Source organism: Neoaquamicrobium microcysteis, from assembly GCF_008180155.1.
Taxonomy (GTDB): Bacteria; Pseudomonadota; Alphaproteobacteria; order Rhizobiales; family Rhizobiaceae; genus Aerobium; species Aerobium microcysteis.
In genome coordinates this window covers 228,674-284,073 of sequence record NZ_VSZS01000068.1, presented here as the reverse complement: position 1 = coordinate 284,073, position 55,400 = coordinate 228,674, and the positions used below count along the sequence as shown (strand labels likewise).

The 55,400-nt window shown below is 63.8% G+C and carries 58 protein-coding genes (2 of these 58 running past the window's edge); 26 read left to right on the top strand and 32 right to left on the bottom strand.

Annotation, left to right across the window (positions count from 1 at the left end; all coding sequences use genetic code 11):
• The 5 genes in view from cysG to FY036_RS22250 are tightly spaced (at most 31 nt apart) and all read left to right on the top strand, a layout consistent with a single transcriptional unit that may run on beyond the window.
• Positions 1-506, top strand: the final stretch of a protein-coding gene (cysG, locus tag FY036_RS22270; protein ID WP_148916888.1) for a siroheme synthase CysG. The gene continues 934 nt to the left of window position 1, outside the view; only the last 506 of its 1,440 coding nucleotides appear in the window; the start codon falls outside the window, past its left edge; it ends in the stop codon at positions 504-506.
• A gap of 12 nt (positions 507-518) precedes the next feature.
• Entirely contained in the window at positions 519-827 is a 309-nt protein-coding gene (locus FY036_RS22265; protein ID WP_148916887.1) for a DUF2849 domain-containing protein, read from the top strand.
• 31 nt (positions 828-858) lie between these two features.
• A complete protein-coding gene (locus tag FY036_RS22260) occupies positions 859-2,529 on the top strand; it encodes a nitrite/sulfite reductase (RefSeq protein WP_148916886.1) in 1,671 nt (556 codons plus the stop codon).
• The gene (locus tag FY036_RS22255; RefSeq protein ID WP_148916885.1) at positions 2,504-3,259 is read left to right on the top strand and encodes a phosphoadenylyl-sulfate reductase; all 756 of its coding nucleotides are present in this window, start codon (positions 2,504-2,506) and stop codon (positions 3,257-3,259) included. Before FY036_RS22260 ends, FY036_RS22255 begins: the two co-directional genes overlap by 26 nt.
• 9 nt (positions 3,260-3,268) lie before the next feature.
• Positions 3,269-3,802 (top strand): DUF934 domain-containing protein, encoded by a 534-nt coding sequence (locus tag FY036_RS22250; RefSeq protein WP_148916884.1) that lies wholly within the window; start codon positions 3,269-3,271, stop codon positions 3,800-3,802.
• A 371-nt stretch (positions 3,803-4,173) separates the two neighbouring features.
• Here FY036_RS22250 and FY036_RS22245 read toward each other — a convergent pair whose 3' ends face one another.
• From FY036_RS22245 to FY036_RS22190, 12 genes are all read right to left on the bottom strand, one after another.
• Entirely contained in the window at positions 4,174-5,313 is a 1,140-nt protein-coding gene (locus FY036_RS22245; RefSeq protein WP_201744838.1) for an acyl-CoA dehydrogenase family protein, read from the bottom strand.
• Positions 5,314-5,362: 49 nt separating this feature from the next.
• Positions 5,363-6,658, bottom strand: a complete 1,296-nt coding sequence (locus tag FY036_RS22240; RefSeq protein ID WP_148916883.1) for a TRAP transporter large permease — start codon at positions 6,656-6,658, stop codon at positions 5,363-5,365.
• A complete protein-coding gene (locus tag FY036_RS22235; protein ID WP_148916882.1) occupies positions 6,655-7,158 on the bottom strand; it encodes a TRAP transporter small permease in 504 nt (167 codons plus the stop codon). Before FY036_RS22235 ends, FY036_RS22240 begins: the two co-directional genes overlap by 4 nt.
• 123 nt (positions 7,159-7,281) lie before the next feature.
• Complete coding sequence (locus tag FY036_RS22230; RefSeq protein WP_148916881.1) at positions 7,282-8,280, bottom strand: sialic acid TRAP transporter substrate-binding protein SiaP; 999 nt, start codon at positions 8,278-8,280, stop codon at positions 7,282-7,284.
• A 109-nt stretch (positions 8,281-8,389) separates the two neighbouring features.
• Positions 8,390-9,046 carry a GntR family transcriptional regulator gene (locus FY036_RS22225; protein WP_148917153.1) on the bottom strand — a complete coding sequence of 219 codons (657 nt, stop codon included), beginning with the start codon at positions 9,044-9,046 and terminating at the stop codon, positions 8,390-8,392.
• Positions 9,047-9,055: 9 nt separating this feature from the next.
• Positions 9,056-9,937, bottom strand: coding sequence for a dihydrodipicolinate synthase family protein (locus FY036_RS22220; RefSeq protein WP_148916880.1), 882 nt, complete (start codon positions 9,935-9,937; stop codon positions 9,056-9,058).
• A 173-nt stretch (positions 9,938-10,110) separates the two neighbouring features.
• Positions 10,111-11,169: a 4-oxalomesaconate tautomerase gene (locus FY036_RS22215; RefSeq protein ID WP_148916879.1), complete on the bottom strand. Its 1,059-nt coding sequence runs from the start codon at positions 11,167-11,169 to the stop codon at positions 10,111-10,113.
• Positions 11,162-11,836, bottom strand: coding sequence for a 4-carboxy-4-hydroxy-2-oxoadipate aldolase/oxaloacetate decarboxylase (locus FY036_RS22210; protein ID WP_148916878.1), 675 nt, complete (start codon positions 11,834-11,836; stop codon positions 11,162-11,164). Before FY036_RS22210 ends, FY036_RS22215 begins: the two co-directional genes overlap by 8 nt.
• Complete coding sequence (locus tag FY036_RS22205) at positions 11,836-12,567, bottom strand: PIG-L deacetylase family protein (protein WP_148916877.1); 732 nt, start codon at positions 12,565-12,567, stop codon at positions 11,836-11,838. The genes FY036_RS22210 and FY036_RS22205 overlap by 1 nt, the downstream gene beginning before the upstream one ends.
• Positions 12,568-12,667: 100 nt before the next feature.
• Positions 12,668-13,594 (bottom strand): methylenetetrahydrofolate reductase, encoded by a 927-nt coding sequence (locus FY036_RS22200; protein WP_148916876.1) that lies wholly within the window; start codon positions 13,592-13,594, stop codon positions 12,668-12,670.
• Positions 13,595-13,856: 262 nt separating this feature from the next.
• Positions 13,857-15,272 carry a vanillate/3-O-methylgallate O-demethylase gene (gene ligM / locus FY036_RS22195; RefSeq protein ID WP_148916875.1) on the bottom strand — a complete coding sequence of 472 codons (1,416 nt, stop codon included), beginning with the start codon at positions 15,270-15,272 and terminating at the stop codon, positions 13,857-13,859.
• A gap of 116 nt (positions 15,273-15,388) precedes the next feature.
• A complete protein-coding gene (locus tag FY036_RS22190; protein ID WP_148916874.1) occupies positions 15,389-16,126 on the bottom strand; it encodes a GntR family transcriptional regulator in 738 nt (245 codons plus the stop codon).
• A 202-nt stretch (positions 16,127-16,328) separates the two neighbouring features.
• On the opposite strand from FY036_RS22190, the gene purU reads away from it, so the two are divergent.
• The 15 genes from purU (at position 16,329) to FY036_RS22115 (ending at position 30,253) form a co-directional block, all read left to right on the top strand.
• Positions 16,329-17,195 carry a formyltetrahydrofolate deformylase gene (gene purU, locus FY036_RS22185; RefSeq protein ID WP_148916873.1) on the top strand — a complete coding sequence of 289 codons (867 nt, stop codon included), beginning with the start codon at positions 16,329-16,331 and terminating at the stop codon, positions 17,193-17,195.
• A gap of 298 nt (positions 17,196-17,493) precedes the next feature.
• The gene (locus FY036_RS22180; RefSeq protein ID WP_148916872.1) at positions 17,494-18,672 is read left to right on the top strand and encodes an ABC transporter substrate-binding protein; all 1,179 of its coding nucleotides are present in this window, start codon (positions 17,494-17,496) and stop codon (positions 18,670-18,672) included.
• A gap of 31 nt (positions 18,673-18,703) precedes the next feature.
• Positions 18,704-19,555 (top strand): branched-chain amino acid ABC transporter permease, encoded by an 852-nt coding sequence (locus FY036_RS22175; RefSeq protein WP_148917152.1) that lies wholly within the window; start codon positions 18,704-18,706, stop codon positions 19,553-19,555.
• Positions 19,556-19,559: 4 nt separating this feature from the next.
• Positions 19,560-20,555 (top strand): branched-chain amino acid ABC transporter permease, encoded by a 996-nt coding sequence (locus tag FY036_RS22170; protein WP_148916871.1) that lies wholly within the window; start codon positions 19,560-19,562, stop codon positions 20,553-20,555.
• A complete protein-coding gene (locus tag FY036_RS22165; protein WP_148916870.1) occupies positions 20,552-21,310 on the top strand; it encodes an ABC transporter ATP-binding protein in 759 nt (252 codons plus the stop codon). The genes FY036_RS22170 and FY036_RS22165 overlap by 4 nt, the downstream gene beginning before the upstream one ends.
• Positions 21,303-22,013 (top strand): ABC transporter ATP-binding protein, encoded by a 711-nt coding sequence (locus FY036_RS22160; protein WP_148916869.1) that lies wholly within the window; start codon positions 21,303-21,305, stop codon positions 22,011-22,013. The genes FY036_RS22165 and FY036_RS22160 overlap by 8 nt, the downstream gene beginning before the upstream one ends.
• Positions 22,014-22,159: 146 nt before the next feature.
• On the top strand, positions 22,160-22,417 hold the full coding sequence (locus FY036_RS22155; protein ID WP_148916868.1) for a glycine zipper domain-containing protein: 258 nt from the start codon (positions 22,160-22,162) through the stop codon (positions 22,415-22,417).
• Positions 22,418-22,503: 86 nt separating this feature from the next.
• Positions 22,504-23,988, top strand: coding sequence for a Na+/H+ antiporter NhaC family protein (locus FY036_RS22150; protein WP_148916867.1), 1,485 nt, complete (start codon positions 22,504-22,506; stop codon positions 23,986-23,988).
• A gap of 92 nt (positions 23,989-24,080) precedes the next feature.
• Entirely contained in the window at positions 24,081-24,329 is a 249-nt protein-coding gene (locus FY036_RS22145) for a glycine zipper family protein (RefSeq protein WP_148917151.1), read from the top strand.
• A 38-nt stretch (positions 24,330-24,367) separates the two neighbouring features.
• Positions 24,368-25,075 carry a lipase family protein gene (locus tag FY036_RS22140; RefSeq protein ID WP_148916866.1) on the top strand — a complete coding sequence of 236 codons (708 nt, stop codon included), beginning with the start codon at positions 24,368-24,370 and terminating at the stop codon, positions 25,073-25,075.
• Positions 25,076-25,096: 21 nt separating this feature from the next.
• Positions 25,097-26,377 (top strand): alpha/beta hydrolase, encoded by a 1,281-nt coding sequence (locus FY036_RS22135; RefSeq protein ID WP_235897763.1) that lies wholly within the window; start codon positions 25,097-25,099, stop codon positions 26,375-26,377.
• Positions 26,378-26,521: 144 nt separating this feature from the next.
• Positions 26,522-27,490 (top strand): ABC transporter substrate-binding protein, encoded by a 969-nt coding sequence (locus FY036_RS22130; RefSeq protein WP_148916865.1) that lies wholly within the window; start codon positions 26,522-26,524, stop codon positions 27,488-27,490.
• Positions 27,491-27,519: 29 nt separating this feature from the next.
• Positions 27,520-28,182, top strand: coding sequence for a L,D-transpeptidase (locus tag FY036_RS22125; protein WP_407941199.1), 663 nt, complete (start codon positions 27,520-27,522; stop codon positions 28,180-28,182).
• Between the two features lie 21 nt (positions 28,183-28,203).
• Complete coding sequence (locus tag FY036_RS22120) at positions 28,204-28,527, top strand: hypothetical protein (protein WP_148916864.1); 324 nt, start codon at positions 28,204-28,206, stop codon at positions 28,525-28,527.
• A 1-nt stretch (position 28,528) separates the two neighbouring features.
• Positions 28,529-30,253 carry an alpha/beta hydrolase gene (locus FY036_RS22115; protein ID WP_148916863.1) on the top strand — a complete coding sequence of 575 codons (1,725 nt, stop codon included), beginning with the start codon at positions 28,529-28,531 and terminating at the stop codon, positions 30,251-30,253.
• Positions 30,254-30,300: 47 nt separating this feature from the next.
• Here FY036_RS22115 and FY036_RS22110 read toward each other — a convergent pair whose 3' ends face one another.
• A complete protein-coding gene (locus tag FY036_RS22110; RefSeq protein ID WP_148916862.1) occupies positions 30,301-31,563 on the bottom strand; it encodes an arginine deiminase in 1,263 nt (420 codons plus the stop codon).
• Positions 31,564-31,580: 17 nt separating this feature from the next.
• Positions 31,581-33,017, bottom strand: a complete 1,437-nt coding sequence (locus tag FY036_RS22105) for a basic amino acid/polyamine antiporter (protein ID WP_148916861.1) — start codon at positions 33,015-33,017, stop codon at positions 31,581-31,583.
• A gap of 356 nt (positions 33,018-33,373) precedes the next feature.
• Here FY036_RS22105 and FY036_RS22100 point away from each other — a divergent pair, with 356 nt between their 5' ends.
• The 3 genes from FY036_RS22100 (at position 33,374) to FY036_RS22090 (ending at position 34,881) form a co-directional block, all read left to right on the top strand.
• Complete coding sequence (locus FY036_RS22100) at positions 33,374-33,835, top strand: META domain-containing protein (protein ID WP_148916860.1); 462 nt, start codon at positions 33,374-33,376, stop codon at positions 33,833-33,835.
• Between the two features lie 78 nt (positions 33,836-33,913).
• Positions 33,914-34,480: an HdeD family acid-resistance protein gene (locus tag FY036_RS22095; RefSeq protein ID WP_148916859.1), complete on the top strand. Its 567-nt coding sequence runs from the start codon at positions 33,914-33,916 to the stop codon at positions 34,478-34,480.
• Between the two features lie 113 nt (positions 34,481-34,593).
• Positions 34,594-34,881 (top strand): SHOCT domain-containing protein, encoded by a 288-nt coding sequence (locus FY036_RS22090; RefSeq protein ID WP_148916858.1) that lies wholly within the window; start codon positions 34,594-34,596, stop codon positions 34,879-34,881.
• A 14-nt stretch (positions 34,882-34,895) separates the two neighbouring features.
• On the opposite strand, the gene FY036_RS22085 is transcribed toward FY036_RS22090, so the two are convergent.
• From FY036_RS22085 to FY036_RS22065, 5 genes are all read right to left on the bottom strand, one after another.
• The gene (locus FY036_RS22085; protein WP_235897761.1) at positions 34,896-35,459 is read right to left on the bottom strand and encodes a DUF308 domain-containing protein; all 564 of its coding nucleotides are present in this window, start codon (positions 35,457-35,459) and stop codon (positions 34,896-34,898) included.
• A 189-nt stretch (positions 35,460-35,648) separates the two neighbouring features.
• The gene (locus FY036_RS22080; protein ID WP_161601184.1) at positions 35,649-36,731 is read right to left on the bottom strand and encodes a helix-turn-helix domain-containing protein; all 1,083 of its coding nucleotides are present in this window, start codon (positions 36,729-36,731) and stop codon (positions 35,649-35,651) included.
• Positions 36,732-37,045: 314 nt separating this feature from the next.
• Entirely contained in the window at positions 37,046-38,053 is a 1,008-nt protein-coding gene (locus FY036_RS22075) for an AI-2E family transporter (protein ID WP_148917147.1), read from the bottom strand.
• A gap of 107 nt (positions 38,054-38,160) precedes the next feature.
• Entirely contained in the window at positions 38,161-38,499 is a 339-nt protein-coding gene (locus FY036_RS22070) for a hypothetical protein (protein WP_148916856.1), read from the bottom strand.
• 25 nt (positions 38,500-38,524) lie between these two features.
• Complete coding sequence (locus FY036_RS22065) at positions 38,525-39,022, bottom strand: DUF1269 domain-containing protein (protein WP_148916855.1); 498 nt, start codon at positions 39,020-39,022, stop codon at positions 38,525-38,527.
• A 339-nt stretch (positions 39,023-39,361) separates the two neighbouring features.
• Between FY036_RS22065 and FY036_RS22060 the strand changes: the two genes are divergently transcribed.
• On the top strand, positions 39,362-39,568 hold the full coding sequence (locus tag FY036_RS22060) for a hypothetical protein (protein WP_148916854.1): 207 nt from the start codon (positions 39,362-39,364) through the stop codon (positions 39,566-39,568).
• A 250-nt stretch (positions 39,569-39,818) separates the two neighbouring features.
• The gene (locus tag FY036_RS22055) at positions 39,819-41,108 is read left to right on the top strand and encodes an integrase arm-type DNA-binding domain-containing protein (RefSeq protein WP_126006852.1); all 1,290 of its coding nucleotides are present in this window, start codon (positions 39,819-39,821) and stop codon (positions 41,106-41,108) included.
• A 215-nt stretch (positions 41,109-41,323) separates the two neighbouring features.
• Here the strand turns inward: FY036_RS22055 and FY036_RS22050 are convergent, their stop codons facing one another.
• The 5 genes from FY036_RS22050 to FY036_RS22030 form a co-directional block, all read right to left on the bottom strand.
• The gene (locus FY036_RS22050) at positions 41,324-41,776 is read right to left on the bottom strand and encodes a hypothetical protein (RefSeq protein ID WP_126006850.1); all 453 of its coding nucleotides are present in this window, start codon (positions 41,774-41,776) and stop codon (positions 41,324-41,326) included.
• 29 nt (positions 41,777-41,805) lie between these two features.
• Positions 41,806-42,651, bottom strand: a complete 846-nt coding sequence (locus FY036_RS22045) for an AbiJ-NTD4 domain-containing protein (protein WP_201744837.1) — start codon at positions 42,649-42,651, stop codon at positions 41,806-41,808.
• A 41-nt stretch (positions 42,652-42,692) separates the two neighbouring features.
• Positions 42,693-45,236: a S8 family peptidase gene (locus tag FY036_RS22040; RefSeq protein ID WP_126006848.1), complete on the bottom strand. Its 2,544-nt coding sequence runs from the start codon at positions 45,234-45,236 to the stop codon at positions 42,693-42,695.
• 52 nt (positions 45,237-45,288) lie between these two features.
• Complete coding sequence (locus tag FY036_RS22035) at positions 45,289-46,299, bottom strand: AAA family ATPase (RefSeq protein WP_126006846.1); 1,011 nt, start codon at positions 46,297-46,299, stop codon at positions 45,289-45,291.
• A gap of 220 nt (positions 46,300-46,519) precedes the next feature.
• The gene (locus FY036_RS22030; protein WP_126006844.1) at positions 46,520-46,765 is read right to left on the bottom strand and encodes a type II toxin-antitoxin system Phd/YefM family antitoxin; all 246 of its coding nucleotides are present in this window, start codon (positions 46,763-46,765) and stop codon (positions 46,520-46,522) included.
• 319 nt (positions 46,766-47,084) lie between these two features.
• Here FY036_RS22030 and FY036_RS22025 point away from each other — a divergent pair, with 319 nt between their 5' ends.
• Positions 47,085-48,233, top strand: a complete 1,149-nt coding sequence (locus FY036_RS22025; protein WP_126006842.1) for an AlbA family DNA-binding domain-containing protein — start codon at positions 47,085-47,087, stop codon at positions 48,231-48,233.
• A 46-nt stretch (positions 48,234-48,279) separates the two neighbouring features.
• Here the strand turns inward: FY036_RS22025 and FY036_RS22020 are convergent, their stop codons facing one another.
• The 8 genes in view from FY036_RS22020 to trbE are tightly spaced (at most 13 nt apart) and all read right to left on the bottom strand, a layout consistent with a single transcriptional unit that may run on beyond the window.
• Positions 48,280-48,519 carry a DUF2274 domain-containing protein gene (locus FY036_RS22020; RefSeq protein WP_126006840.1) on the bottom strand — a complete coding sequence of 80 codons (240 nt, stop codon included), beginning with the start codon at positions 48,517-48,519 and terminating at the stop codon, positions 48,280-48,282.
• The gene (locus FY036_RS22015; protein WP_126006838.1) at positions 48,516-49,739 is read right to left on the bottom strand and encodes a TrbI/VirB10 family protein; all 1,224 of its coding nucleotides are present in this window, start codon (positions 49,737-49,739) and stop codon (positions 48,516-48,518) included. Before FY036_RS22015 ends, FY036_RS22020 begins: the two co-directional genes overlap by 4 nt.
• Positions 49,736-50,776, bottom strand: coding sequence for a P-type conjugative transfer protein TrbG (gene trbG, locus FY036_RS22010; RefSeq protein ID WP_126006836.1), 1,041 nt, complete (start codon positions 50,774-50,776; stop codon positions 49,736-49,738). The genes FY036_RS22015 and trbG overlap by 4 nt, the downstream gene beginning before the upstream one ends.
• The gene (gene trbF, locus FY036_RS22005; RefSeq protein WP_126006834.1) at positions 50,773-51,462 is read right to left on the bottom strand and encodes a conjugal transfer protein TrbF; all 690 of its coding nucleotides are present in this window, start codon (positions 51,460-51,462) and stop codon (positions 50,773-50,775) included. The genes trbG and trbF overlap by 4 nt, the downstream gene beginning before the upstream one ends.
• Positions 51,459-52,829 (bottom strand): P-type conjugative transfer protein TrbL, encoded by a 1,371-nt coding sequence (gene trbL / locus FY036_RS22000; protein ID WP_126006832.1) that lies wholly within the window; start codon positions 52,827-52,829, stop codon positions 51,459-51,461. Before trbL ends, trbF begins: the two co-directional genes overlap by 4 nt.
• Entirely contained in the window at positions 52,826-53,095 is a 270-nt protein-coding gene (gene trbK-alt / locus FY036_RS21995; protein ID WP_126006830.1) for a putative entry exclusion protein TrbK-alt, read from the bottom strand. Before trbK-alt ends, trbL begins: the two co-directional genes overlap by 4 nt.
• A 13-nt stretch (positions 53,096-53,108) precedes the next feature.
• On the bottom strand, positions 53,109-53,885 hold the full coding sequence (trbJ, locus tag FY036_RS21990) for a P-type conjugative transfer protein TrbJ (protein WP_126006828.1): 777 nt from the start codon (positions 53,883-53,885) through the stop codon (positions 53,109-53,111).
• Positions 53,886-53,887: 2 nt separating this feature from the next.
• A protein-coding gene (gene trbE, locus FY036_RS21985) for a conjugal transfer protein TrbE (protein ID WP_126006826.1) crosses the window boundary here: on the bottom strand, positions 53,888-55,400 show its 3' portion. Its footprint extends 1,016 nt past the window's final position; only the last 1,513 of its 2,529 coding nucleotides appear in the window; the start codon falls outside the window, past its right edge; it ends in the stop codon at positions 53,888-53,890.

Here is a 55,400-nt window from a genome sequence, read left to right as displayed (position 1 = left end):
GCGACCCGCTCGTGTTCGGGCGCGCTGGTGAGGAAATGGCCGCGCTTCGCGCCGCGGGCATTTCCTACGAGATTGTGCCGGGCGTCACCGCCGCCTTCGCGGCGGCTGCCGATTTCGAACTGCCGCTGACGCTGCGCGGCGTCTCCTCGTCGATGGTATTCACCACCGGCCACGACCTCAAGGGCAAGACGCTACCGGATTGGGCGCAACTCGCCATCGATGGCGCGACCGTGGCCGTCTACATGGGGCGCAGCAATGCGGCCGACGTTGCCGGCCGGCTTGCCGACGCTGGCCTGTCGCCTGATACGGCCGTCGCCGTGGTGGAAAACGCCAGCCTCGGGCACAAGCGCCTGTTCCACGGCACGCTTGCCGACCTGCCTCTCCTGCAGGATCGCAACGATCTCATCGGCCCGGTCATGACGATCATCGGCGACGCGGTTGCCGGCGCCAACTTCGACAAATCCCAACCACTTGCCGCGCGCATCGGCGCGGACGTGGTCATCTGAAGGAGCATCTCCATGAAGATACTGACGGCAAACAGACTGAGGGACGGCGAGGCGGTTTGGCTTGCGGCCGATCATTCCTGGGCTGCTTCCATCGAAGCGGCTGAAATCGCGCGCGACAAGGCCACCGAAGAAAAGCTTGAGCGCGCCGGCAAGGCAGCGCTGCTTAAGAACGAAGTGGTGGATGTGAACCTTATCGACGTGACGGTAGCTGACGGCGAAATCCGCCCGCTGCGCCTGCGCGAGCGCATTCGCGCTGCCGGCCCGACCAATCGCATCGACCTCGGCAAGCAGGCCCGCCCCGAAATCGCAGTCGCCGCCTGATCGGTCCGGCGGCGGACAAGGATAGCCCAGTATGTATCGCTACGACGAATTCGACCATGGCTTTGTTCAGGCCCGCGTCGCAGAGTTTCGCGACCAGGTCGAACGCCGCCTGGCAGGCGAAATTACGGAAGACCAGTTCAAGCCGCTGAGGCTGATGAACGGCGTCTACCTGCAACTTCACGCCTACATGCTGCGCGTCGCGATCCCCTACGGCACGCTGAACGCGCGGCAGATGCGCGTGCTGGCGCATATCGCGAGAAAGTACGACAAGGGCTACGGCCATTTCACCACGCGCCAGAACATCCAGTACAACTGGCCGGCGTTGTCCGACATTCCTGCCATTCTCGACGATCTGGCGAGCGTCGAGATGCACGCACTCCAGACCAGCGGCAACTGCATTCGCAACGTCACGGCCGACCATTTTGCCGGCGCCGCCGCCGACGAGGTTGCCGACCCGCGCCCCTACGCCGAAATCCTGCGCCAGTGGTCGTCGGTTCATCCCGAGTTTTCGTACCTACCGCGCAAGTTCAAGATCGCGGTGACCGGCGCCGAGCGCGACCGCGCCGCCATCCAGGTTCACGACATCGGGCTTCATCTCAAGAAGAACGAGGCGGGCGAACTGGGCTTCGCCGTCTATGTCGGTGGCGGGCAAGGCCGCACGCCGATGATCGCCAAGAAGATACGCGATTTCCTGCCCGAGAAGGATTTGCTCGCCTACTGCACCGCGATCCTGCGGGTCTACAACCTCAACGGACGCCGCGACAACAAGTACAAGGCGCGCATCAAGATACTCGTGCACGAGACGGGCACGGAGGAACTGACCGGCTGGGTTGAGAAGGAGTTCGCAGCACTCAGGGACGGCGAGCTCAAGCTGCCCGACGCGGACATCCGCGCCATCGAGGCCTATTTCGCGCCGCCTTCGCTCCCGGCTCGGCCGGAAGGCGATGCCGTGGTGAAACAGGCGCAGCTCGACAATCGCACCTTTGCAGCATGGCTGCGGCGCAACGTGACGACCCACGTCAATCCCGACTACGCCGCCGTCACGATTTCGCTCAAGGGCATCGGCGAGGCGCCGGGCGATGCGACCGACGCGCAGATGGATGCGGTTGCGGACATCGCGGAAGTCCTCGCGTTCGACGAAATCCGCGTCAGCCACGAGCAGAACCTGATCCTGCCGCATGTAGCGCGCGCCGACCTCAAGGCCGTCTACGACCGGCTGGTCGCCATCGGGCTGGAGACTGCCAATGCCGGCCTCGTCACCGATATCATTGCATGCCCCGGCCTCGACTACTGCGCGCTGGCGAACGCCCGGTCGATCTCGGTAGCCCAGGACATCTCGCTGCGTTTTTCTTCGCAGGAGCGGCAGGAGGAGATCGGCGAACTGAAGCTGAAGATTTCCGGCTGCATCAACGCTTGCGGCCATCACCATGTCGGCCACATCGGCATTCTCGGCGTCGAGAAGAAGGGCGCGGAGCTCTACCAGGTCACGCTGGGCGGTTCGGGCGACGAGAACAGCTCGATCGGCGAGATCGTCGGACGCGGCTTCGGCCCCGAGGAGATCACCGACGCCATCGAGACCGTCGTGGAAACCTATCTAGCCGTGCGCAAAGGCCGCGAGGAGACGTTTCTGGAAGCATACCGGCGGCTGGGGGCCGCCCCGTTCAAGGAGGCCCTCTATGGAAGCGAAGCAAAGGCAGCTTGACGACGACGCACGGGTCGCGCGCGAGACGGCTGCCTCGCTCGAGGCACGTTTCGGCGCCCTGGAGCCGGAGCATGCCATCGCGCTTTCCTGCGGGCGGTTCGAGCCGGGCGAGGTTGCCGTTCTGTCGTCCTTCGGTGCGGATTCGGCCGTGCTTCTGCACATGATCTCGCGCATCGATCCCGCACTGCCGGTGGTCTTTCTGGACACGGGCAAGCATTTCGGCGAGATCATCGACTATCGAGATCGGCTCGTCGCCGATCTGGGTCTCACCGACATTCGTGTCGTGAGGCCGCAAGAAGCGGCTCTTCGGCGGGCGGACCCGACGGGCGATCTTCACAAGTCCGACACCGATGCCTGCTGCGCGGTGCGAAAGGTCGAGCCGATGGCGCGCGGCCTTGCACCGTTCAGGGCATGGTTTACGGGACGCAAGCGCTTCCAGGCCGGCACGCGCGGCGTCATGCCGGTCTTCGAGGCGGTCGGCCCACGTGTCCGCATCAACCCGCTCGCGCGATGGACGACGGCCGATCTGGCGGATTACATGCGCCGCCACGACCTGCGCGAGAACCCACTGGTCGCTTATGGCTACCTGTCCATAGGTTGCTTTCCCTGCACGCAGCCGGCAGCTCCCGGCAGCGACCCGCGCTCGGGCCGCTGGGCCGGGCAGGCCAAGACCGAATGCGGTATCCACCTTGCCGGGGCGGAGCAGTCCCTGGCCGCTTCTTCGCTTTAGGATGGTTCGATGAGCGACACCGACACCCCGACGATGCGCCTCTGGACGCAGGACGGCTTCCGCGAGGATGAGTGGCAGCATGCTGAAAGCGCGGAAGCGCTTGCCGGTAACCGCCGCATCATCCTGCCGCTGGCAGCCTTTCTGGCGCTGGATCATGCCGCGCGCGAGGCGGCAGAAGGGCGCATCGGCGTTCATGTACTGCCCAGCGAGGCGCTGGATGCGCTGGTGCCTCATCTGGCGGTGCTGCCTCTGGTTTCGCTGGCCTTTCCGGCTTTCAACGACGGGCGCAGCTATTCCAAGGCCGAGCTTCTGCGGGGACGCCACGGCTATGGCGGCATCGTACGCGCATCCGGCGATGTGCTGATCGACCAGATACCGCTGATGATCCGCACCGGCTTTTCGGAGTTCGAGGTGACGAACGAGACGGCTCTGCGGCGTCTGGAGGAAGGCCGCGTCGGCGGCATTCCGTTCCACTATCAGCCTGCGGCAACGGCCGGCGAGCAGGGTGCCGCCTACTCGTGGCGTCGGCGGCCAGCCGCCTGACCTTTATCGCCTTCGGGGTTGCATAAAGCCCGCAGCGGTCTATATCGGGTACATCTTCTGGCGCCCGCAGGATTCGGGATAGCTCGTCCATCACCTTTCGTGACCCTGGCGCCGCTTCGCAGGATCGCAGATGCGATCCGCTTCCATGTCCATCATGTCCAGAACATGCCGGGCGAACCCGTAGAATGTCAGGAAACCAATTGCAGGTCATCGTACGCGACAACAATGTCGATCAGGCCCTCCGGGTCCTCAAACATGAAGTGAACAACACGGTAAAATTTTACTTAAATTGAATTTACTGTGGGAACCGGTCGCCCAAGGCCTGTCTCCCCGAAAGCGGATCGCGACCCGAAAGTAGATTGCGACGCGCTTTAACCTTCCTGCGCCAGCGCGCGCGCAATGACCAGCCTCTGGATGTCGCTGGTGCCCTCGTAAATCTGGCAAACGCGTACGTCGCGATAGATGCGTTCGACTGGGAAGTCGGCGACATAGCCATAGCCGCCATGTATCTGGATCGCGTCTGAACACACGCGCTCCGCCATCTCCGATGCAAAAAGCTTGGCCATAGAGGCCTCCTTGAGCGCCGGCTTGCCCGCTTCGCGCAGCAAGGCTGCGTGCAGTACCATCTGACGAGCAACCTCGATCTTCGTTGCCATGTCGGCCAGCCGGAAGGCTACCGCCTGATGCTCCATCAGCTTGACGCCGAAGGTCTCGCGATCCTGAGCATAGGCCAGCGCGGCATCGAGCGCGGCCCGCGCCATGCCAACCGATTGCGCAGCGATGCCGACGCGTCCGCCTTCCAGATTGGCGAGCGCTATCCTGTAGCCTTGGCCTTCCTCGCCCAGCAGCAGGTCGGGCGTCAGTTCCATGTCCTCGAACACGATCTGTGCCGTGTCCGACAGATTCTGACCGAGCTTGTTTTCCAGGCTGGCAACCCGAAAACCGGGCGTCGATGTCGGCACGATGAACGCGCTTATGCCGCGCTTGCCGGCATCCGGGTCGGTTACGGCGAAGACGATGGCGACATCGGCATTCTTGCCTGAGGTAATGAACTGCTTGGTGCCGCTCAATATGTAGCGGTTGCCGTCCTTGCGCGCACGCGTCCGGATGGCCGAGGCATCCGAGCCGGTATGCGGCTCCGTGAGGCAGAACGCGCCAAGCCATTCACCGCGCGCCATCGGCTTGAGGAAGCGCTGCTTCTGTTCCTCGCTGCCGAATGCGAGGATGGGCCCGCAACCGACCGAATTGTGCACGCTCATCACCGTGGAAAGCGCGCCGTCGCCGGCTGCAATTTCCTCTATGGCAAGAGCGTAGGCGATGTAGTCCGTTTTCGACCCGTCATATTCTTCGGGTACCAGCATGCCCATGAGCCCGAGTTCGCCCATCTCGGCGATGCGTTCGCGCGGAAACGTCTTGGTGCGATCCCATCCTGCGGCAAAGGGTTTGAGGCGTTCCTGCGCAAAGCGCCGCGCCATGTCGCGCACCATCGTCTGTTCTTCGTTGAGCAGCATGAGCCTGCCTCCCTCTCCGATTTCGCGTTGGGGCTTCCCGGCGCGGACTTCAGCCCAGATAGCCGAACTGCTGCGGCAGGAACAGCACCACACCGGGAAACAGGATCATGATGAGCAGAGCGACGACAAGCGCGGCCAGGAAAGGCCAAATTTCAGCAATGATCTCGCGAAGCGGGATATCGGTGACGGCGTTGATGACGAAGAGCAGTATGCCATAGGGCGGCGTAATAAGCCCGATCATACAGTTGACCACCGCCACGACGCCGAAATGCACGAGGTCGATGCCAAGCTCGCGGCAAGTCGGCAGGAAGAGCGGGATGATGACGAGAATGATCGTCGTGGCGTCCAGCACGCAGCCCAGCAACAAAAGAAGAAGGTTCACACCCAGCAGGAAGACCAGCGGGTGTACGTCTAGCCCGACCAGTGCGCCCGCAACCTGATTGGGAATATTCTCCGATGCCACGACATAGTTGAGTATGAGCGCACCGCCGATGACGAGGCCCACCGCCGCAGACGACCGCGCGCTTTCGGCGAAGATCGAGTAAAGCGTCCGCCACGACAGCGCACGGTAGAACAAGCCCGCCAGCAATAGCGCGTAGGCGGCCGCGACGGCTGCGGCCTCGGTCGGCGTCGTAACGCCGCCATAGATGCCGTAGAGCAGGATCGCTGGCATCAGCAGGGCAGGGAAGGCGTTCAGTGTGTAGCCGGGCAATTCGCGCAACGGTACGGGCTGTTCAAGCGCAAAGCCGCGTCGTGCCGACAGCCAATGGTTCATCGCCATCAGAACGACGCCCATCAACAAGCCCGGCAGGATGCCGCCGAGGAACAGGTAGCCGATCGAGGTGTTGGAAACTAGCGCGTAGAGCACCATGGGAATCGACGGCGGGATGATCGGCCCGATGGTGGCTGATGCTGCCGTCACGGCTGCCGCATAGCCGCGCGCATAGCGGCCTCCCTTGGTCATAATGCCGATGATGATCTTGCCGATACCGGCGGCATCGGCCACTGCGGAACCGGACATGCCGGAAAAGATGAGAGATGCGACGATGTTGACGTGACCGAGCCCGCCGCGGAAACGCCCTACGGCAGCTACGCAGAAGTTGAGCAGGCGTTCCGAGATCGTGCCGGCATTCATGATGTTGGCTGCAACGATAAAGAGCGGCACGGCGAGCAGTATGAAGCTGTCGTAGAGCCCCTGCAGGATTTTTTCGCCCGACAGCGCAAGATCCTGTCCCACGGCCATGAGGTAGACCGTCGATGACAGGATGATCGCGTAGCCGACCGGCGTGCCGATGCCGGCGAGGACGAACAATGTGACGAGGCAAAGCGCGAACTGGAGGCTCATTCGTCAGTGACCTCCAGGTGACGGTGCTCCCGGTCGGCGCCATGGCGCCAGACGAGGTAGAACATGAATGCGTAACGGACGATCACGGCGACCATGAACAGCGCGTAGATGCTGAAGACCGTGCGCATCGGAATCCGCATTGTCGAGCTGCGCTTGATCTTCAGGAAGTCGATATAGTCCCAAGTCGGCAGCAGGGTGACGGCGAAGCCGACGACGATGGCCGCCGCAGCCGTCAGCGCCATGATGCGCCGTATGCCGGACGGCACCGCCAGATAGAGAATGTCGAACGTGACATGATCGCGATGGCGCACGAGGAAGGCGTTGCCCCAGAAAACGATCCATATCCACAGTGTCAGGCAGAGTTCCAGCGTCCAACCTACTGGCATCACCAGCACATAGCGCGCGAAAATCTGCAGGATGAAAGTGAGGAACATGGCGGCGAGCAGCGCCACCGCCACGTTTTCTGCCCGCAAATGCAGCCAGCGTCCTATCGCCTGCATCGGTCCGTCCTCGCTGGGTCTGGGGACGCGGAGCGCAGCCGCTCTGCATCACTGAGGCGCGGCGCAGCCGGGCTCGGCACGGCCTTGCCGCCTAAGCCCGGATGCCGCCTCGGCGCACAGCCGTTAGAGCGCGTTGATCTTCTCGAGCGTGCCTTCCGGCCAGTCCTTGGCGAAATCGGACTCGAGATACTTCTGCTGCACCGTCGTGCGGAACGCGTCGAGGTCGGGCTCGTAGACTTTCAGCCCCTGCTCCTCGAGGAAGGAGACGAGTTCCTCCTCCTTCGCAAGCTGGTTTTGGCGCCCGAACTCGGCCGCGTCATCGGCAGCCTTCTGCACAGCCTGCTGCTGTTCCGGCGTCAGCGCGTCCCACACGCTTTTCGACATGGCAAGATAGTTGAGATCGACGAGGTGGCTGGTCAGCACCACCTGCTTGGTCACCTCGTAGAATTTTGCGTCAACGACGGTCGGCAGCGGGTTGTCCTGCCCGTCAACCGCGCCGGTCTGCAGAGCGGTGTAGATTTCGGTGAAGGCGACTGGTGTCGGGCTGGCACCCAGCGCTTCGCCCAGGAACAGCCAGGCATCGGTGTTCGGCATGCGCAGCTTCACCCCCGCAAGATCGGCCGGCGTACGAACTTCCTTGTCGGTGCGCAGGTTGACCTGCCGGCGGCCGAGATACATGACGGTCAGCAGCTTGACGCCCAGCTCTTCCTCGACCTTCTGCTTGAATGGATCCATCAGCGGATCGTTGAAGACGGCAACCTGATGCGCGGCGTCGCGATGCACGTAACCGGCCGTGAAGATCGAGAACTCGGGAAAGAAGACGGCCAGTTCCTGTGCCGAGGCGATCGACATTTCGAGGTTGCCACGTGCGATGGCCTCCAGCTCGGTGCCCTGGTTGAACAGCGTCGCGTTCCAGTGCGGCTCGAAATTGGCGAACTCGCTGACGGCGGGGCCGAACTTCTCGACGAGGGCTACGGCGCGCTGGTCGGTTTCCGATGCCGGAGTGGAAAGGCGCAGCGTGACCTTGTCCTGCGCAAGCGCTGACTGGCCGAGTGTCGTGATGGCGATGGCCGCAGCGGCAACCGATGCCAGCATTGTCCGGCGATTGAACTTCGTTTTCATGATGAACTCCTCCCGTTGGTTCGTCTTGGTTTGTGCTCATGGCTCGGCACCGAAAGCCTGATCGATACCGAAGGTCCATTTCTGTCCGGCCCTCCCGGCCGGCTTCGCCCTAAATGCCCAGCGCGCGCCTCCTCGCAATGTCGATATGCGCCTCCAGCGCCTGCACCGAACCGGCCTCGTCGCGAGCCACCAGCGCGTCGATGATGCGCATGTGCTCGTCCATGACCGAGGTGACGAGCTCTGGCAACATGCGCGTATCCTGCTGCCTAATCAGCCTGATCTTGATCGAGTTGACCCGGTAGACGCTTGAAATCAGTGCGTTGCCGAGCGTGTCGATCATCTGGTCGTGGAACAGCCAGTCCATCTGCTGCGCGCGTTCAAGCAGGTCCGGCGTAACACCTTCGCTGGCCTCCCGCTTCACAGCCAGATGCTCGTCGCGAAGACGCAGAAGGGTTGTGTCCTCGGCCTTGCGGCAGAACTCGGCCGCAGCCTCGCGCTCGAGGATGAGGCGAAGCTGGAAGGCGTTGCGAATGAGGTCGACATCGACATGCGCGATCTGCATCCCGCGCTGCGGAACCGTCTTGATGAGACCGTCGGCCTCGAGCCGCGGCACCAGCTCCCGGATCGCGCCGAGCGGCATGCCGGTGACCTCAACCAATTCGCGCTGAGAAAGGAACTGGCCGGGACGGATGTCGCGCGAGAACAGACGCTTCTTGAAAGCGTCGTAAGCTTTCTCTCTCAGCGTTGCCGTTTCGCGCACTTCCATCTCCATGGCTTAGGCAGCCTTCCTGCTGGCCAGCGCCGCTGCCATCGCCTTCAGCCGGGTGGCGTCTGCCGCAGGTGTCTGCTCCAGCGGCGCACGCACCCGCATCCATTCGGCGTCGTGCCGCTTGGCGGCAACCAGCGCCTTCACCGCAGGCGTCACGGGCAGACTTACCAGCGCATCCACCAGCTCGTTGAGCGCCTCGTTTTCGTCGCCCGTCCGCACGAGATCGTCAAGCACCAGCGGAAAAAGGTTTGCCATGCCGCTGATCGCTCCCGCCCCGCCAAGCCGTGCTGCCGCCGCAAGGTGGCGCTCGTCGCCCACCAGGATGGCAATGTCCTTCTGCTCTAGGAAAGCCGTCGTCGTGGGCCAGTGGCCGGCGGAATCCTTGATGGCGAATACGGCCTCGCCGAACTCTGCCTTGAGCCGGCGGACGAGGCCGATCGACAGGCCGACGCCGGTGACCTGCGGAATGTGGTAGAGGATCGCGCGCGGCGCCCGATTGCCGATGCGCTCCAGGAACGCCGCAAACCACGCAAACAGACCTTCGTCGCCGACACCCTTGAAATAGAAGGGCGGTGTGACGAGCAACGACCTGATACCCGCATCCAGCGCCGCATCGGCCTGTTCGGCGGCCGTGGCCGACGACGAACTGCCGATCGCTACCGTGATGCGATCCGGTGCAATGCCGGCATCGAGCAGCGCGGCCTGTGCATCTATGCGTTCCCGCGCGCCAAGCGATGGGCCTTCGCCGGTCGTCCCGAACAGCGTCACGCCGGCGCAGCCTTCCTCCAGAAGCGACGCCGCATGGCTCGCCAGCCGAGAGTTGTCTACGGAATGGTCGGGGCGGAAAGGCGTGGTAAGCGCAGCCGAGATGCCGAATGTCTTGTTCATTGCCTTTGGGTCCGCTTCCGGGGCCGACGTTTCTCGGCTCCAACGTAGTGACATGTTAGTAGGTTGTATGTGTGCTTGCAAGTTCGGAATCGCAGTTTCCCCCCATGCTGCCCTGAGAGGCGAGCCACGAATGTTCAATCGATGGAATGCAGTGTCTTTTCGGCGAGTGGCGGCTAGCCGAACACCAAGCCGTCGAACAGCTTGCGCGCCGTGCGCAGGATGGCGGCCGATATCACCGCGCCGCTGTCGTCCATCGTTGCCACGACACTCATCTCGCCTGTCGGATGCTCGATGGAAAGGGTGCGCTGCAAGCCAGAGCCCACGTCTGCAAGTGCCGCCGCCGGGCTGCCCGGCAACAGGCAGGCGGTGGCGACGCTGACAGCTCCCAGCACGCCGATGGACGAATGGCAGCGATGCGGGATGAAGGTGCGTGTCGAGATCGCGCCGCCTTTGCGCGGACTGGCGACGAGCGTCATCTTGGGAACCGATTTCTCCGCCACATCGCCGAGGTTCATCAGCGGTCCGGCCTTGAGCCGGATGGCCTCGACCTTCGCACGCAACGTTTCGTTCGCCTCAAGATCGGAGGGCTCCTCATAGCCGGTTACGCCGAAATCGGCAGCGCGCATCACGACGCAGGGCATGCCGTTGTCGATCATCGTCACCGCGACACCTTCGAGGGTGTCCACGACATTGCCCGTCGGCAGCAGCGCGCCGCACGATGAACCGTCCGTTTCCTTGAACTCGATCGGCACGGCTGATGCGGTCCCGGGCACGCCGTCGATGCGGGCATCGCCCTCGTAGTTCACCTCGCCGCCCGGTGTAGAGATGCGCGCCACCGCTACCTGGCCGGTATTTTCCATGAAGATGCGCACATCGGTGACGCCCTCCTGCGCCGCGACCAGCCTCCGTTCGATTGCGAATGGGCCGACGCCAGCGAGGATGTTGCCGCAGTTCTGCGCATCGGTCACGATGGGCCGGTCCACGAACACCTGAAGGAACAGGTAATCGACATCGACGCCATCGCGCGCCGATTTGGTCACAACCGCCACTTTGGAGGTGAGGGGGTCTGCTCCGCCCATGCCGTCGATCTGCCGCGCGTCGGGAGACCCCATCGCGCGCAGCAGGAAGGTGTTACGTGCAGTGGCGTCGGCAGGCAGATCGTCGGCGAGAAAATATCCGCCCTTCGACGTGCCGCCGCGCATCCACATGCAGCGGACGCCTCCTCTAGACATATTTGAGGCCCTTGGCCGCCAGCTTGTCGCGCATGCCATAGATGTCGAGCCCGGCCTCTCCGGCCATCAGCCGCTGGCGTACTTCGCCTTCCTTCGCCTCGCGGGTGAGGCTTGCCTGCAGTGCCGTGCCGGCCTGCGCACGTGGAACGACGCATACACCGTCATCGTCTGCGACGATCACGTCTCCTGGGTTCACCGCCGCACCGGCACAGACAACGGGTACGTTGACGGAGCCCACCGTCTCCTTCACCGTCCCTTGCGCGAATACCGCCTTCGACCACACCGGAAAGCCAATCTCGGTAAGGTCGCGCACGTCGCGCACGCCGGCTTCGATGATGAGCCCCTTCACGCCGCGCGCCATCAGCGAGCGTGCCAGAAGCTCGCCGAAATATCCGTCCTCACAGGGGCTGGTCGGCGCGACGACGAGAATGTCGCCTTCATGGCACTGCTCAACGGCGACATGGATCATCCAGTTGTCGCCCGGCGCAACCGAAACGGTGACGGCCGAACCTGAGATGCGCGCCCCGGCATAGATCGGCCGCATGTAGGAGCGCATCAGGCCGGTTCGGCCCATCGCCTCGTGCACGGTCGCAACCCCGCACTTGCCGAGCCCGTCAATGGCGGATGGGTCTGCGCGCTCGATGTTCCGAACCACGATCCCGCCCATCACAGTTCATCCACGGTGCGCGGGAAGATCGACTGGAAAGCCTCGGCATATTTCGCTTCCCGGCCGCCAGCCTGCCCGCCCGAATTGCGGCGGAACTGGTTGGCGCGGTTCTGGGCGACGTTGGTGTAGTAGTCCCACAGGTGCTGTTGGCCTTCCATGCACTCGATCGCGGCCTTCTTCTTTTCCCACACATCGGTGATGTCGAGAATGGTGTCCGGCTTCCATGCGCACTGCTCGGTCTGGTGGGGCTCGAAGAGGTACAGCTGAGGCGCCCCCAGCACCTTCTCGCCGGGATTGTGCCCCCACGCCTGCGCGACCATGCGGCATTCCAGCGCCACGCGCGTGGCATAGGGATGGTCGGTATTGTAAGGGTCGTCCAGCGAATGCGAGAGCATGAAATCCGGCTGTACCTTGCGGATCACGTCGACCAGCCGGAACTTCTGTTCACGGTCGAGTTCGAGCGGATAGTCACCGCAGTCGAAAAACTGGATGTCGTGAACGCCGAGCGCCTTTGCTGCGTTTTCGGCTTCCGCGCGCCGGCCGGCCTTGACCTGCTCGAGCGTCATGCCCTCCTGCTTCCACAGTTTGGCGCTTTCGCCGCGCTCGCCATAGGAAAGGCAGACGACTGTGACGTTTACGCCCTTCTGCGCGTGCAACGCTATCGCGCCGCCACAACGCCAGACGAAATCCGCCGAATGCGCGCTGATGACCAGCGCCGTCCTGTCGCTCATCGTGTCCTCCCTCGATGCCGCCTTGAAGGTCTAGCCGTAAAGCGCGATGTAGCCAATGCGATGCTGCCTATGGAAAGACGCGGTCGCCGGAATAACCGCGTCAGCCAGCCATGGCCATTTCCTGTGGCGCGGCATGCACACGAGCCCAGTCGGCACTGGCCGCAATGCCGCCCAGCGGGAAGATGTGAAGCTGCTCGATCAGGCTTTCCGGGTGCGCGGCCCGCCACGCCGCAAGCTCGCCCGTAACCTCGGTCGGCTTATAGGGCAGCATCAGCTTGGTGAGGTCCATTGCGCGGCGCTGGAGCACCTTGAGCGATGGGCCGACACCGCACGCCATCGCGCATTTGATAAGCGTCTGCAGTTTTGCCGGCCCGGCGATGCCCACATGCACCGGCAGCGTGATGCCTTGCTGGCGCAGACGCTCGGTCCACGCGATCACCGGCTTTGCGTCGAACGCAAACTGGGTGACGATCGCCATCTGCGCGTCGGTGCTCTCGGAAAACGCCTGCTTCCAGGCCAGCGCCTTGTCGACCTCCTTGGTGGAACCGTCGGGATCGATATCCTTGTTGCCTTCGGGGTGGCCGGCAACGTGCAGGCGGCGAAAGCCGTGCTTGTCGAAAAGGCCCGTTTCAATCATCTGGATCGAACTGTCGAGGTTGCCGCGCGGGGTCTCCACCCCGCCGGCAAGCAGCAGGGCTTCTTCAACGCCCGCCTCTTCGCGATACCGCAACAGCCACTCTTCCAGCACCGCTTCGCTTTCTATGCTGCGGGCCGGCAGATGCGGCATGACGGCAAAGCCCTCGTCGCGCAGGCGTCGCGCTGTCGCGACCATGTCTTCGATAGGCGTTCCGTCGATATGGGCAATGTATACGCGCGTACCTGCCGGCAATATGGCTCGAAAGTCCTCGATCTTGGCTGCCGTGCGAGGCATGACCTCGATGGAATGGCCGGCCACCATGGCGCCGAGCGCATCATCCGCGGCTGCCGGTTCGTCCTTCCCACCCCCGAAACGCTCCCACCAAGCCATTGCATCCTCCCGTTAGACGTGGAGTCAATGTATACATTATGAATGCAGGAAGCCGCAAGTGGTTGCATTTATAGACGCGCGAGCGCCAAAAGGGCGCGATATGGGTCACGCAGGCTGATGGCATGTGCCCATGGAGTAGTGTGCTGCATACATTCCCTGCACGGAGGCAAGAGAGAAAGCCGTGGCAGGGTTTGTCCTGCCACGGCTTTTATGCCCGCCCCGTAGATAGCCTGCGTGTCGCCCCCTCGCGGAGGCCCGCCGGTCAGGCGGTCTTCTTGGTGCGCCAGCTGTCGGCGTAGTTTTCGCGTGCCTCGCGGGCATACGGCGTAGGCGAAACGCGCACGCGGATCTCGGCCTGCTTGTGCCGCTCGGTGGAGGTCTTGCCGCTGCCGCCGTCCGGCTCGCCCCAGATCAGGGTCAGCACGTCGCCTTCGTTGACGCTCTGATCGACGACGCCGAGCGACAGCATGCAGCGCTCGTTGTAGCTGTAGCCGTTGAACATCGACATACCGACCATCTTGCCGTCATGCATCACCATGTCGGCGCTCGAGGAGGCGTAGTTGGGTTGCGGGAAGTCGATCCACTTGTAGTGGTCCTCGCCCGGACGGAAGGCTGACGCGATGACGTTGACGACGTCCTCGGCATTCCACTCGAACGTAACCTTCTTGCGGTTCTTCTGGCCCTTCATCTTTTGGAGCGCCGCCTTGCCGATGAAGTCGTCTTTCTTCCAGCCGATGTAGAAGTCGTAGCCGAGCTCAAACGGGTTGACGTAGTAGTCCTCGATGTTCTTGGAGATGAAGCTGCCGCCGATCGAGCCGCCGGCCTCGTAGCTGTCGGCGCCCAGCCATTCACGGTAGGCCTTGAGCATCCCGTCGCCGGTATAGATGCCCGGAAGCGGAGAGGGAATCCATCCGGATTCCAGTGTGTTGGTCGAGTAGGCGCGGCTGCCGCATCGTACCAGATCGACGCCGGCTTCCTTTGCGGCTTCCAGAATGCAGGCCAGAATGTAGGGCTTGTCCTCATACGGCCCCCAGATTTCCAGGCCCGGCGCACCCGACATGCCGTGGCGCAGCGCCTGCACCTTCTTGGAGCCGATATTGATCTTGTCCACATGGAAGAACTTGATGTCAGGGATCGGGCCGCGGTTGAGCTTCTCGAAGATCTTCGGCGCTTCCGGCCCCTGTATCTGGTAGCGGTAGTGGGTGCGCAGCACGCGCTCGCCCTCCGGGCGCGACGGCGAGCGCGGATCGTGCTTGATACGCACGTTCCACTCGCCATACGCGGCGCAGAACTGCAGCCAGTTGGCGGTCGGCGCGCGCCCCACGAGGATGAACTTGTCCTGCCGCTCGCGGAAGATGATGTGATCGCCGATCACATGCCCGTTGGGGGTGACCGGGACGAAATGCTTCGCACGGTTAAGGTCGAAGTTGGAGAACGAGTTGATACCGTGATGCGCGAGGAACTTCTCGGCATCGGGGCCTTCGACGATCAGTTCGTCCATGTGGTGCGTCTGGTCGAAAAGCACGGCCGAGTCGCGCCACGCGCGCTGCTCGTCACGCCAGTTGGAAAACTCCGGCGCAACCACGGGGTATACATACATGCCGATTCGGGAGTTGCGCAGCATCTCCACGGCATTGCCTTTCTCGCTCAAAATGGCTTCCAGGCTGGATTTCGACATTCTCTCTCCTCCCGAGTGGATCATTGAATGTATACATTATGCGCGTACATGGCAGCCAAAAGCAAGAGGTGGAACGCGGCGATGCACGCTGGCGCGCGGACGCCTTTTTCCGGCCGTCAGGCGTTCTTGACGAGCGCGAGGCCGGGCACGCGGGCAATGAGGCTGCGGCCTTCGCCCATGACGTATTCCAGATTGCGGCGTGCGACACGGGCGTGTTCGCGCGCGATGGCTTCGGCGCGCGCGCCTTCGCGTGCGACGATGGCGGACAGGATCGCCTTGTGCTGCTCCTGCGCGGTGGCCAGCGACCGGCGGAATGCCGCGATGCCCGCCGTGCTGGGCGAAAATGCCGAGGGCGATGCGAAGGGCAGCCGCGCCGCGCGCTCCACCTCGCGCCGGATGATCTCGCTGCCCGCAAGGCCGGCCAGCTCGCTGTGGAAGCGGGCATTCAGTTCTGAATAGGCATCGAAATCGACATCGTCCGGTGTCTCTCCGAAACATTTGTCGAGCCTGGAGACCGTGTCCCGAATGCGGGCGAGGGCGTCCGGCGCAACGCCACGCTCGGCCGCAAGCCGCGCGGCCGTTCCCTCCAGCACCCCACGCAGTTCTATGGCATCGACCACGTCGGCAAAGCCGAAAGTGCGCACGATGAAGCCGCCGCCACGCGCGCGGTCGAGCAGCCCTTCCTCGGCTAGGCGCGACATCGCCTCACGCACCGGCGTGCGTGAAATGCCCATGTCCTCCGCCAGGGCGACCTCGAACAGCCGCGTACCGCCGGGATAGTCGCCCGCCAGTATCTTCTTGCGCAGGTCGATCAGCGCGCGCATTGCATGCGTCTTGGCCGTGGTCTGCAACATAGGTCTAGCCTCTTGCCCCTTCGCTGTGCGCAAACTATCGGGAGCGATGTATCCATCGCAGGCGCATTCTAACACCGAAAGCGCGGCTCCATAAGTCTCCTTTCCCAAGGATGTATACACGACACATCGCCCAAGCTATAGGCATGGCGTGGCGCAGCGGATAGACATGCGCGACTTCAGCCACGCACCAAACGGAACAACGATGACCACCGACGCTTCACTGGTTCTCACAGCCTACTGCACCAACAGGGCAGGCATCGTCGCCGCGCTTTCCAAGGCCGTGTTCGACCTCGGAGGCGACATCCTCGATCTGCAGCAGTTCGACGACGCGGGCACCGGCCAGTTCTTCTCGCGCGTCGTGTTTCGGGGCGTTTCCGGCCCGCTCGACGCGGATACCGCGCGCCGGGCTCTGGCCCCGGTCATGGATGGCTTCGCGATGACATGGTCCCTGCGCGTTCAGGGCGAGCGGCGCAGGGTGCTGCTTATGGCGTCGAAGTTCGACCATTGCCTGGCGGACCTTCTCTATCGCTGGCAGATCGGAGAGCTGCCGATGGATGTGCGCGCCATCGTCTCGAACCATCCGCGCGAGACCTATGCCAACCTGTCGTTCGCCGACATCCCGTTTCACTACCTGCCGGTAAGCAAGGAAAACAAGGCCGAGCAAGAGGACAAGCTCGCAGCGCTGATCGAGGCAGAGCAGATCGATCTGGTCGTGCTCGCCCGCTACATGCAGGTGCTCTCACATGAGCTTTCGGCGCGTCTGGCCGGGCGCTGCATCAACATTCACCATTCCTTCCTGCCGGGTTTCAAGGGTGCCAAGCCCTATCACCAGGCTTATGAGCGGGGCGTGAAATTGATCGGGGCGACCGCACATTACGTGACCAGCGACCTCGACGAAGGCCCCATCATCGAGCAGGACATCGAGCGCATCAGCCATCGCGACAGTGCCGACGAACTGGTTCGCAAGGGCCGCGACATCGAGCGGCGGGTGCTGGCGCGCGCCGTGCGCTCGCATCTGGAAGACCGCGTGTTGATCAACGGCATGAGGACGATCGTCTTTCCCGAATAGCTGATGGGAAGGCATTGCTCTGTATACAGGCCGTGTCGATCTCGCTCTGGGATCGATATGCGAAGCGTCGAGGCGGCGGCAAGGCAGCTGGTTCTGGCGTTACGAAAATCCTTTTGCAGCTAGCGCTTTAGCTGCCCAGTAGCTCCAACTGACATCTGCTCAACCCGCCGCGGTGCCGTTCACGATTGCGTTGCATCCCCTTGGCGATCCTGAAAACGATGTATACACTCATCGTTGGAGGAGCCGGAAAAGCCCCTGGTGGCTGACCGGCAAAAGGCAGCAAAGGGAGGTATTTCGCATGTTGAAGAATGCAGCAGCGGCCACGGCGCTTGGGCTGGGCCTTGCATGGTCGGGCGCGGCCATCGCGCAGGAGACGGTCAAGATCGGCGTCATCCTGCCCTATTCCGGCCCGTTCGCGGACGCGGCCAACCAGCTTCAGGCCGGCATCGACCTTTACATGGCAAAACACGGCGATGAGGTCGCTGGAAAGAAGATCGAGATCATCAAGCGCGATACCGGCGGCCCGGCCCCCGATGTGGCGCAGCGCCTCGCGCAGGAGCTTGTCGTGCGCGACGGCGTAGACATCCTGGCGGGCTTTGCCCTGACGCCGGAGGCGCTGGGCGCGGCCCCCGTGTCGCAGGAAGCGCAGAAGCTGATGGTGGTGATGAACGCCGCCACATCCATCGTCACCGAGCAGTCGCCGTACATCGTGCGTACGTCGGTCACCATCCCGCAGCTCAACTATTCCTTCGGCAAATGGGCCTTCGACGAGGCGGGCATAAAGCAGGCCTACACGCTCGTGTCGGATTACGGGCCGGGCCACGATGCCGAGAAGTCGTTCTCGCAGGGCTTCACCGAAGCCGGTGGGGAAATCCTCGGCTCGGATCGCACGCCCGTTGCCAATCCGGACTTCTCCGCTTTCGTTCAGCGCGTTCGCGATGCCAACCCCGAAGCCGTATACATCTTCGTACCCGGCGGTGCCCAGCCTGCGGCCATCGGCAAGGCGCTTGCTGATCGGGGCCTGGCTCCTCCGGAAACCAAGATATTCGCACAGGGTGAACTGACCCACCCCGAGGCGCTGGAAAGCATGGGCGAGACCGCGCGCGGCATCATCACCACGTTCCACTACACGCTGGAGCGCGATGATCCGCTCAACAAGGAATATGTCGAAGGCTACACGGCGGCCAACAACGGCCGCAAACCCGACCTGTTCTCCATCGGCGGCTATGACGGCATGCATCTCATCTACGAGGCGCTGAAGGCGACCGACGGCGACGCTTCCGGCGACGCGTTGGTGGAGGCGGCGAAAGGCATGGCGTGGGAGAGCCCGCGCGGGCCGATGAGCATCGACCCCGAGACGCGCGATGTGGTGCAGACCGTCTATATCCGCGAGGTCCAGGAAGTGGATGGCGAACTTCAGAACGTCATCATCCACGAAATACCGGAGGTGAAGGACCCGCTGCACGGCGCCAACTGACACAGGCGTGATTCCGATCGTGGTCAACCAGATCGCCATCGTCCTCTTCGACGGGTTCGCCTTCGGGATGCTTCTGTTCGTCCTGTCGGTGGGCCTGTCGGTGACGCTGGGGTTGATGAATTTCATCAACCTCGCGCACGGTGCATTTGGCATGCTTGGCGGCTACATCGCCGTGTTGACGATGCGCCAGCTCGGGCTGCCTTTCCTGCTCGCGCTGCCCGCGGCGTTTCTGGGGGCGGCACTGGTCAGCGTGGTGTTCGAGCGCACGCTGTTTCGCCGGCTCTACAAGGCAGGTGAGCTCAATCAGGTACTGTTCACCATCGGCGTCGTGTTCGTCGCGGCGGCGATTGCAACATATGCGTTCGGCACCGTGCAGCAGGTCATCATCCTGCCGTCGTGGCTGCGTGGATCCGTCGAGGTGTTCGGGCTGCGCCTGGGCGTCTATCGCATCTTCCTCATCGTTGTCGCGCTGGCGGTGACCGCTGTTCTCGTCTTCGGGCTGGAGCGTACGCGGCTGGGCGCGCAGATCCGCGCTGCGGTCGATAACCAGCGCGTGGCGCAGGGGCTGGGCCTCGATGTCGAGCGCATTTTCGCCATCACCTTTGCGCTGGGCAGCGGGCTTGCGGGGCTGGGCGGCGCGCTGGCGATCGAGATCGTCGGTCTCGACCCGGCCTTCGGCTTCCACTTCCTCGTCTACGTTTTGATCGTGGTGGCCGTAGGCGGGCTTGGCTCCATCGCGGGTTCCTTCGCGGGTGCCGCCCTTCTCGGCATCGGAGACGTGGCCGGCAAATATTTCATGCCGGAGATCGGCTCCTTCCTCATCTATCTGCTGCTGGTGGCCATCCTGTTCGTCAAGCCGCTCGGCCTGTTCGGAAAGCGGTGACCGGATGAGTGACGTGACGGCAAACGCGCCTTTCGATGCTCAGGGTTGGCTCCGGCGACAAAGCCGCTGGTCGCCGCTGGAGGTGGTGTTCTGGCTGGCGCTGCTGCTGCCGTTCTTCTTCTTCCCGACCTATCTGACGCTGGCAAGCCAGATCGCCATCGCAGCCCTGTTCGCAATCTCCGTCGATCTCATCCTCGGCTATGCCGGCATCGTCACGCTCGGCCATGCCATGTTCTTCGGGCTGGGCGCCTATGCCGCCGGCCTCATCAGCGTCTATGGATGGGGCGAGCCGCTCAGCGGCCTGCTTTTGGCAGCGGCCTTTGCCGGGCTGGTAGGCTTCGTCGTCAGTTTCATGATCGTGCGCGTCCAGCATCTGGCGCTCATCATGATAACGCTCGGCCTGGGCCTGCTCACCTATGAGCTTGCAAACTCCATGTCGTGGCTGACGGGCGGCACGGACGGCCTGCGCGGCATTCGCACCTGGCCGATCTTCAACTATTTCCGCTTCGACCTGTGGGGCTACACCGCTTATTCGTACTCACTGGCAGCGCTCTTCGTCTGCTTCCTCGTCAGCCGCCGGATCGTCAATTCTTCCTTCGGGCTTGCGCTTCGCGGCGTACGCGAGAACGTGAGGCGCATGCCTGCCATCGGGTCGGACTATCGTGGGCACCTGCAAAAAATTTACACCATTTCGGCAGCCATCGCGGGGCTCGCTGGAGCGCTGATGGCCCAGACCACCAATGTGGTCGCGCTCGATGCGCTGAGCTTCCAGCGTTCCGCAGACGTTGTCGTCATGCTCATTCTGGGCGGCACCGGCCGGCTTTATGGCGCGATCGTCGGCGCGGCGATCTTCCTCATCGCACGCGACCAGCTCTCGGGCGTCAATCCGCAGTACTGGTATTTCTGGATCGGCCTGCTGCTGATGGTCGTCGTGCTCGTGATGCCCAAGGGCATCCTCGGCGGCCTCTCCGCGCTTGCATCGCGTTGGAGCGGCCGATGAGCGAACCCATAGTGCTGCGCACGGACGCGCTGCGGAAAAGGTTCGGCTCGCTCGAGGTGGCGCGCGACGTATCGCTTTCGCTGCCGCGCGGATGCCGCCACGCGCTGATCGGGCCCAACGGCGCCGGCAAGACGACGCTCATCAACCTCATCACCGGACAGCTCAAGCCGGATTCGGGCACGATCTCTCTGGAGGGGGAGGACATCACCGCCACACCAGCAGCCACGCGCGTGCGGCGCGGCCTTACCCGCACATTCCAGATCAACACGCTGTTCCCCGACCTGACGCCGCTGGAGGCGGTGACGCTCGCCGTCTGCGAGCGGCAGCGCACGGCCGGCCAGTTCTGGCGCGGGCTGTTCGCCCATGAAGAAGCCATCGACGAGAGCTTCGCCATCCTCACGCAACTGGGCCTGGGCGACGTCGCCACCCGCACGACACGCACCCTGCCATACGGGCAGCAGCGGCTGCTGGAGATCGCGCTGGCGCTCGCCACCAGGCCCCGCGTGCTCCTGCTCGACGAGCCTGCCGCCGGCGTCCCCAAGGACGAGAGCGCGGTGCTCTTCGACGTGATATCGGCACTGCCGCAGGACATATCCGTGCTTTTCATCGAGCATGACATGGACATCGTCTTCCGCTTCGCAACCCGCATCGTCGTTCTGGTGGCGGGCGGCGTGCTGCTGGAAGCAGACCCCGAGACAGTGCGCACCGACCCGCGCGTTCGCGAAGTCTATCTGGGCGGAGCCGGTCATGCCTGACGCGTTGCTCGAGTTCCACGAGGTGCGATCGGGCTATGGCGAGGCCGTGGTGCTGGACGGTGTGTCGCTGTCCCTGCCTGCCAACGGCAGCCTCGCACTGCTCGGCCGCAACGGTGTGGGCAAGACGACGCTGCTGCTCACCGCGATGGGATTCGTCGGCATTTCGCGCGGTGCCGTACGGCTCGCGGCAAATGACATCTCGCGCGTCGCACCGCACAAGCGGGCGCGGCTGGGGCTGGGCTGGGTGCCGCAGGAGCGGGAGATATTCCCTTCTCTCAGCGTCGAGGAAAATCTGGGTGTCGCAGCCCGGCCCGGCCGCTGGGACGTGACGTCGATCTATGCCCTGTTTCCGAGGCTGCGGGAGCGGCGGGCCAACATGGGAAACCAGCTCTCCGGCGGCGAGCAGCAGATGCTGGCGCTGGCCCGCACCCTCATGACCAACCCTTCCGTGCTGCTTCTGGACGAGCCGTTCGAGGGCCTTGCCCCCATCATCATCGAGGAACTGACCGCGGCGGTAAAGAAGATGACGCAGGACGAAGGCGTCGCCATCATCCTCGTCGAGCAGCACGCCGAAGTGGCGCTGCGGCTGACACAGGAAGCCGTCATCCTCGAGCGCGGGATGGTAGCGCACCGCGCACCCTCCGCGGACCTGCTGCGCGACGGACCTACCCTCGAACGCTATCTCGGCCTCAAGCTCGGCTGAGCTCCGGAAAGCTCACTTCCTGCTGTTTGCCGCGCCTGCAGGACGCCCGGCGCATCTCGGGGACTGCCAGCCAATCACCCGGCCCGATTTATCTGCTAGCAATTCACCTCCGGACGAGACGCGGCGATTGCCGCAGGAGGAACGGGATGCTCAGGATAGTTTTCGCGGCACTTGTCGGACTTTCGGCTGCCGCATGTACGTCTACCGAACAGCGGACCGCAGGCGGCGCGCTTGCGGGAGCCGGCACCGGCGCCGTCATCGGCGGGCTGACCGGCGGCAGCCGCGGCGCGCTGGTCGGTACAGCCGTCGGCGGCGCGACCGGAGCGGTCGTCGGGGCCGCGACCGCACCTCGCGAGTGCTGGGGACGGGACCGCTACGGACGGCCTGTCCAGGTGCGCTGCTGAGGCGGACAAGTCGCGGCCGACCTTGAAGGGATATCACGTGCCGGGGTCGGCCGGGCTGCCGGTCGGCAATTTCGCGAGGTCGCCCAGTGGTCGAAACGAATGAGCCGGTCGAAACGCCTGAGCCGAAGCAGCTTTCGCTCGTCGAGGCCCTCGTTCCGGCGTTGAGCCTGATCCTGCTCGTTGCGCTTTCCTACTATCTGTTCGGAGACGCCGGATCCTCCGGCCCCAACCAGGTGGCTCTCGTCGTTGCGACGATGATCGCCGTCTTCGTCGCGAGACGGCGAGGTTTCAGCCTTCAGTCGCTCAGCGACGCCGCCATCGGAAGCGTCGGCTCCGGCATGGGGGCGATTTTCATCCTGTTCGCGGTCGGCGCGCTAATCGGGACGTGGGCACTGAGCGGCACGCTCATGGCGATGGTCTACTACGGCATGAAGGTGCTGGACCCCAACTACTTCTACGTCACGGCGGCAGCACTCTGCGCGGCGGTTTCCGTCGGCATCGGCAGTTCATGGACGGTGGTCGGCACCATCGGCATCGGCCTGATGGGCATTGCCGTCAACATGGATCTCGACCCCGCGATCGCGGCTGCGGCAATCATATCCGGTGCCTATTTCGGCGACACCACGTCACCCCTGTCGAGCTCGACCCACCTTGCAGCCGGCGCGGCGTCGGCGGATTTCTACGACCACATCCGCGAGACGGCGCTGACCTCGGCGATAGCCCTTGGGGCGGCGCTCTTCGTGTTCTGGTTTTTCGGGCAGGCGGCCAACGAGGTCGATTCGTCTGCGAAGGAACAGGCGATCGTCGGCGCTTTCCATATCACGCCATGGCTGTTCCTCCCCTTGCTTGTCGTCATCGTGCTGGCGCTGTTCAAGCTGCCGCCCTTCACCACCATATTCATCGGCGCGCTGGTCGGCGGCCTGATGGCCGTCATCCTTTCGCCCGAGCGCGTGCTGGTGTTCGCCGCGGCTGACGAATCCGTCCCCACCGCGCTGGCGCTCATCAAGGGCGTTTGGCTGGCGCTTGCCAGCGGCTACACCGCATCGACAGGCATCCCGGCGCTTGATGTGCTCGCTTCGCGCGGCGGAATGAGCAGCATGCTGAACACGATCTGGCTGGTGATAACCGCTTTCGCGTTCGGTGGCGTCATCGAGAGAACGGGCATGCTGGACAGGCTGGTAGGGCCTATCATCGCGGCGGCCCGGACAACGACCGCGCTGGTTTCCTCGCTCGTCGGTGCAGTCATCGTCACCAATGTCGCGACTGCTGACCAGTATCTGGCGGTCGTGCTTCCCGGGCGCATGTTCAAGGGCGCGTTCCGGCAACGCGGCCTGGCCGAGGTGGTGCTGTCGCGATCAATCGGTGCTTCGGCGACGCCGACCTCCGCCCTCGTCCCGTGGAACAGCTGCGGCGCGTATATGGCTGCCACGCTAGGCGTCTCCACCTTCGAATACCTGCCCTACGCGGTGTTCAACTTCACCAGCCCCCTGCTGCCCATTCTCGCGGCCCTATTCGGCATCCGCATGTTTGGTCGGAACCCCGAACAGGCCGTCCCGACAAATGGGACGTGACGACCAGTGCCGGGATTTCGCGCTCATCACTGCATGGGTCGGAGGCGCTAGACTGGTTCAGCCATGCAGAACTCGGTCGTGATGGAACGGTGATGAAGAACCTCGCTCTGGCATTGCTTGTGGTCGCGGCACTGGCCGGCTGCACGACGACCGAAAGGGACATCGCGGCCGGCACCGCCATCGGTGCGACAACGGGTGCTGCCGTGGGCGGCACCACCGAGGCGGCGGCCACCGGCGCCGCGATCGGCGCCGCGGGCGGGCTGCTCGTTCGCAATATGCGCAACGGCTATTGCGAATACCGCAATCCCCGCACAGGGCAAATCTACACGGCGCGCTGTTGAGCCGCCCTTGCCCGAGTATCTGGCTTCTCATTGCCTTCATGCTAGCGCTTTGGCCATCGGTCGCTGCTGCGCGCGATTGCGTCGTGCTGCTCCACGGGCTCGGACGCGGCACGTCGTCCCTTCTGCTGATGGAGGAGGTGCTGGAGACGTTCGACTTCCAGGTCGTTAACGAAGGCTACTCGTCCACCGATACGCCGATCGACCTGTTGATGGCGCATGTCGACAACTCCGTCGCCCGGTGCGGCGATGCCGGCAAGGTTCACTTCGTCACCCACTCGCTTGGCGGCATTCTCGTCCGGGCCTGGCTGCACGAGCACCGGCCCGGCAATCTCGGTCGCGTCGTCATGCTGGGCCCGCCCAACAAAGGATCGGAGATCGTCGATGCGTTCGGCGATCTGGCGCTCTTCGAACTCGTCACCGGACCGACCGGCATGAAGCTCGGCACCGGCCCGGGCAGTGTCCCGAACACGCTCGGCCCCGCTGATTTCGATCTCGGCATCGTCGCCGGCGACAGGTCGGTCAATCCGGTATTGTCGCGGGTGTTCGACGGGCCCAACGACGGGAAGGTGTCGGTGGAGAGTACGAAGCTGGAAGGCATGGCCGACCACATCGTGCTGCCGACATCCCACACCTTCATGATGAACAACCCGCTCGTCGTCGCCCAGGTGGTGAATTTCCTGCGCGAAGGCCGCTTCGACCATGGACTTACGATGCGTGAACTGTTCAATCGCGCGTTCGAGAACTGACGGCGAGCAGGGGAGGGGACATTGCGCTATGTCGTCATCGCCCTGCTTCTGGTCATCGGCGTAGTGGTGGCCTTTTCCTTTCATCAACCGCCGATGCGGCTCATGCCGGCCCCGGCCATTTTTCTCGACGACCGTACCAGCGTGTTCGCGACCAACCAGGCGCACGCTACCGAGTCTGAGATTTCTCTCTTCTATGCCACGAACCGCCTCGGCGTCGGCCCACTCGAAGATCGCATCTACGCGATAGTGCCCGGTCGCGACCTGCATCTGGGAGAAGCGACGATCCGGATCGGCGAGGAGGGGACGACCTGGGACAAGATATATGCCTGGTCGACCGGCGCGGGCGACGACCGTCGGCCGTTTCTGCACCTCGATAACCTTAGAGAGATCGCGAGCGTCGACCCCGCCCAGCCGCTCACGCCCGATGCGGCGGCGTGGTTCCGCAGCATAGAGGAAGCGCGCCTGCGCGGCGCAGACAGCGATGTCATCGTCTATGTGCACGGTGCCAACACCACCGTGGAGCGTGCCGCCGGGCAGGCAGCGCAACTCTACCATTTCACGGGCCGCAATGCGGTGGTGGTCCTGTTTGCGTGGCCGACGGCCGAAAATTTCCTGCGCTATTCGCGCGACATGGTCACCGCCTTCGGTGCTGCGCCGCAGTTGCTCAAGCTGGTAGAGCTTCTCTCTCAGCATACCGGTGCATCGCACGTCGACGTCTTCACCTACAGCGCCGGCGGCACGGTGGGCAGCAGTGCGCTGGCGCTGGCGGGGCAGGCCGGCGCACAGCAGATGGATGCGGTGCGCCTCGGCGAGGTCTATCACGCGGCACCCGATGCCGACTTCGCAACTTTCGTCGCGGAGATGCGCGACTATGCGTCTCTTGCGCGAAGGATCACAGTCTCGGTCAACCTCAACGACAGCGCGCTGCGGCTGTCGCAGGCTATAAATCGCGCGTCGCGCGCCGGCCGGCCGGACATGCGGGAACTGGGCCCGGAAGAAACCAGGTGGCTGCTGGACGGCGCGCGGAACTACGGCTTCGAGGTGCTGCGCGTGAGACCGGAAAACATCCCCGGCCTGTCGGCCCGGTCGCACACCTTCTGGTACGACGACCCGTGGGTCAGCAGCGATGTGCTCATAACCCTGCTCTATCATCTGGGACCGGGCGACCGGGGGCTTCATCGCGATGTCACACCCTCCGGCGTCGCCTACTGGACGTTCACCGACGACTACCCCGTGCAGCTTGCGCGCGTGCTGGAGCAACTGCGGCAACAAGGTCAGCTGCTGGAAGAAACGGTCGATTGACGCAGGCGCTGGCAGGGCGATCAGCCCGGCAATTCGGACACGCTGCCAACGCGCGGGACTGAGCGCCAATGACTTTGGTTTCGGCGCAACTAGACTTCGGGCAGCAAAGAAAACGACCAGTGCGATGACGTCGGGAGCTTGCCGATGGGACGTATCTTGCGGCTGCTTGGCCCAGTTGCGCTGGCCATGTCGCTATCCGCTTTCGCCGCTATGCCCGGGCGAACCGCCGATCTCGTCATCGCGATGCCGAACTGGTCGTCGGGGCAGGCCACGGCGCATATTCTGAAGGTAGCAATCGACAAGCAGTTCGGGCTTGAGGCCGATGCTGTCGAGATGGGAACGCTTATTGCATTTGCGGGGCTGGATTCCGGCAAGGTCGATATCCATCCCGAGGTCTGGCTGCCCAACCTCGACAACCTCGTTGAGCGCTACGTGACGGGTGCGGGATCGGTTGCGATAAGCCCCATCGGCGTGCCGGCGTGGCAAGGCATCTGTGCGACCCGCAACGCCGCCGACATATACGGCATCAAGGACATATCCGACCTCAGCGACCCGCAGAAGACCGCTGCGCTGGACACCGACGGCGACGGCCGGGGCGAGATGTGGATCGGCGCGCAGACGTGGTCGTCGACAGGCATCGAGCGGGTGCGCGCCAACAGCTACGGATATGCGAAGCAACTGACGCTGCTTGAGATGCCTGAGGATGTGGGCATGGCGGCGGTGGATGCGGCGCAGGCAACGGACAAGCCATTGGTATTCGCGTGCTACGCCCCCCACGCTGTGTTCGAACTGCACGACATCGTGCGCCTGACGGAACCGCCATACGATCCCGCCAAATGGAACATCGTGCTGCCCTCCGACGATCCGGCCTGGCTGTCGAAGTCGAGCGCGACGGTGGCGTGGGATGCGGCCCACTATCATATCGCCTACGCCTCCTCGCTTCGCAGCAGGCATCCCGACCTGGCCGCGTTTCTGGAGAGGGTCGCCTTCGAGCCGGAGGAAGCGATCGCGATGAGTTACGCCCTTCAGGTCGAACGGCGCGATCCGCAGGAGTTTGCCGAGGAGTGGGTTTCGAAGAACGCAGAACGGGTAGAAGCATGGGCAAGACCATGAGAGCGGGCCGGTCTGCGATCTTTTGCTTGATGAGAGGCTGCATCTCGAGAGCGCCCGCCCTATTGATGGTTCTGGGGCTTTCTCTGCTGACCGGGCAGGCGGTCGCGCAGACTCAAGTCTACGACCCGAAGACGCGCAGTTGGGTCGACTACGACCGGACCAAGGCATACCAGTATTATCGCCAGCACCAGCAGGTTCCCGAGCCCTTCCGGCGTCAGGTGGTGACGTTCAGGACCGCCGAGGAGCCGGGCACCATCATCATCGATGGAAACCAGCACTTCCTCTATCTCGTCCAGCCGGGCCAGCAGGCGATACGATACGGCATCGGCGTTGGCAGGGAGGGGTTCGGTTGGGCCGGTATCGTGCGTGTCGGCCGTACTGCCGAATGGCCGCGATGGACGCCGCCGGCCGAGATGGTGGCCCGCGATCCGAATGCCCGAAAATGGGCCGGCGGGCAGCCAGGAGGGCCGGACAACCCGCTCGGCGCGCGCGCCCTCTACCTCTACGAAGGCGATCAGGACACGATCTACCGCATTCACGGAACGCCGGAGCCCTGGACGATGGGGCTGAGCGTCTCGTCCGGCTGCATCCGCATGGTCAACGACGACATCATCGACCTGCATTCCCGGGTGAAGGTCGGCGCCAAGGTCATCGTGCTGATGCAGGGGGCGGCGCTCTACAAGGGTGTCTAGAATTATCGGAGAGGTCAGCAAATGAACACGCGACACGACAGCCGTTCCCGCATCGGGCGACCGGCCCTTGCCGCCGGAGCTCTTTCTGTGGCCGCGCTGCTGTGCGCGTGCAGCGCCAGTACCCCGGAGCCGACCCAGATGGCGCGAACTGCGGCCGATACCGCGCCTGCAGACCTCCAGCTCCTATGTGCCAATGCGGCCGGGGGCGCCAGCGCTCTTCCCGTGACATCGCGACGTGTCGATGCCGCAACCTATCAGGTGGACCTCAACGTCGCGGGCGCGACGAGAACCTGCCTCATCGATGCGCAGGGCAACGTGCTGTCGATGCAGCCGGGCACGGGGTGAGATGACGGGCGCGGATACGAGACGCGGGGATGTCGAACGGGGACGAATCCTGCCCGGTTGGCTGCTGCGGTTCGGTCTCTCGCTGTCGGCCGGCGGGCTCTTTTTGGGAACGCTGTTCTTCATCGCCTCGCTGACGCCGACGCTCATCCCTCGCGACTTCTTCACCCAGGGGGCGCTTTCCGGCGCATGCTTCGCGGTCGGCTATGCCGTCGGTGTCGGCCTGCGTTGGCTGTGGGCGTATCTGGAACTACCGGAAGCGCGCGAGCGGCTGTTGCTCGGCATCAAGGCGGCGCTTGCCGCGCTGTGCGTCGTGGTGGGGTTCGTGTTCCTCTGGCGGACGGCCGAATGGCAGAACTCCATTCGCGAACTCATGGGCATGGAACCCATTACCAGCGCCCACCCGATCAAGCTTTGCCTCGTGGCGATAGCGACCTTCCTGCTGCTCATAGGTCTGGCACGGTTGTTCAAGGTCGCGATAAACCTCTTTCTGCGGCTTCTGCCGCAGTTCGTCCCGCCGAAGGTGTCGCGCCTCATCGGGTTCACGCTCGCCGTGCTCGTGTTCTGGACGATCGCGAACGGGGTGCTCTTCCGCTATACGCTGCACGTGCTGGATTCCTCGTTTGCTACGTTCGACGCGCTGATCGAGCCTGAGCGGGCACAGCCCTCCTCGCCAACCAAGACCGGCAGCACGGCATCTCTGGTGCAGTGGGAGGAGCTCGGGCGGGCGGGCCGTGAGTATGTAGCCACCGGGCCGTCGGCATCCGAGATTGAAACGCTGACGGAACTGCCCGCTATAGAGCCGATCCGGGTCTATGTCGGCCTGCGCGCAGCCGATACTGCCGAGGAAAGGGCACAGCTTGCGCTTGCCGAAATGCAGCGGGTCGGTGCGTTCGAACGGTCGACGCTGATCGTCATCACACCGACCGGCACTGGCTGGATCGATCCGGCGGCGATGGACGCGGTGGAGTATCTTCACAATGGCGATATCGCCAGCGTCGCGCTGCAATATTCCTATCTGTCGAGCCCGCTGTCGCTGATGGTGGAACCGGACTATGCTTCCGAGGCGGCAAGGGCGCTGTTTCAGGTGGTCTATGAGTATTGGACGACCCTGCCGCAGGCGCAGCGACCTAGGCTATATCTGCACGGGCTCAGCCTGGGTGCGATGAATTCGGAACGCTCGGCTCAATTGTTTGAAATCCTCGACGATCCGATACAGGGCGCGCTGTGGAGCGGGCCGCCTTTCGAAAGCAGCGTATGGCGGCGCGTGACGGATGGCCGCAATGCGGGCTCCCCGGCATGGCTGCCGGAATTTCGCGACGGCTCCGTGGTGCGCTTTATGAACCAGAAAGGTTCGACCGTTCCACCGGAAACGCGCTGGGGCACGATGCGCGTGATCTACCTGCAATATGCGAGCGACCCCGTGGTCTTCTTCGATCCGAGGGACTTCTATCGCCAGCCGGCATGGCTCGAGACACCGCGCGGGCCGGATGTCTCTCCCGAACTGCGCTGGTATCCTGTTGTCACGATGTTGCAGCTCACCCTCGACATGGCGCTCGCAACGACGACGCCGATCGGATACGGCCACGTCTATGCGCCCGGACACTATGTCGATGCCTGGGTCGCCCTGACCGAGCCCGATGGCTGGTCGATGGCGAAGCTGGCGCGCCTGAAGGAAGACCTCGCCGGCCGTATCGGGGCATTGCAGGGCGAAGCGGGCTCGCAATAGCCTGAGGGCCGGCCCGAGCGCCATCCGAGGTTAGGTCTATCCGAGGTTTAGTAATTCGCGGCGTCTCGGATGATAGGACACGTCATGCAGTGGCCTCCGCCGCGGCCGCGTCCGAGCTCCGAGCCAGAGATGGTGATGACCTCGATTCCGGCCTTGCGCAGCAACGTATTGGTGTAGACGTTCCTGTCGTAGGCGAAGACTACACCCGGAGACGCGCACACCAGATTGGCGCCGCTGTCCCACTGGGTGCGCTCGCGCATGTAGTCGGTGCCGCCGGTCTCTACCACGCGCATCTGCTTGAGACCCAGCGCATCGCGCACCGTTTCCACGAACGATCCCTTGTCCTTGCGCAGGTCGATCTTGTCGGGCGTTTCGCCGGGCCGGTACGAGTAGGCGTGGATCTTGTCGACGATGTCGGGATAGAGCAGAACACAGTCGCGGTCAGCGAAGGTGAACACCGTGTCGAGGTGCATGGCCGCGCGCAGCTTGGGCATTGCGGCGACGATGACGCGCTCCGCCACCCCCTTTTCGAACAGGGACTGCGCCACCTGGCTGATCGCCTGTCGCGACGTTCGCTCGCTCATGCCGACCAGCACGTTGCCCTTGCCGATTGGCATCACGTCGCCGCCCTCGAAGGTCGCAAGGCCGTGGTCCTGCAACGGGTCGCCCCACCAGACATTGACCTTGCCGGCGAAGTCCGGGTGGAACTTGTAGATGGCGGTGGCGAGGATCGTCTCCTCGTGGCGGGCGGGCCAGAACAGTGCATTGAGCGTCACCCCGCCGTAGATCCAGCAGGTTGTGTCGCGGGTGTAGAGTGTGTTGGGAAGCGGAGGCAGGAGATATTCGGTGACGCCAGCCGCATCGCGGATCATCGTGAGCATCTCGCCCCCGACATCCTCGGGAAACTCGACAGTCGACAGCCCGCCGATCAGCGTCTCTGCCAGCTGGCGCGGGGCGAGCCCCTCCAGATAGCTGCGCAGTTCGTCAAGCAGCCCGAAGCCCACCTGGTTGGGCACCACCTGATTGTCCAGTATCCAGTTTCTGGCCTCGGGAAGTGCGACCGTTTCTGCAAGCAGGTTGTGCATCTCCACCACCTCGATGCCGCGGTCGCGCATCTTGGTCATGAAATCGAAATGGTCGCGCTTGGCGTTGTCCACCCACAGCACGTCATCAAAAAGCAGGGCGTCGCAATTGCTAGGCGTGAGGCGCTGGTGCGCGCGTCCGGGCGCGCACACCATCACCTTGCGCAACTGGCCGACTTCCGAGTGGACACCGAACTGGACAGAGGACGCCGGATGCACGCTTGCCATGACGAGACTCCACAAGGTTAGATGGTGATGTAGCCGGTCACGAGCCCGTGGATGCCGACGATGCAGCCGACCGCGGCGGCGCCGAAGATGATCCAGTCGACCGGCCGGTCGAACAGGCCGCTCCTGCTTTGTTCGCGCCTGGCCCAGAAATAGAGAACGGTACCGGGACCGTAGAGGATCGCTGAAAGCAGCAGGAACTTTGCCCCCGCGGCATAGACCAGAAACAGCGTGTAGACGACCGCGATGAACGCGAAGACGTAGTCGCGATTGCGCTCGCTGGGGCGTGTGTCATAGGTCTCGCGGCGCTGGACCAGCATGAAGCCGAAGGCCGCGACGAGGAAGAATGGAACCAGCGACATCACGCTGGTGAGGTTCAGCATCAGCGAGAATGCATCCTGCGACCAGTAGGTGCTGATGACGAAAAGCTGAACCACGATGTTGGTGAGCCACAGCGCGGCCGCGGGCACCTTGTTCTCGTTCTCGGTGCCGAAGCGGCGCGGCATGTCCCGCGTCTTTGCGGCGATGGAAAGCACTTCCGCGGCGATCAGCGACCATGCGAGATAGGCGCCGAGCACTGAAACCAGCAGGCCGACGCTGACAAAGACCGCTCCCCACGGTCCCACGACCGCTTCGAGCACGGTCGCCATGGATGGCTGGCGCATGCCTGCGATCTCCGCCTGCGGCAGCACCGCATAAGGCAAGAGCGACACCAGGACCATCAGCGCCGTGACGCCGACGAAGCCGAGGATCGTCGCGATGCCGACATGGCGGCGTTCCTTGGCATAGCGCGAGTAGACGCTGGCCCCCTCGATGCCCAGGAACACGAAGACGGTGACGAGCATCGTGGCACGGACCTGCTCGAACAGGCTCAGTTCCGGCATGCCCTCGCCGCCCCAGAAATTGGCGCGGAACATGTCCGCCTTGAAGGCCACGAACAGGATCAGGATGAAGGCCAGGATCGGCACGATCTTGGCGATGGTCACGACCATGTTGATGAAGGCGGCCTGCTGGATCCCGCGCAGGATCATGAAGTGAAACAGCCAGATGCCGACCGAAGCGACGAGGATGGCGATGACGGTGTTGCCGTCGCCGAAGACGGGAAAGAACGCGCCCAGCGTCGATTTGATCAGCACCCAGTAGGAGACGTTGCCGATGCACGAGCCGATCCAGTATCCGAAGGCGGAAAGAAAGCCCGGATAGTCGCCGAAGCCTTCTTTGGCGTATGCGTAGACACCGGCATCGAGATCGGGTTTTCGCTCGGCGAGGAACTGGAATACGCGCGCGAGCATGTACATTCCGCCGGCCGCGATCGTCCATGCGATCAAGGCGCCGAAGGGCCCGGTCGCCCCGGCAAACGTGCGCGGCAGGGAGAAAATGCCCGACCCCACCATCGAGCCGACCACCATCGCCGTCAGCGCAAAAAGCGACAGCTTCTGGACCGAGCCCGAACTCATCGCGTTTCCATCACAACCATCTGATGTACCCCCGATACGCCGACGAAGCGACGAATGTTCAAGAACACGCAAGTATAGGCTTACGCTGCGTTGCAAGTGATCGGCACAGAATCCGTCCCTTGTGCCGTACGTCCCAATCTGCGAACAAGAGGATGGGCAAGATTCGCAGCTTTAAGGCGCAATGAATCTCCAGACTTTGCATGGCGTCCCATTTTTCTTGTTTCGGATCGCCAATGCTTCGGGAAGTATCGATAAGCCATTGCTATCGGTTGTAACTTGCTGCTTCCTATATGAAAGGCTCCGGCTCGACTTAGGGCTTGGGGTTCGTGCCTTCATTCGGCACGGGGAGCGCAACAATGTCGCTTGTGCACTTGCTGCCCCTGGCGATTGCCGCCGTCCTCGGCGCGGACATCGCACCTTCGGGCCCTGCGCCACACGGGCACGGGATGCTGTGGGCGCAGGCCGATTCTGATGATGCGATGCCGGAACTTGCAGGGACGGAATGGCTGCTCAAGTCGCTTCGCGGAAACGACGTTGAGCCGGAGATCGGCTCATCGCTCGGTTTCGATGAGGATGGGGGCGCCTTCGGCAACGGAGGATGCAACCGGTTCAGGGGTTCCGTGGAGATCGATGGCGGGACGCTGAAATTCGGCGATATCGCCTCGACCATGATGGCTTGCGCGGATGCGAACTCGCAGCAGGAAGCGGCCTTCCACGAGGCTCTGGCGCAAACGGCCGCCTTTCGTTTCGAAGCGGGTGAACTTCTTCTTCTGGATGCGAAGGAGGAGGTCGTCGCACGGCTTGCGCCGGCGAACTAGACCGTCGCGCCTCCAGTCGAGGCCGATGGCGGATCGGGTAACAAGACAGACAGCAACCAGATAAACGGCGGTGATATCATGGCAGAGGTAACGCAAGATCAGGTCAATGCCGGGCAGGCGGGAAAGAGGTCTCTCTGGTTCGTCGTGCTTGGCGTAATCGTGTTCGCCGCCGGTCTGTTCGCGGCGGCGAACCTCCTTGTGGCAACATTCGTCAGCGTTCTGATGGTGGGCGTGATGATGATTATCGGCGGGATCGCCGAGATCGTGCATGCGTTCGGCGTCAGGACATGGGGCGGCTTCGCCCTGTGGTTGCTGGCCGGCATCCTTTATACGGCGGCAGGCGTCCTTACCTTCTACAATCCGTTGCTCGCATCGGCGATCATCACGCTGATGATTGCGGCAAGCCTGATCGCGGCCGGCGCGGTGCGCATCGTGGCCGGATTCACCCATCGCGGTTCCAGCGGTTGGGGCTGGGTCGTCTTCGGCGGTATCGTGACACTGGCGGTAGGCCTGGTCATTCTGCTGCGCTGGCCGATCAACAGCCTGTGGGTGCTCGGTCTTTTCCTGGCCGTCGACCTGATGCTTCAGGGATTGTCCTACGTCACCTACGGGTTCGGGTTCAAAAGGTCACCGGCCGCGCACTAGACGATGTGCGAAGCCGTAGTCGGAGGAGCATCGGACGGCCGGGATACCGGTTCCACTTTTCGGTCCGATGCTCCAGTGGGCCGCTGCGCCCGCCAGTTGAAGGAGTTGCAGCCATGGTATTCCGCAAGAGCGGTCCCGGACTGGTCGGCCGCGCCGCAAAGACTGCGGCGCGAACGGCGCTTATCACGGCCACCGCGACCACTGTCGCCAACAAGATGTCGCGCCCGAAGCAGGATGCAGGGTCGATCGATCCAGCAGCCTCTGCATCTGCAGGTTCCTCCCGGCCCGCGGGGCTTTCCGACGAGGCGATAGCGCGGTTGGAGAAGCTGGCCGAAATGCACAAGGCGGGCATTCTGTCCGATGCAGAATTTGCCGAGCAGAAGGCAAGGCTTCTGGCCTGAGAGGCTGAACCCTCTCAGCCTGCGTCGGGCGAGGCTGCCCTTATGCGCCATGCGCGGTACAGCAGGCTAAGCGCGTAGGCGATGAGCAGGATCGTGGCCAGCCGCATCAGCACGGCCGCGCTCGAAAGCGGCATGAAGATCAGCACCAGACCGGCAACGACGTAGAGCCCGCCGCCGACCATCGCCATCATCGGGCTTGCGTAACGTTCGTGGTCCATCAGGATCGAGACGAGTTCGACGAGGCCGGCCAGGATCACAAGCAGGCCCACAACGGTTGCCAGGAAGCTGAGCGTGAACAGGCCGGTCAGGAACCCGCTCGCCAGAACGATCGCGCCAGCTGCGATGCAGAGCAGGTTTCGCGACAGCGCAAGGTAGTAGGCATGAACGCGCCGGCTGGCAAAATCCATCGACGCGAGGCCGAGGCAGCCATCCACGAGAAGAAGACCGCCGCCCGCCAGGAGCACGAACTTGACCGCCTGAGCCGGCATCAGAAACGCGAAAATGCCAGCCAGTATCATCACGATGCCTCGCAACGCGGTCAGCGCCACCTGCAGCCTTCTGGAATTATCGATCGGCATGGCCCGCCCTTCCTGTTCGCAACCACAGACCTGTAATGAGGCAATCCTAGCTTGGAGAGCAAAACTCGAAACGAGCCGGCAGTCTCGGCGTTTGGCCCTACGTCCCAGATTGCGGCCCTGACCATGCAATCGGGACGTGTCGCGGTAGAGGGGCGCACCTCACGCCTGAGACCCCGATCATCGGCAGCGTCAGCCCTGCAGGCGGCGCAGGAGCCCGTTAAGGCGCTGTACGGGCGTGTCCTCGCAGCCTTGGCTGGGCCGCCCGGCGCCGGGCAGGCGATGGCTTGCGTCGGCCCGTACGTCCGATGGGCTGTAGCCGAACTCGCGCCGGAAGGCTCGGCTGAACTGCGCTGCGTCACCGAAGCAGTAGCATTCGGCGATATCGAGGATGCGCCTGACATCCGTGGGGTCGGCAAGTGCCGCGTGGGCGGCGGCAAGCCGTCTCCGCTGGATGTAATGCATCACCCCGTCGGCCGTTTCGAAAAGCCTGTAGAGCCTCGATCTCGAAAGGCCGAGCGCCTGCAGCAGCATCTGCGCATCGAGCGTCGGATTCTGGAGATGCAACTGAATGTATCGCCGCGCCCGCTCCAGTTGCAGGTATGCTATGGAGTTGTCAGCCTCCTCCAGCCGCTGCAGCGAAGGCTCTACGCTCGCAAGCAGCATGGCGCGGGTCGCCGCGACCAGTTCCGTCATTTCCGTGACGTCGAGTTGCGGCAGTTGCTGCACGAGGCTGACCATGTAGTCGGCGAAAATCCGGGCCATGCCGCTGTCCAGACGCGAAAAGGCGGCGGCGTCCAGCGCCTGCACTTCGTCGCGGCAAAGGTCTCGCGGCACGAACAGCATCAGGATTTCGCTGTTGCTGACGCGCCCCTCGAATGCCCGGCCCAGCGCATGCATCTGGACCGTTTCGGCCTCACCCCTGAACTGTGTGCCGCCCGCATTCGTCACCGAATTGCCGCTCAGCAGCAGCGTGAACAGCCAGTGATCGAGCGGTTCGCGTCGGTGATGCCCGGCAAGGCCGGCGAAATCGACCTCTTCGGTGCTGACGTGGGAGAAAATGAGACTGCCGATGTCCCATACACTGTGGCTCCCACGGAAACCGACGGCTGTCGTGTCCGGTTCGCTCAGATCGAAGATGGAAGAGTAGCTTGAGCGCCACCCGTCGAACTGCTCATCTGGCGGCAGGTCTTGGGTGGAAAACTCGAAATACGGCACCGGCGTTGCGGGTCTCGTGCCGGCCGCATGCGGCGCTGCATCCAACATGCCGTCCATTTCGGTTATCGGACAGGAGGGGGAATCGTTCCACATGTCCGAGGTGAGGCGCGATTGTTCAGGCTCGGCGCCGCCTTCGGCGCTGAAGGCGGTTTCCTGCCGTCGCCAGTTTTGGTGGGCTGCTGTCGATGTCGCGCGCGGAGCACTGCCCCGCCAGGTTGGGTGTGACATGTTCCCCTCGAAAAACAGCCACCGCCAGTGGCATCATTCTATCCCAAACTGAAATGAGTTCAATCTTTGCCGTGCAGCGGAAATTTCTCCGCAAATTGTTGAAAAAATTGCATAAAAGGTGAGTTCATTGACTGTGTCCGCCTTCATGATCGGTCGGAAAACAATGTCGCAATCCAGCCTGTTGCCGGAAACTGCGAGCAGTAGACGATGATGACGATGAGGATAGGCACAGCGATGAAAGTGCCCGCCAGACCCCACATGAACGTCCAGAAAAAGATCGCGAAGATCACAGCCGAAGGCGAAATCCTCAGTGACGCGCCAGCGACGATCGGCTCGATGTAGCTGCCGATGACGAACTGGATCACGTTGAGGCAGAGAAATATGAAGACTGCTGGTTGCCACGTGTCGAACTGTGCAAGGGCAAACAGGGTCGGGAACACCGTTGCGATCAGTGGACCCAGAAACGGTATGTAGTTGAGGGCGAAGGCGATGGCGCCCCATGCGGTGGCCAGTTCCAGCCCCGCCAATAGCGCGAACGCCCACACCGCGAGACCGGTGAGCACGCTGGCAAAGGTCCTGACGAGCATATAGCGCCGCAGCTTGGCGCCGATCTCGCCGTTCGCCGCGAGCATCTTCTGCCCGAGCGGCTGCGTTCCGGGCATCGCGAGCCGGGCCCGGAAACGCTCGACCTCGAGAAGCCCGAGCATGACGAGAATGAACACCAGCACGAAGAAGCCGGCGAGGCTGTTGAGCCGCAGGAGAAGCGCCTGCATCCGCACCACCAGCCACTGCACGTCGAACTGTGCCGCAAGCGGGCCGGCGATGGCGACGCCGTATCCTTCAAGCCATTCCGACCATTCGGAATAGGTCGATTGAAGCCGTCCACTGTTCAGGAACAGCCATTGGCCGAGCTTCGTGAAGCCCCAGACGACGGCGGAAGCCAGGGCGATGACAAGAACGCTGGTGACAACCAAGACCAGCAGGAGGGCGAGAAAGCGTGGTATGCGACGCTGCAGGGCCGCCTGCAGCGGCCATACCAGCGCGATGATGAAGAGCGCGAATGCAAGCGGAACAAAGACGGTTTGCCCCGCGTGCAGTAGCGCCAGAAGCAGGATGGCGCTCGCAACAGCGCCTGCGCCGCCGCCGCTCATTGCCCGCTGCGCCTCCGCACCATCCAGCATGGGGTCTCTGGTCTTGGGGGGCGTGAAGTTGGACTCTTCCATGAGGATCGCGCGTCAGACCTTCCCCGGGGTAAATATCAACCGGTGCGCCGTCGTCTCGCCAGGCCGAGCAGCAGGATTGCAGTGGAACCTCCGATCAGGCCGGCGATCCCGGCGCCGACCAGCACCATCGGCGTCACGCCACCGGTGCCCTGGATCGCTCCGTCCACCGCCGTCTCGACATGCCCGACCATCCGTCCGACACCGGGAATCCGGGCCGCCAGCCATGTGAAGATCAACCCGCCGGCTCCGCCGACGCCAGCGTCGATGAAAGAGCGCGAACTGAAATGCGGCAGCCAGCGTCCCACGGCGACGCCGGCAAGCGCGCCGCAGACGAACTCGACCACGAGCGTAACTGCGAAAGCGGGATCCACCATGGCGGTTTAGCAGCGTTCGGCCCGTTCATGCCGCGGCGGCTGCCTGATCGAGGGCCTCGCGCAAGGACTGTTCCTTCGTCTCGTCCAGCGACGTCTTCAGCACGGTACCGCCATATCCCTGGATTTCCTTGAGGATCTTGTCGGCGGTCATGGTCTGGATGAGCAGGAACAGCGCACCGTTGCCGGGCTGGAGGTTGTTGGCCAACTCCTTCATGAAGGCATCGTTGATGCCGGCATCGGTCAGCGCCCCGCCGATCGCGCCCGATGCCGCGCCTACCGCCACGCCGAGAAGCGGATTGAGAAAGATGACGCCTATCAGCAGACCCCAAAAGCTGCCGGAAGCCGCGCCTGCCAAAGTGGTGTTGACGATCTGGTTGAGCTTGATCTTGCCCGTTTCCGTCTTGGTCGCGATCACTGCGTCGTTCAACGAGATGAGATATTGCTTCTGCAACTCGAACAGCCGCTGCCGTACTTCTTCCGCTTTGGCTTCCGTTGGATAGACGATTACTACGAGATCGGACATGCGGGCCTCCCGTCAGCTGTAGATGCGGCAACAAAGGCGCGCTTCCGACGAAAGTCTATTTCACCTCCACGGCGAAGAAACGGGCTGCAAATCCCGCATCCATGCACAAAGTCCCAATCTGGCCGGCGCCGGTTGCTGCTTCGCGTCGGGGGCCTCGCGGCGCGCGGGCGACTTCACGCCGGCTGAAGCAATGGCCAAAACCAAAAGCCGCAACGCGGTCGGAAAAGATGAAGCCTGTAGCCGACATGATATCGTCTCGTTGAAAGGTTCGCGGGGACCAAACCCCCATCGACCGCAGAGCGCTTCGCCTGCAATGTATGTTCGAACGAGATCTGCAAAATGCCAGTCGCTCCCAACGATGCAACGCCAGCAACCACCTCTCACCGAGAGGAAATCAAATCTGATTTCGAGCTGCGGGTCGGCAAGCACGTCACCCTGCAAGGCAGCGCAAGGATAACGCCGGCCGGGGTTATCGCCGTCGGCGTCGCAGCCGCCGCGATGACACTGGCGCTCGGCTATCTTTCCTCGTCGTTGAGACGCCGGTAGGCTTTGCAAGGAAGCGGTGAAAATGGCGCGCCCGAAAGGATTCGAACCTCTGACCCCCAGATTCGTAGTATGTAATCAGCCATATTGGAATGCCCGAGCGCCTACGTCACCATACTTTTCGTCTTGACACAAGATACTGATTTTGCTACTATTTTTAGTAGATGGTCGTGCTTTAGCGTAGTTTGACCGCGATGACTCTCGCCGGACACTTCCCCAGACTAAACCCAGACTAAAAATTGGGATGCCCGAAATGGCCGATAACCGGCAGCTTCTCACCGACAAGGCGATCGCGCGCCTGCCCTATGCTACCGACAAGCAATACAAGGTCCGCGACACCGAGCTTCCCGGCTTCTTCGTGCTCGTCGGAAAGAAGAAGAAGACCTTTATGGCGCAGGGGGAGTTCTGGCGCGATGGCGTCCGGGAGTTCGCCGCGCAGGTGAAGCTCGGCGAGTGCGGGGACGTGACGACGCGCGAGGCTCGCAGCAAAGCGAAGGTCGAGATCGGCTCCATCGCGCGGGGCGAGCGGCCAGGTGAAGAGCAGAAGATCAAGCCCGGCGCCGTCACGCTGCGCAAGGCGTGGGAGCGGTATCGGGACGGCCACATGGTCCGCAAGGGACGGGATGCGCGCACGATCGAGAACTATCGCGACCACATGGAGCGGCTGTTCGAGGATTGGCTGGACAAGCCGCTCGCTAAGCTCGGCCGGCAGCCGAAGCTGGTTGCCGAGCGGCACGACAAGATCAGCGAGGAGAACGGTCCCTACATCGCCAATGGCGCGATGCGAAGCCTACGGGCGGTCTACAACCACGCACGGAAGACCAATCCCGACCTGCCGCCGGTCAATCCGGTGACGGCGATCGACTGGAATACCGAGCAGCGGCGCGACACCGGCATGGGCACCGGCGACATGGCGTCCTGGTTCGCGGAGCTGACGGCGCTGACGAATCCGATCCGCCGCGAGTTCCACCTGATGACGCTTCTGACCGGCTCGCGGCCGACTGCGCTGAAGAACGTGCGGATCGAGCACATCGACTTCCGCAGCCGGCTGCTGCACATCCCGAAGCCGAAGGGCGGGGTGAAGAAGGCGTTCGACATTCCGCTATCGCGGCCGATGATCCGCTGCATCCTGCGGGCGATGCGCACCGGCCGCATCCTTTATCCCGACCAGGCCGAGTTCTGGCTGTTCCCGGCCGACAGCGACAGCGGGCATTTGATTGAGCACAAGGAAGAGCGGGACGTGCTGTCGAAGTGGGGCAACGACCTTCGCCAGAGCTACCGCACGCTGGCGCAGGCGGCCGGGGTGTCGGAACTGGACATCCATCTTCTGATGAACCATTCGCTGCCCGGTGTGAACGCGGGTTACATCACGCGCGACAGCCTGCTGCGCGACCATCTGCGCAAGCAGCAGGAGCGGATCTCGAAGGTAATCATCGACAGCGCGAAGGGTAAGGACGAGGGACCGGACCTGGGCTGGCTCCACCAAGCGAAGGTAGCCACCTTGCCGGTCTTGCCGGACGAGGAGTTGAAGGCGGCTGCCTGAGAGCCACCGACCGGGGAGCAGAGTGGCGCGTTGCGCCACTGTCCTCCACCACCGCGATCCGCGATGAAACTTAGCGTTCAAGATCGGCCATTTCTCACGCAATTCGCAAAATAAACTCGAACGATCAACGCATTGCTGCGGGTGCGGATCGGCCAAAAAGTGAAACCTGAAGGGGATAGCGACAGTCGATCACGCCGGGCAAGCGCCCCGAGCATTCAGTTGTCGTAAGCCTGTCGAACGTCTGGCGATGCCCCTAGACAGGCACGAAGAATGACGAGGGAATGTTTCAAGAGTGCCTCGCTGCGTTCAGGCGCGAACCAGTGGCCGTTGAACTTCCCCCCATGAAAGAGGTTGTTCCTGACGCGCCGCACATAGATCAGAATGCGGTCAGACTGGAGGTCCGTTTGAGGAACTCCATCTGCCCAGTCAAGAACACCTCCCGAGATGACTTGCTTTTTCGGTGGGTGCTGGAGGATGTAGCTGACGGCCTCGTTCAGCGTCGCTTCGCTGATGTTGTCAAACAGATCGGGGATGGACTCCGCGAACGAACGCCAGTTCGGCTCTGCCGCTCCCTCGCCCCTATGAAAGCCTGCGGCTTTAAGTGCGTATTCGAAGCGGGCGAAGGTGCGGAAGAGTTCAGAGGCGAGTTCGTTGAGTTTCGCGTGCATGTTGCTCTCCGACTCTCGGCCTGATGTTGTCATTTCCTATGGATAAGGAAGATCGACACCGCGCAGGCGACGCTGACGACCAGTTCCGCCTCATCGTCCCCGAGCTGCTGTCCCTCCTGGATATGCCTGGCCCTTTCTGAGGCGAAGCCCCAAAGCTTTTCGACGGCCTCGTCGAGCGGTCGAGGAAGGCCGAGGCGCGGTAGAAGTCGTCCAAGGGTCAGTCCGGGTTGCTTCGCAACGTCGCGTGCAACGCATTCCAGTGCTGCGATGGAATGCTGGATAGCGCCGGTTCTGTCCGGCGTCGGCCGCCGGGAAATATCCCGCAATGCCTCACGAATTTCGGAGGCCGCACTCAGGCGTCCGGTTGCCGTTAGGGCCTCAACCGCGTCGGCGGTTGCGGCCGCAAATGGAGCACTCCCACGATAGACGATGCCTTCGTGATCTTTCAGTTCCCAGCCGATGCCCTTCTCGCGGAAAAGCCCGTTCAGCTCGTCGCGAAACTGGTCGGCCTGCTGGTAGTGGAGGGTGCGGTGCAGCCGCTCGGCGATGTCATAGACCTTGAACCATTCGCAGTCCTCAAGTTGCCATCGAACCTCATCCCAGATGTTCGGGTATTCGGACCAGTTGTTGCGGTCAGGGGCGACAAAGAGGACGCTGCAAACTACATCCCTGATCTGACTCGGTGCCAAGCCTGCGTTGACGGCGATCTGCGCGACGGCATATCGCAGGTCATCCGGCGCGTCTTCCCGGATGGTGATGTCGGGTTCGGATGGCTTGTAGCCGTAGCGGTCTGAAAAACTCTGTGACATGACTGAGGTTATATGATCGGGGCAAAGCTGAAAGTGTCCCGGCACCGGAACCTGACTCTTGTCCACGTAGCTGAAAATTCGGTCGCCGTCTCGATACTATTTGAGGCTCAGCCAATGGAGATTTCGATTTCCTTCACCTCCACGAGAGCCGCAATCTCCGAATAGAGGTCGACGGCCTGCCCCGCGGCAGAGATCGAGATGACCAGCGAATAGCGCGCCTTGTCCGTTATCCGCTTCTGGCCTGTGTGCGACTTCCACCAGCCGCCGACCGGATAGACCGCGATGGCGTCATGGCCGGCAAGCTCGATCGCACGGCCGCGCCAGAGATCGCAATGGAGCGAGCCGGCCTGGATGGCCTTGGGTCCGAGCAGCCAGTAGCTCGCTTCTGCTTCAGTTTCCGAGCCATCCTTTTCCTGGCTGGCGGAGATGCGGCTTCTGAAGCGGGCATTCGTCTCGGTGCGCTTTTTCATGTCGAAGCGGAGCCCGAACGATCGGTAGGTGTCCGGCCGCGTCGCGGCCTTGCCGGTGATGTTGGGCTCGATGAAGTAGGAGAGCGTCACCTTCATGACGACGATCTCGTTCTCGATCTTCTCCAGGGCCGCTTTCGGCCAGGGTAGATCGTAGAAGTGCATTTCATTGAAGACGCCGCTGCGGCCATCGGTGCCGATCGCAAAAGGCTGGATTTCTGCTTCAGCGACGAGGGTAACGTCATTGCGTGCGGAGAGGATCGCACGCCCGAGGTCGGGAACGCCGTAGCCGAACTCGCGCAAGAGCTGCTGCTTCTCGGCCTTTGCCCCACTCTTCCAGTGCGCCCCGCGACCGATGAACCGCCTTCGGATCGGTTGCGGCCATTGCGCGGAGTCGACTGCCAGCGCGCGGTACGTTTCCGGCCAGTGGCCAGGCAGCGCCGCGTGCAGGCTACCCATGAAGTATCCGGCTACCCCCACCGCCGCGCTGGTCGCCCAGAACGGCACCAGCGGCTCCGCGGCTACGTCCGATCCGGGCGCAAGCAGCGAGACGGACGGTCCCCAGGCGCAGAAGCCGGTGGCGTCGGAAAGCATGTTGCCGGCCTCGAACAGCACCTCCGGCTTGATCGGCGTGAGGTCGTCGGGAAGCGACTGCGAGCCGCGGCTGAAGGGGCTGCGATGGTTGGCCGGAACGACGGGATCAAGGACCGGCGGCGGCGCGGGAGCCTGCTCCTTGCGCGTGAAGCCGCCAATCGTCAGGGCATTCCAGCTTTGCGCTGGATCTTCGAGCGGCAGGGAGGGCACGACGTTGACCATCATTCCTCCCGACACATTGCCGGTTGCTGCAAGGACAAGACGCTTCGGGCGCTCCGATGCCGGCACGTCGTCGGCAGCATCACCAGGCATTGATCCGGCGGCGACCTGATCGAGCGCGCCGCTCCATGTGGAGGGGCGGCCCGGCGGAAAATCGGTTGCGGTGGCGGCGAGGCAAAAGCTGCGGGGAATGCCGGGGCGCTCGATCTCGACAAGCGCGACGGCGCCTTGCGTCACGACACCGTAGCTCGGCGGTTTCGTAGGCGGAAAACCGTGCGGAGGGAGCAGCTTCATCGACTCCGCGGCATGGGTGAGCGTGACCGGCTGGCTGCCGTTCATGAGCGGCTCCAGATCGCCATAGAGGACGAGACCAGCGAGCGGCGTGCCGTGCCCGCCGTCAGGATGATGGTCGTCCGTTCCCCAGGCCACGTCGTAGGCCCATGCGCCGGCCAGTCCGGGCTCGATCAGCGGATGGGCGGCGCTAACGCCGGTATCGAGCGCGCATACGGCCGGTGCGTCGCCTGCGGGCGGGATCACGCGATCGGCAAGCTCGGCCACCCAGTCGTGCTGGCCCATTCCGTTATCGCCGCGATCAAGGAACGGCTCGATCGAACCTGTCGCCTTCCTGATTTCGGTGAGCGCGCCCGGCACCTTCGCTGCGAAGGCAGACAGCGCGCCGGCTGCTGCATGGACGAACAGGACCGTCGTATCGGGGAAGATGAGCCGGTCGGAATGGACATCGAAATTCGCGCCGCGCGCCAGTTCGGCGAGGCGATCGGAGATCGCCGCAGGCTGGCGAACCCAAAGCTCCCACCATACGATGTCGGGCGCAGCAAGATCGACGTCGCCGGTGAAGAGTGAAAGGCTCTCGGTGGCGCGCACGGTTTCGACGGACTCGAATTTCTCCAGGTCCGGGCGCCGCTGGTTGCCGGGATCACGCCCATAGTCTTCGATCCTCCCGCGCAGAAAGGCGCGCGTATCGTCGGGCACGAAGAGCAGCGCGCTTTCTGTGCGATCGTCGTTTCGCTCCGAGCGGAGCACGACGACATCCTGAGTCGGGAACTCCAGCGTCGCCGGCACTTTGACCGCCTTGACGCGCGAACCTTCGGCCGGCGGAAGGGTCGTCACTTCGACGATCGTGCCTGGCTTCAGACCCTGGACGGGCAGCCGCGCATCGGCATCGGTTACCGGCAGCTCACCCAAGGCTGCGTCGAGTTGATCGAGCAACGCTGCTGCATGGGCTGCATAGTTGGCCCGGAGCGGCTTCCGCTCCTGCTTGCGGGACGGGTAGGTGTAAGCCGCCGTTTCCGCGAAAGCATTGATCGAAATGTGCGGGCGATTCCGCCCCCCATAGTCTTCAGACTCCACCATAAGACCCTACCATAAATGAGTCGTTCCATTTCGTCCGGTCCGAAGAGATTCACTAAAGGCGGGACTGTCGACGGAACTTCTCCTTGAGGGTCTGACGGTTTTGCAGGGCGTCGCGCAAAGCCTCGACCGACACCTTTGCAGCGTCTTCGAGAATGGCGTCCTTGACCACGGCGTCGGCGGCGCGCACCAACTCGCCTTGGCTCAGCCCGTCGAGCGCGGGCGCAAGCTCGGACCAGGACTTGGCTGCAATCTTGAACTTGCCGAGCCGACGTTCGATGATTGCCCGCGCGGCGGCAGCATCGGGCCGCGCATATTCGATCACTTCGTCGAAGCGACGTGCCAGCGCTTCGTCGAGGATTTCAACATGGTTGGTCGCGGCTAGGACGAGACTGTCTGTCGAGTTGGGTTCCTCCATGAAGGCGAGCACTGAGTTAAGCACGCGCCGGATTTCTCCAACGTCGTTCGGTTCGCCGCGACGGGCACCGATGGCGTCGAACTCGTCGAGGAGATAGACACCGCGCGTCTGCGCGATCTGGTCGAACAGCAGCCGCAGCTTGCCGGCAGTCTCGCCGAAATAGCGGCTGAACAGGGATTCCAGCCTCACCGTGAACAGGGGAAGTCGCAGTTCCCCGGCAAGTGCCGAAGCCGTCATGGTCTTTCCCGTTCCTGGCGGCCCCACAAGCAGCATATGCGTCGTCGGCGTTTGCCCATGCTCGCGAAGCGTTGCCCGCTCCTGCTGCTGGCGAACGACCCGCATCAGGCGCGCACGAACATCGTCAGCCAGCACCATGCTCGCCAGCGTGATCTTGGGATAGCTGCTCTCGACGAGGCCCTGAAGTTCGCCGCGCGGCCGGGCCAGCGGGATTGGCGTTTGTCCGCCGGCCGGCGTTCCATTCCGTTGCCGGTCCCGCGCCTTCTGAACGAGGCGCTTCAGCTTATCGGCCTGTTCCGTGTGCCCCTGCCGGGCCTCCTGGGCTGCAACCTGAAGCGCGATCGAGAGAAATTGTTCCTCGTCCCCTTCGATATGGGAGTTCAGGAGCGCGAGAAGGTGCTTGGTCGACATACTCGCCTCCTTTCTTCGATTGGGCTGGACTCAGAATGACTACCGCCGCCTAAGATGGGGTAAAGGCGAACAAAACACTAACGGAACAGGGCGGGAAACGCCAGAGTCACCGGGATAGAAGGCTGGGGGATTCGGCTATTACGGGCGGGAAACCGCCGGCGCCGTTGCGGTGTTCATATCCGGCTGATCTGCCCTCCGCGCCGACGGCAGGAACTCCAGTCTATAGGTCATCGAGGTTGACCGGCACGCCCGTCTCGCCGGCCCGCGCCTTCGCGATCTCGATAAGCGCCTGGTCGTCGAGCGCATCCATCATCGCCTCATAGGTGCCGGCTGGCACCATATACGCCATGACGCGGTTGCGATTGAAGATCGCGACCGCGCTGCCGCGCGCACCATCGACAATGGCACTCGGATTCTTCTTAAGGTCGGAGACACTCACGGCGATCTCGGCTTCGATACGCTGCATGGCCAGGCCCTCGAATGACTGCACTGAAATCAGTTCAGATTTCAGTGCGGAATTTCGATCTATAGAGCGCATCGCCGCTCTCCATGCCAGAGGGTCGGAAGGCAGGGACGGCGTTTTCCTGCCGCAGGCCGGAATTATTGTGGAGGCGCTCCCGATAGAGCCCTAAGCAGCCACCGAACTTTCTACGCTCCTTTTGCTCGTGCTAACAACCTGACTTGGGCGAGACGTTCTTCAAGCTCGCAAGGCAGAACTGGAACGACGCCGGCGACAACGCACCTGACGCTGACGGGTAGCACTTGGGAACTAGGGGACACGACAGATGCTCACCGACGTGTTGCTTGAGGAATTGCGCTACAAGGGCGAAGGTTCCGATCTGGACTACAAGGCCGAGCGTTATCCGTTCGCCAAGGCCACCGATGACGAAAAGTCGGAGCTTCTGAAGGACATCCTCGCGCTGGCCAATGCGCATCGGATCGGAACCGCCTACATCCTGATGGGGTTCAAGGAGAAGCCACCGCATCCCGCGGAAGTGGTCGGACTGGCTCCAGAGGGCGCGATTGATGATGCCCGTCTCCAAGAGTTCGTGAACGGGAAGCTGGAGACCAAGCTCGACTTCCGTTACGAGGAACGGTTGTTCGATGGCAAGCATATCGCCGTGATTTCTATTCCGAGACAGCAACGGCCTTTCTACCTCAAGAAGAACTACGGCAAGTTGTCCAAGGAGGAGGTCTATGTGCGCCGGGGGAGCGCTACTGCGATCGCTGCACCCCGAGAGATCGCGATGATGGGAGCAGCCAATACGGCGAGGGCTGAAGCCCAGATTTTGCTGTCGTTTCAGACTCCGGAGAACCAGCCGCTGCCGGATGCCTTTGAGAGAGAGTTCCTGATTTTCCCAAAGGATTTGCCTGATCTCGAACCAGATCGAAGCAGCATGTTTCGCGTTCCTGGCCTGAGCGTCAATGAAAACTACTGGCGAGACGGAGCATACTACCATTCGAGCTGGAGAAGAGTAATACAAGCTCGATTATCGTTGGAAAATCAGTCTGAATACTCGCTCGGAGACACGCACCTGGAAGTGACATGCCGTTGCCCGGAGGGTGAATCCGTGTCGCTGCTTCGCGCCGACCACATGCCCGACGAGCCAGACTCCTCCTATTTGGCCCACATCACCTCCAACTTTGAGCATGCCAATCAGCGGGTGAGCATTGACGAGCGAGGCAGCGAGCCGGTGGCACACGTCGCATTGGGAACGATACGGCCGGGCCAGACGATTCGCGCTGAGGAGGATCTGGCGTTGTTGCCATCAGGTCCGGGCAGTTATCTTGTTCAGGTTCGTGTCATGGCCAATGAAATACCGACCCCGCGACTGATCGAACACCCGTTTGAGGTTGCCGGCCCGGTGACGGAGGTTAGCCTGTCGGACTTCGTTGCGTTGATGCAACCTTCCTCGGACGCGAACGAGGACTGAGCGCTCCATGATGACGACTGATGGCGTATCGTCCGAAGCCAGACCACTAGGCGGAACGCTGCGACAGATCGGTGCGCTTCGCCTTGCTGAATCCTTTGTCGGTGGCCATGAAGCGCTGGAGCATCGGCGCCACCAGCTTCGCCGGATCGAGCGCGGCAGTCTCGCCGGCGGTGCGGGCGAGGATCTCCGCATAGGCGACGAGATCGCGGTGGACGGCGGCCGGCAGCTCGACGGTGATCTTGACCGGCCGGTCGTCGGGGATGGCGGAGAGCTTGAGCTTGGTCATGACGGCTCCCTCGCCGCGCCGTAGGGCTGCATCACAAGATCGCGCTGGACGATCACACGGACCGGGAAGCCGGGCCTCACGGTGAGCGTCGGCTGGATGTTGAGCTGGCGGCGGACGATCTGCTGGCCGATGTCGGAAGCGGTGTCCTGCGCGCTCTCGCGGATGGCGCGGGCGATCTCGCTCTCGTCGCCGATGGCGAGCTGCGTGCCGACGCCGAGCAGCGTCGAGAGCGCGGCCGCGCGGAAGAGCTGGCCCCAATGATAGTCGACCTGATCCTCAAGGCCGGAGAAGCCCTGCGGGTCCGTGCCTTGCAGCCGCTCCAGCACGATCGAGGTTCCGTCCGGCATGACGATGCGGTTCCAGACCAGCAGGACACGGCGCTGGCCGAAGGCGACCTGGCTGTCGTATTGGCCGATCAGCCGCGCACCCTGCGGGATCAGGAGGTACGATCCGGTCGGGCTGTCGTAGACATGCTCCGTCACCTGTGCCGTGACCTGGCCCGGCAGATCGGAGCGGATGCCGGTGATGAGAGCGGCGGGAATGACGGCGCCGGCCTGAACGACCCAGGGCGACGCCTTGTCCTGCACGCGGTCGGTGCTGACGGTGCGGCGGTCCGTCTCCGCGTTCACGAAGGCGAGCTTGCGGTCCTGCATGTTCTGCGCGGAGCCGGGATCGAGCGAAGGCGGCTCGGCCGGAAGGGTCAGGCCGGTCATCGGATCGACGGCGGGCCTCGTGCCGAGGGACAGGCCGTCCGTCACGCGCTCGCCGCGGCTGTCGGTGAACAGCCTCGCGGTGCGGGCGGCCTCGATCTCGGCGAGGCGGCGCTGCTCCTCCGGATCGGCCTGCGGGGTCTGGATCGCCGGCGGCGCGACCGGCCTTCCTTGCTCCTGCGCGCGGCGGATCGGTCGGCCGAGATCGCCAGGCAGCGCCGGCCCTAGCTCCGGCACGTCAGGACGCGGCAGGCCGGTGTAGTCGCGGGGAAGGCTCTGCAAGCCGTCCGCCGTCGAGCGGTTCTCGGTGCTGTAAAGCTCGGAAGGCTGCTGTCCGCCGCGCCGGCTCGTGTCGAGCGCCCAGACCAGCGCGCCGAGGACCGCGACGGAAGCGACGCCGCCGAGGCCGATCAGCACCTTGCGCGAAAGCCGGGTGACGCGCGGCGGCTCGGGCCGCAGGCGCAGCTCGGCGCGGATGTCGCCGCCGGGAGAGGTATGGGCGTCGGTCATCGCCCTTCTCCCCTGGCGAAGATCGCCGGACGGCGCGCCGCCGGCCTGCCGTCCGTGCGGACGATGCGGACACGGCGCTGCGCTTCCTTGTCGCCCATGCGCAGCTCGGCCGCCGCGAACAGCCGGTCGACGACGTAGTAGTTCTGGTTGGCTCGGTAGTTGACCAGCTCGGAGTTGCCGGACGGGCCGATGACGAAGAGCGGCGGCATCTCGCCCTGAGCGATGCCGGACGGGAACTCGATATAGACCTTGGAGCCGTCGTCGAAGGCGCGAAGCGGCTTCCACGGGGCGCTGTCGCCCTCGATCGCATAGCGGAAGTTGAGCCTGGAGATGTCGACGCCGCTCGCGACGGGCTGGACCTGGGCGGCCCTCGCGTTCTGGCGGCGCAGCGCGATGAGCTGGTCCTGCGGATATTGCCATGACACCGACGCCATATAGGTTGAGGGTGTCGAGCGCAGCTCAAGGTGATAGGTGCGGCGATCGGTGTTGATGACGAGGTTGGTCTGAAGATCGGGCCGCGTCGGCTTGACGAGGATATGGACTTGGCGGCGATCGCCGCTGCCGCTCTCGGTGTCGCCGATGATCCAGCGCACCGTATCGCCTGCGGCGACGGGGCCGGAGCCGACGAGCTGCTCGCCGTGCTGGAGCGCGATGTCCGTGACCTGGCCGGGCGCGGCATAGACCTGATAGAGCGCCCCGGCCGAATACGGATAGACCTGCACGGCATTGATGAAGCCGTCCCGGACGGGCTGCATGCGTGCGGCTTCGTTGGCCTGGGTGATACGCTGGCGCGGATCGGCCGGCTCGGGCTTCGCCGCGGCTCCGTCGACCGGCTTCAACTGGCCGGGAAGCGGAAGCGGCTTAGGCGTCTCGACGATGCGGACCGGACCGGGCGGATCGGCCGTGAGCACGGCCGGCGCGGCATCGTCGTAGTCGATCTCCGGCGGAATATACTTCCTGGCGCAGCCGGCGAGCGCCGTCGCCGTCACCAGCACGACCAGCGGCAGCGAAGTCCTTCTCCTCAAGGCCCCCATCATGATCCCATCTCCCTCGACCAATTGATTGCGTTGACATAGACGCCGAGCGGATTGGCCCGCAGGCGTTCGGCGGTGCGCGGCGGCTGGATCACCACGGTCAGGATCGCGGTCCAGCGCTCGGTGGCGGCGAGCTGGCCGTTCTCGTATCGGCGCTCCGTCCAGGCGATGCGGAAGGAATCCGGCGAGGCGCGGATGACGGACGAAATCTCGACCGCAACCTGCTGCCGGCCGACGCGCGCGAACGGATCGTTGGACCTGGCATAGTCGTTGAGCGCGATTGCGCCGCGATCGGTGGTGTATTCATAGGCGCGCAGCCAGTTCTGCCGCACGATGATCGGATCGACCGGAATCGCGCGGACCTGCTCGATGAAGCGGCCGAGATGCCATGCGATCTGCGGATCGGTCGGCCGATAGTCGGCCACGGCCGAGGCGACCGCCTGGGCCTCGCCGAAGCGGTCGATCTGCACCACCCAGGGCACGACGGTCCCGCGCGTCGACTGCCAGACGAGCGCTGCGGCAAAGCCCCCGGCGAGCAGCAGCGATCCGAAGGCCATGAGCCGCCAGTTTCGGGCCTGCGCGCGGGCCGAGCCGATGCGCTCGTCCCAGACCTGAGCGGCTCGTCTGTATGGGGTTTCGGGTTCGGGCGTGCGCGCATAGCGCACGGTTGGTCGTTTGAAGAGGTTCATCCGCGGTCGTCCTGATTGAGAGAGACGTTCATGGAACCGCCGCCGGAATCGCCGGAGCGGACCGCATGGGCGGCCGCGGTGGTTCCGTGGCTGATGGTCTGGCCGCGCTTCATGCGCGCGGCCCATGCAGGCTGTCCGGAAGGCGCGGCGGCTTCGGCGGCGCTGCCTGCGCCCGACGCCATGCCGGCGACTTGTGACTGGCCGCCGGTGGCGGTCCATGCGCCGGCTTGCCCGGAGCGGAAGCTGGACCGCATGGCATCGGCCGCGCGCGACATGGCCTGACGGGCGGGTTGAGCAGCGGCGGACGCGCCGGCCTTGGCGACACCCCCGATACCGGCGGCGACGGCGCCCATGCCGGACTGGCCGGAGGTGGAGGCGGCCAGCCCGTAGGCGGCCGACGTGCTGCCGGCGAGATGCGCGCCGCCGCGTGCGGCAGCGGCCGACATGCGCCCACCAGCCCCGATCGCCGCAGCACCACCGCCGGCCGCCGCACGCGCGCCCATATAGCCCGCCGCCCCCATACCGGCCACCGCCAGGCCGGTGCCGACGGCCGCGCCTGCGCCGAGCTGCGGCGCACCGGAGACGAGGCCGGTCGCGATGCCGGGACCGAAGATCGACAGGCCCATCAGGGCGAGAGCGCCGAGCGCCAGCGACATGGCGTCGGTGATGGTCGGCTCGGGCGGGAAACCGGAGGTAAACTCGCCGAACAGGCCGGAGCCTATGCCGACGATCACGGCGAGCACGAGGATTTTCACGCCGGAGGCGACGATGTTGCCCAGCACCTTTTCCGCGAGGAAGGCGGTCTTGCCGAACAACGCGAAGGGAAGCAGGACGAACCCCGCCAAGGTGGTGAGCTTGAACTCGATCAAGGTCACGAAGATCTGGATCGCCAGCACGAAGAAGGCGATCAGCACGATCGCCCAGGCTGTCATCAGCACGACGATCTGGACGAGGTTCTCGAAGAAGGACAGGTAGCCCATGAGATCGCCGGCGGCCTCGAGTATCGGATTGCCGGCGTCGATGCCGACCTGTGCCACGCGGCCGGGCTGGAGAAGCTCGGCGCCGGAGAGCGAGCCGCCGCCGGCCTGAAGGCCGAGACCGGAGAAGCTCTCGAAGACGATGTTGGCGAGCCAGTTGAAGTTGCCAATGATGAAGGCGAAGAAGCCGATATAGAGGGTCTTCTTCACGAGGCGCTGAAGCACGTCCTCGTCGGCGCCCCAGGCCCAGAACAGGCCGGCAAGGGTGATGTCGATGACGATCAGCGTGGTGGTCAGGAACGCCACCTCGCCGCCGAGCAGGCCAAATCCGGAGTCGATGTAGCTGGTGAAGACGCTGAGGAAGCGGTCGATGACGCCGACATCGTTCATGGCCGGACGCGCTCCCCGGACGATTCCAGAAAGCGGCGGCGGCTCTCGACCCATGCTCTTTTGCAGGCGGCATCGTCGGCGGCCGCCATGCCGAGGTCGCGGCAGCGGACCAGCTCGGCATTGGCGGGCTCGCCGCCCGGATCACGGAGGCGGGTGGCGGGGGCGTCATCCTCCGAGCCTGCCTCGCGCAGCGCAGCGACGGCAGCAATCATGGCTGCGCCGATGGCGAGGACGGCGATCATCCGGGCGGCGATCTTCAGGTCCATCGTGTGCGTGTCCTCAGTCGTTGAACATGCGCACGCTGGACGGGCTGTAGTCGCGGCCGGACATGAAGCGGCCGAACTGCTCGCGGGCCTGCTCCTGCGCAGCCGCGCGGCGGGACTGCTCCAGCGCCTCGGCGCGACCCTGCGCGGCCAGCATGGCGGTCAGGTCGGCGATCTGACTCGCCTGCACGGCGAGCAGCTCGTTGCCTGCCTGGGTCGCCTGAAGGATGCCGACCGCCGACTGGCTGGCGCCGACCAGCGATCGGGTCTGCGCCTGCGTGCCGTCGATATTGCCCACGGCGGTCGCGCCGGCCTTCAGCGAATGCTCGTAGGCCGAAAGCGACTGCTGCCAGCGCTCGCGGGCGGCGGCGACAAGCTGCTCGCCGGTCTTGTCGCCGGCGAAGTCGCGATAGGTCGAGGAGAACTGGCTCTCGATGTCCTGCACGCTGTAGGCCAGCCGCTCCGCCTCGCCGAGCAGGCTCTTCATCTCCGAGAAATTGCCTTCGATCTCGGAGATCATGGAGGTGGGCAGGCTGGTGAGATTCCTCGCCTGGTAGAGCAACATCTGCGCCTCGTTGGCGAGGGACGTCACCTGATTGTTGATCTGCTCCAGCGCGCGGGCGGCCGAGAGAAGATTCTGGCTGTAGTTGGTCGGGTCGTAGACGATGCGGCCGCCGAAGAACTGCGCGTGCGCGGGCACGGTGACGGCGACGATGGCGGGCGCGGCGAGCGACAGCGCCATCGCGCCGGCGAGCGCGCGGCGAAGGTGGGCGTGTCGAGTGGTGTGTGGCATGGTCAAACCTCCTGTTCGGGTGACGGGTGGACGGGATCGGTCTCGCCGGCCGTGCCGGTATCATGCGAGGCGATCGGCGCGTCGGTGACTGCGGATCGGTCGATGACGTTGGAAAGCTCGGGCACGAGTTCGGCCGCCCAGGCGAGGCCGTTGGCGTGGAGCCAGGCTTCGAGGAAGTAAGGCCGCGAGCCGTCGCGCAGCAGCTCGTCGATCAGCGCGTGGGCGGCCTTATCGGAGGAGGCGCAGAGCGCCAGCGCGATGTGGCCCAGCCCAAGCTCGAACAGGCGGTTGCCGCGCCGGGACTGGCAGTAGTAGTCGCGCTTCGGCGTGGCGCGGGCGAGGATCTCGATCTGGCGGTCATTGAGGCCGAACTGGCGATAGACGGTCGCGATCTGCGGCTCGATGGCGCGCTCGTTGGCAAGGAAGATGCGGGTCGGGCAGCTTTCGACCAGCACCGGCGCGATCGGCGAGGCTTCGATGTCCGCGAGCGACTGCGAGGAGAAGACGACGCTGACATTCTTCTTGCGCAGCGTCTTCAGCCATTCCTTGATCTTGTCGGCAAAGCCGCCATCGTCGAGAGCGCGCCAGCCCTCGTCGATGATGAGCAGGCTCGGCCGTCCGTCGAAGCGGGCCTCGATCCGGTGGAACAGATAGGAGAGCACGGCGGGCGCAGCCCTGGTGCCGACCAGCCCCTCGGTCTCGAACGCCTGCACCTCTGCCGCGCCGAGATATTCGTGCTCGGCGTCGAGCAGCCGGCCATGCGCCCCGCCGATGCAGTATGGCCGCAACGCCTGCTTGAGTGCAGTGGATTGCAAGAGCACGGTCAGGCCGGTGATGGTGCGTTCCTCAAGCGGCGCGGAGGCGAGCGAGGTCAGCGCGGTCCAGATGTGCTCCTTCACCTCCGGCGTGATGGCGACGCCTTCGCGCGCGAGGATGTCGACCAGCCAGTCGGCGGCCCATGCCCGCTCCGGCGTATGCTGGATGTGGGCGAGCGGCTGGAGCGAGACCGAGGAGGACTCGGCGTCGTCGGAGAAAGAGCCGCCGAGATCCTGCCAGTCGCCGTCCATCGCCAGCGTTGCGGCGCGGATAGAGCCGCCGAAGTCGAACACGAAGACCTGGCTGCCGGGATAGCGACGGAACTGGAGCGCCATCAGTGCCAGCAGCACCGACTTGCCGGCGCCGGTCGGCCCGACCAGCATCAGGTGGCCGACGTCACCGACATGGAGCGCGAAGCGGAACGGCGTCGCGCCTTCGGTCTTCGCATAGAACAGCGGCGACGCGTCGAGATGCTCGTCCTTCGCCGGTCCTGCCCACACCGCCGACAGCGGGATCATGTGGGCAAGGTTCAGCGTCGAGATCGGCGGCTGGCGGACATTGGCATAGACCTGTCCGGGGATGGAGCCGAGCCATGCTTCGATGGCGTTGACGCCCTCGACGATGCAGGTGAAGTCGCGCGACTGGATGACCTTCTCGATCAGGCGCAACTTCTCGTCGGCGATCGACGGGTCGGCATCC

What these genes read in the sequence shown, in the direction of transcription:
- FY036_RS22180 (WP_148916872.1), top strand. Translation starts at nt 17,494, where the DNA reads ATGTTGAAGAATGCAGCAGCGGCCACGGCGCTTGGGCTGGGCCTTGCA.
- FY036_RS22260 (WP_148916886.1), top strand. Translation starts at nt 859, where the DNA reads ATGTATCGCTACGACGAATTCGACCATGGCTTTGTTCAGGCCCGCGTC.
- FY036_RS22225 (WP_148917153.1), bottom strand. Translation starts at nt 9,046, where the DNA reads ATGGAAGTGCGCGAAACGGCAACGCTGAGAGAGAAAGCTTACGACGCT.
- FY036_RS22145 (WP_148917151.1), top strand. Translation starts at nt 24,081, where the DNA reads ATGAAGAACCTCGCTCTGGCATTGCTTGTGGTCGCGGCACTGGCCGGC.
- FY036_RS22165 (WP_148916870.1), top strand. Translation starts at nt 20,552, where the DNA reads ATGAGCGAACCCATAGTGCTGCGCACGGACGCGCTGCGGAAAAGGTTC.
- FY036_RS22190 (WP_148916874.1), bottom strand. Translation starts at nt 16,126, where the DNA reads ATGTTGCAGACCACGGCCAAGACGCATGCAATGCGCGCGCTGATCGAC.
- FY036_RS22035 (WP_126006846.1), bottom strand. Translation starts at nt 46,299, where the DNA reads ATGTCGACCAAGCACCTTCTCGCGCTCCTGAACTCCCATATCGAAGGG.
- ligM (WP_148916875.1), bottom strand. Translation starts at nt 15,272, where the DNA reads ATGTCGAAATCCAGCCTGGAAGCCATTTTGAGCGAGAAAGGCAATGCC.
- FY036_RS22235 (WP_148916882.1), bottom strand. Translation starts at nt 7,158, where the DNA reads ATGCAGGCGATAGGACGCTGGCTGCATTTGCGGGCAGAAAACGTGGCG.
- FY036_RS22240 (WP_148916883.1), bottom strand. Translation starts at nt 6,658, where the DNA reads ATGAGCCTCCAGTTCGCGCTTTGCCTCGTCACATTGTTCGTCCTCGCC.
- FY036_RS22125 (WP_407941199.1), top strand. Translation starts at nt 27,520, where the DNA reads ATGAGAGGCTGCATCTCGAGAGCGCCCGCCCTATTGATGGTTCTGGGG.
- FY036_RS22030 (WP_126006844.1), bottom strand. Translation starts at nt 46,765, where the DNA reads ATGCAGCGTATCGAAGCCGAGATCGCCGTGAGTGTCTCCGACCTTAAG.
- FY036_RS22230 (WP_148916881.1), bottom strand. Translation starts at nt 8,280, where the DNA reads ATGAAAACGAAGTTCAATCGCCGGACAATGCTGGCATCGGTTGCCGCT.
- FY036_RS22130 (WP_148916865.1), top strand. Translation starts at nt 26,522, where the DNA reads ATGGGACGTATCTTGCGGCTGCTTGGCCCAGTTGCGCTGGCCATGTCG.
- FY036_RS22205 (WP_148916877.1), bottom strand. Translation starts at nt 12,567, where the DNA reads ATGAGCGACAGGACGGCGCTGGTCATCAGCGCGCATTCGGCGGATTTC.
- FY036_RS22120 (WP_148916864.1), top strand. Translation starts at nt 28,204, where the DNA reads ATGAACACGCGACACGACAGCCGTTCCCGCATCGGGCGACCGGCCCTT.
- FY036_RS22105 (WP_148916861.1), bottom strand. Translation starts at nt 33,017, where the DNA reads ATGAGTTCGGGCTCGGTCCAGAAGCTGTCGCTTTTTGCGCTGACGGCG.
- trbK-alt (WP_126006830.1), bottom strand. Translation starts at nt 53,095, where the DNA reads ATGGACCTGAAGATCGCCGCCCGGATGATCGCCGTCCTCGCCATCGGC.
- FY036_RS22070 (WP_148916856.1), bottom strand. Translation starts at nt 38,499, where the DNA reads ATGGTGGATCCCGCTTTCGCAGTTACGCTCGTGGTCGAGTTCGTCTGC.
- FY036_RS22065 (WP_148916855.1), bottom strand. Translation starts at nt 39,022, where the DNA reads ATGTCCGATCTCGTAGTAATCGTCTATCCAACGGAAGCCAAAGCGGAA.
- FY036_RS22265 (WP_148916887.1), top strand. Translation starts at nt 519, where the DNA reads ATGAAGATACTGACGGCAAACAGACTGAGGGACGGCGAGGCGGTTTGG.
- trbG (WP_126006836.1), bottom strand. Translation starts at nt 50,776, where the DNA reads ATGATGGGGGCCTTGAGGAGAAGGACTTCGCTGCCGCTGGTCGTGCTG.
- FY036_RS22210 (WP_148916878.1), bottom strand. Translation starts at nt 11,836, where the DNA reads ATGGGCGGGATCGTGGTTCGGAACATCGAGCGCGCAGACCCATCCGCC.
- FY036_RS22055 (WP_126006852.1), top strand. Translation starts at nt 39,819, where the DNA reads ATGGCCGATAACCGGCAGCTTCTCACCGACAAGGCGATCGCGCGCCTG.
- FY036_RS22115 (WP_148916863.1), top strand. Translation starts at nt 28,529, where the DNA reads ATGACGGGCGCGGATACGAGACGCGGGGATGTCGAACGGGGACGAATC.
- FY036_RS22080 (WP_161601184.1), bottom strand. Translation starts at nt 36,731, where the DNA reads ATGGACGGCATGTTGGATGCAGCGCCGCATGCGGCCGGCACGAGACCC.
- FY036_RS22060 (WP_148916854.1), top strand. Translation starts at nt 39,362, where the DNA reads ATGCCAGTCGCTCCCAACGATGCAACGCCAGCAACCACCTCTCACCGA.
- trbF (WP_126006834.1), bottom strand. Translation starts at nt 51,462, where the DNA reads ATGAACCTCTTCAAACGACCAACCGTGCGCTATGCGCGCACGCCCGAA.
- FY036_RS22050 (WP_126006850.1), bottom strand. Translation starts at nt 41,776, where the DNA reads ATGCACGCGAAACTCAACGAACTCGCCTCTGAACTCTTCCGCACCTTC.
- FY036_RS22040 (WP_126006848.1), bottom strand. Translation starts at nt 45,236, where the DNA reads ATGGTGGAGTCTGAAGACTATGGGGGGCGGAATCGCCCGCACATTTCG.
- FY036_RS22110 (WP_148916862.1), bottom strand. Translation starts at nt 31,563, where the DNA reads ATGGCAAGCGTGCATCCGGCGTCCTCTGTCCAGTTCGGTGTCCACTCG.
- FY036_RS22245 (WP_201744838.1), bottom strand. Translation starts at nt 5,313, where the DNA reads ATGCTGCTCAACGAAGAACAGACGATGGTGCGCGACATGGCGCGGCGC.
- trbL (WP_126006832.1), bottom strand. Translation starts at nt 52,829, where the DNA reads ATGAACGATGTCGGCGTCATCGACCGCTTCCTCAGCGTCTTCACCAGC.
- FY036_RS22085 (WP_235897761.1), bottom strand. Translation starts at nt 35,459, where the DNA reads ATGCCGATCGATAATTCCAGAAGGCTGCAGGTGGCGCTGACCGCGTTG.
- FY036_RS22255 (WP_148916885.1), top strand. Translation starts at nt 2,504, where the DNA reads ATGGAAGCGAAGCAAAGGCAGCTTGACGACGACGCACGGGTCGCGCGC.
- purU (WP_148916873.1), top strand. Translation starts at nt 16,329, where the DNA reads ATGACCACCGACGCTTCACTGGTTCTCACAGCCTACTGCACCAACAGG.
- FY036_RS22170 (WP_148916871.1), top strand. Translation starts at nt 19,560, where the DNA reads ATGAGTGACGTGACGGCAAACGCGCCTTTCGATGCTCAGGGTTGGCTC.
- FY036_RS22090 (WP_148916858.1), top strand. Translation starts at nt 34,594, where the DNA reads ATGGTATTCCGCAAGAGCGGTCCCGGACTGGTCGGCCGCGCCGCAAAG.
- FY036_RS22075 (WP_148917147.1), bottom strand. Translation starts at nt 38,053, where the DNA reads ATGAGCGGCGGCGGCGCAGGCGCTGTTGCGAGCGCCATCCTGCTTCTG.
- FY036_RS22020 (WP_126006840.1), bottom strand. Translation starts at nt 48,519, where the DNA reads ATGACCAAGCTCAAGCTCTCCGCCATCCCCGACGACCGGCCGGTCAAG.
- FY036_RS22025 (WP_126006842.1), top strand. Translation starts at nt 47,085, where the DNA reads ATGCTCACCGACGTGTTGCTTGAGGAATTGCGCTACAAGGGCGAAGGT.
- FY036_RS22100 (WP_148916860.1), top strand. Translation starts at nt 33,374, where the DNA reads ATGTCGCTTGTGCACTTGCTGCCCCTGGCGATTGCCGCCGTCCTCGGC.
- trbJ (WP_126006828.1), bottom strand. Translation starts at nt 53,885, where the DNA reads ATGCCACACACCACTCGACACGCCCACCTTCGCCGCGCGCTCGCCGGC.
- FY036_RS22200 (WP_148916876.1), bottom strand. Translation starts at nt 13,594, where the DNA reads ATGGCTTGGTGGGAGCGTTTCGGGGGTGGGAAGGACGAACCGGCAGCC.
- FY036_RS22160 (WP_148916869.1), top strand. Translation starts at nt 21,303, where the DNA reads ATGCCTGACGCGTTGCTCGAGTTCCACGAGGTGCGATCGGGCTATGGC.
- FY036_RS22015 (WP_126006838.1), bottom strand. Translation starts at nt 49,739, where the DNA reads ATGACCGACGCCCATACCTCTCCCGGCGGCGACATCCGCGCCGAGCTG.
- FY036_RS22215 (WP_148916879.1), bottom strand. Translation starts at nt 11,169, where the DNA reads ATGTCTAGAGGAGGCGTCCGCTGCATGTGGATGCGCGGCGGCACGTCG.
- FY036_RS22250 (WP_148916884.1), top strand. Translation starts at nt 3,269, where the DNA reads ATGAGCGACACCGACACCCCGACGATGCGCCTCTGGACGCAGGACGGC.
- FY036_RS22220 (WP_148916880.1), bottom strand. Translation starts at nt 9,937, where the DNA reads ATGAACAAGACATTCGGCATCTCGGCTGCGCTTACCACGCCTTTCCGC.
- FY036_RS22095 (WP_148916859.1), top strand. Translation starts at nt 33,914, where the DNA reads ATGGCAGAGGTAACGCAAGATCAGGTCAATGCCGGGCAGGCGGGAAAG.
- FY036_RS22155 (WP_148916868.1), top strand. Translation starts at nt 22,160, where the DNA reads ATGCTCAGGATAGTTTTCGCGGCACTTGTCGGACTTTCGGCTGCCGCA.
- FY036_RS22140 (WP_148916866.1), top strand. Translation starts at nt 24,368, where the DNA reads ATGCTAGCGCTTTGGCCATCGGTCGCTGCTGCGCGCGATTGCGTCGTG.